At 67.8% G+C, this 50,664-nt stretch carries 41 protein-coding genes and 2 pseudogenes; 18 read left to right on the top strand and 25 right to left on the bottom strand.

Annotation, left to right across the window (positions count from 1 at the left end; translation table 11 throughout):
- Window positions 1-144, bottom strand: a pseudogene (locus tag A9X05_RS07100) (MarR family transcriptional regulator); the annotation flags it as partial.
- Window positions 145-218: 74 nt separating this feature from the next.
- On the opposite strand from A9X05_RS07100, the gene A9X05_RS07095 reads away from it, so the two are divergent.
- On the top strand, window positions 219-1,166 hold the full coding sequence (locus tag A9X05_RS07095; protein WP_067780234.1) for a PHB depolymerase family esterase: 948 nt from the start codon (window positions 219-221) through the stop codon (window positions 1,164-1,166).
- Between the two features lie 149 nt (window positions 1,167-1,315).
- Here A9X05_RS07095 and A9X05_RS07090 read toward each other — a convergent pair whose 3' ends face one another.
- On the bottom strand, window positions 1,316-1,924 hold the full coding sequence (locus tag A9X05_RS07090) for a TetR/AcrR family transcriptional regulator (protein WP_067752272.1): 609 nt from the start codon (window positions 1,922-1,924) through the stop codon (window positions 1,316-1,318).
- 67 nt (window positions 1,925-1,991) lie between these two features.
- Here A9X05_RS07090 and A9X05_RS07085 point away from each other — a divergent pair, with 67 nt between their 5' ends.
- From A9X05_RS07085 to fadD1, 4 genes are all read left to right on the top strand, one after another.
- Window positions 1,992-2,822 carry an alpha/beta fold hydrolase gene (locus tag A9X05_RS07085; protein WP_067752270.1) on the top strand — a complete coding sequence of 277 codons (831 nt, stop codon included), beginning with the start codon at window positions 1,992-1,994 and terminating at the stop codon, window positions 2,820-2,822.
- Between the two features lie 75 nt (window positions 2,823-2,897).
- Entirely contained in the window at window positions 2,898-3,659 is a 762-nt protein-coding gene (locus A9X05_RS07080; protein WP_067752267.1) for an SDR family NAD(P)-dependent oxidoreductase, read from the top strand.
- Window positions 3,660-3,857: 198 nt separating this feature from the next.
- Window positions 3,858-5,996 carry an EAL domain-containing protein gene (locus A9X05_RS07075; RefSeq protein ID WP_067780232.1) on the top strand — a complete coding sequence of 713 codons (2,139 nt, stop codon included), beginning with the start codon at window positions 3,858-3,860 and terminating at the stop codon, window positions 5,994-5,996.
- 361 nt (window positions 5,997-6,357) lie between these two features.
- Window positions 6,358-8,001 carry a fatty-acid--CoA ligase FadD1 gene (gene fadD1, locus A9X05_RS07070; RefSeq protein WP_067780229.1) on the top strand — a complete coding sequence of 548 codons (1,644 nt, stop codon included), beginning with the start codon at window positions 6,358-6,360 and terminating at the stop codon, window positions 7,999-8,001.
- Here fadD1 and A9X05_RS07065 read toward each other — a convergent pair.
- The 10 genes from A9X05_RS07065 to A9X05_RS07020 all read right to left on the bottom strand — a co-directional run bounded on the left by A9X05_RS07065 (window position 7,940) and on the right by A9X05_RS07020 (window position 19,515).
- Complete coding sequence (locus tag A9X05_RS07065; protein ID WP_067752258.1) at window positions 7,940-8,593, bottom strand: MarR family transcriptional regulator; 654 nt, start codon at window positions 8,591-8,593, stop codon at window positions 7,940-7,942. The genes fadD1 and A9X05_RS07065 overlap by 62 nt on opposite strands.
- A complete protein-coding gene (locus tag A9X05_RS07060; RefSeq protein WP_067780227.1) occupies window positions 8,590-9,012 on the bottom strand; it encodes a Zn-ribbon domain-containing OB-fold protein in 423 nt (140 codons plus the stop codon). Before A9X05_RS07060 ends, A9X05_RS07065 begins: the two co-directional genes overlap by 4 nt.
- On the bottom strand, window positions 9,009-10,169 hold the full coding sequence (locus A9X05_RS07055) for a thiolase family protein (protein ID WP_067752252.1): 1,161 nt from the start codon (window positions 10,167-10,169) through the stop codon (window positions 9,009-9,011). The genes A9X05_RS07060 and A9X05_RS07055 overlap by 4 nt, the downstream gene beginning before the upstream one ends.
- 21 nt (window positions 10,170-10,190) lie before the next feature.
- Complete coding sequence (locus tag A9X05_RS07050) at window positions 10,191-10,520, bottom strand: hypothetical protein (protein ID WP_067780225.1); 330 nt, start codon at window positions 10,518-10,520, stop codon at window positions 10,191-10,193.
- Between the two features lies 1 nt (window position 10,521).
- Entirely contained in the window at window positions 10,522-12,855 is a 2,334-nt protein-coding gene (locus tag A9X05_RS07045) for a CoA transferase (protein ID WP_067780222.1), read from the bottom strand.
- 2 nt (window positions 12,856-12,857) lie between these two features.
- Window positions 12,858-14,195 carry an amidohydrolase family protein gene (locus A9X05_RS07040; protein WP_067780219.1) on the bottom strand — a complete coding sequence of 446 codons (1,338 nt, stop codon included), beginning with the start codon at window positions 14,193-14,195 and terminating at the stop codon, window positions 12,858-12,860.
- Window positions 14,196-14,452: 257 nt separating this feature from the next.
- Window positions 14,453-15,340, bottom strand: coding sequence for a DUF4436 domain-containing protein (locus tag A9X05_RS07035; RefSeq protein WP_067780216.1), 888 nt, complete (start codon window positions 15,338-15,340; stop codon window positions 14,453-14,455).
- Window positions 15,341-15,651: 311 nt separating this feature from the next.
- Window positions 15,652-16,065 (bottom strand): Zn-ribbon domain-containing OB-fold protein, encoded by a 414-nt coding sequence (locus A9X05_RS07030; protein WP_067780213.1) that lies wholly within the window; start codon window positions 16,063-16,065, stop codon window positions 15,652-15,654.
- A 6-nt stretch (window positions 16,066-16,071) separates the two neighbouring features.
- Window positions 16,072-17,280: a thiolase family protein gene (locus A9X05_RS07025; RefSeq protein ID WP_067780211.1), complete on the bottom strand. Its 1,209-nt coding sequence runs from the start codon at window positions 17,278-17,280 to the stop codon at window positions 16,072-16,074.
- Between the two features lie 9 nt (window positions 17,281-17,289).
- Window positions 17,290-19,515, bottom strand: a complete 2,226-nt coding sequence (locus tag A9X05_RS07020; RefSeq protein WP_067780208.1) for an acyl-CoA dehydrogenase — start codon at window positions 19,513-19,515, stop codon at window positions 17,290-17,292.
- Window positions 19,516-19,667: 152 nt separating this feature from the next.
- Between A9X05_RS07020 and A9X05_RS07015 the strand changes: the two genes are divergently transcribed.
- The gene (locus tag A9X05_RS07015; RefSeq protein ID WP_067753112.1) at window positions 19,668-20,255 is read left to right on the top strand and encodes a TetR/AcrR family transcriptional regulator; all 588 of its coding nucleotides are present in this window, start codon (window positions 19,668-19,670) and stop codon (window positions 20,253-20,255) included.
- Here A9X05_RS07015 and A9X05_RS07010 read toward each other — a convergent pair.
- Window positions 20,193-22,103, bottom strand: coding sequence for a pyruvate kinase (locus A9X05_RS07010; RefSeq protein ID WP_067780206.1), 1,911 nt, complete (start codon window positions 22,101-22,103; stop codon window positions 20,193-20,195). The two genes, A9X05_RS07015 and A9X05_RS07010, sit on opposite strands and share 63 nt — an antisense overlap.
- 184 nt (window positions 22,104-22,287) lie before the next feature.
- Window positions 22,288-22,872, bottom strand: coding sequence for a TetR family transcriptional regulator (locus tag A9X05_RS07005; protein WP_067753118.1), 585 nt, complete (start codon window positions 22,870-22,872; stop codon window positions 22,288-22,290).
- Between the two features lie 59 nt (window positions 22,873-22,931).
- Between A9X05_RS07005 and A9X05_RS07000 the strand changes: the two genes are divergently transcribed.
- From A9X05_RS07000 to A9X05_RS06990, 3 genes are all read left to right on the top strand, one after another.
- Complete coding sequence (locus A9X05_RS07000) at window positions 22,932-24,029, top strand: DUF1214 domain-containing protein (RefSeq protein ID WP_067780203.1); 1,098 nt, start codon at window positions 22,932-22,934, stop codon at window positions 24,027-24,029.
- Window positions 24,026-25,198 carry a sulfotransferase gene (locus A9X05_RS06995; RefSeq protein WP_067753124.1) on the top strand — a complete coding sequence of 391 codons (1,173 nt, stop codon included), beginning with the start codon at window positions 24,026-24,028 and terminating at the stop codon, window positions 25,196-25,198. Before A9X05_RS07000 ends, A9X05_RS06995 begins: the two co-directional genes overlap by 4 nt.
- 78 nt (window positions 25,199-25,276) lie before the next feature.
- A complete protein-coding gene (locus tag A9X05_RS06990; RefSeq protein ID WP_067780200.1) occupies window positions 25,277-26,365 on the top strand; it encodes a DUF190 domain-containing protein in 1,089 nt (362 codons plus the stop codon).
- A 50-nt stretch (window positions 26,366-26,415) separates the two neighbouring features.
- Here the strand turns inward: A9X05_RS06990 and A9X05_RS06985 are convergent, their stop codons facing one another.
- The 3 genes from A9X05_RS06985 to A9X05_RS06975 form a co-directional block, all read right to left on the bottom strand.
- On the bottom strand, window positions 26,416-27,309 hold the full coding sequence (locus tag A9X05_RS06985) for a fructose bisphosphate aldolase (protein ID WP_067753131.1): 894 nt from the start codon (window positions 27,307-27,309) through the stop codon (window positions 26,416-26,418).
- A 115-nt stretch (window positions 27,310-27,424) separates the two neighbouring features.
- The gene (locus tag A9X05_RS06980; RefSeq protein ID WP_067780197.1) at window positions 27,425-28,003 is read right to left on the bottom strand and encodes a cytochrome b; all 579 of its coding nucleotides are present in this window, start codon (window positions 28,001-28,003) and stop codon (window positions 27,425-27,427) included.
- On the bottom strand, window positions 28,000-29,124 hold the full coding sequence (locus A9X05_RS06975; protein WP_304442439.1) for a catalase family peroxidase: 1,125 nt from the start codon (window positions 29,122-29,124) through the stop codon (window positions 28,000-28,002). The genes A9X05_RS06980 and A9X05_RS06975 overlap by 4 nt, the downstream gene beginning before the upstream one ends.
- 358 nt (window positions 29,125-29,482) lie before the next feature.
- On the opposite strand from A9X05_RS06975, the gene A9X05_RS06970 reads away from it, so the two are divergent.
- Together A9X05_RS06970 and A9X05_RS06965 are read left to right on the top strand one after the other, a co-directional pair.
- Window positions 29,483-29,860: an STAS domain-containing protein gene (locus tag A9X05_RS06970; protein WP_067753137.1), complete on the top strand. Its 378-nt coding sequence runs from the start codon at window positions 29,483-29,485 to the stop codon at window positions 29,858-29,860.
- A gap of 56 nt (window positions 29,861-29,916) precedes the next feature.
- Window positions 29,917-30,357 carry an ATP-binding protein gene (locus A9X05_RS06965; RefSeq protein ID WP_067780240.1) on the top strand — a complete coding sequence of 147 codons (441 nt, stop codon included), beginning with the start codon at window positions 29,917-29,919 and terminating at the stop codon, window positions 30,355-30,357.
- Here the strand turns inward: A9X05_RS06965 and A9X05_RS06960 are convergent, their stop codons facing one another.
- Together A9X05_RS06960 and A9X05_RS06955 are read right to left on the bottom strand one after the other, a co-directional pair.
- Entirely contained in the window at window positions 30,358-31,443 is a 1,086-nt protein-coding gene (locus A9X05_RS06960) for a phosphotransferase family protein (RefSeq protein ID WP_067780194.1), read from the bottom strand.
- Window positions 31,440-32,570: a hypothetical protein gene (locus A9X05_RS06955; RefSeq protein ID WP_067780192.1), complete on the bottom strand. Its 1,131-nt coding sequence runs from the start codon at window positions 32,568-32,570 to the stop codon at window positions 31,440-31,442. Before A9X05_RS06955 ends, A9X05_RS06960 begins: the two co-directional genes overlap by 4 nt.
- 78 nt (window positions 32,571-32,648) lie before the next feature.
- Between A9X05_RS06955 and A9X05_RS06950 the strand changes: the two genes are divergently transcribed.
- The 5 genes from A9X05_RS06950 (at window position 32,649) to A9X05_RS06930 (ending at window position 38,190) form a co-directional block, all read left to right on the top strand.
- Window positions 32,649-33,269: a TetR/AcrR family transcriptional regulator gene (locus A9X05_RS06950; RefSeq protein ID WP_067753146.1), complete on the top strand. Its 621-nt coding sequence runs from the start codon at window positions 32,649-32,651 to the stop codon at window positions 33,267-33,269.
- 110 nt (window positions 33,270-33,379) lie between these two features.
- On the top strand, window positions 33,380-34,516 hold the full coding sequence (locus A9X05_RS06945; RefSeq protein WP_067753149.1) for a phosphotransferase: 1,137 nt from the start codon (window positions 33,380-33,382) through the stop codon (window positions 34,514-34,516).
- 115 nt (window positions 34,517-34,631) lie between these two features.
- On the top strand, window positions 34,632-36,392 hold the full coding sequence (locus A9X05_RS06940; RefSeq protein WP_067753152.1) for an amidohydrolase family protein: 1,761 nt from the start codon (window positions 34,632-34,634) through the stop codon (window positions 36,390-36,392).
- Between the two features lie 9 nt (window positions 36,393-36,401).
- Window positions 36,402-37,760 carry an SRPBCC family protein gene (locus A9X05_RS06935; protein WP_067780190.1) on the top strand — a complete coding sequence of 453 codons (1,359 nt, stop codon included), beginning with the start codon at window positions 36,402-36,404 and terminating at the stop codon, window positions 37,758-37,760.
- Window positions 37,761-38,001: 241 nt separating this feature from the next.
- On the top strand, window positions 38,002-38,190 hold the full coding sequence (locus A9X05_RS06930) for a hypothetical protein (RefSeq protein WP_231975444.1): 189 nt from the start codon (window positions 38,002-38,004) through the stop codon (window positions 38,188-38,190).
- 3 nt (window positions 38,191-38,193) lie between these two features.
- On the opposite strand, the gene A9X05_RS06925 is transcribed toward A9X05_RS06930, so the two are convergent.
- Together A9X05_RS06925 and A9X05_RS06920 are read right to left on the bottom strand one after the other, a co-directional pair.
- Entirely contained in the window at window positions 38,194-38,883 is a 690-nt protein-coding gene (locus A9X05_RS06925) for a response regulator transcription factor (RefSeq protein ID WP_067753161.1), read from the bottom strand.
- Window positions 38,856-40,073, bottom strand: coding sequence for a sensor histidine kinase (locus A9X05_RS06920; protein ID WP_067780237.1), 1,218 nt, complete (start codon window positions 40,071-40,073; stop codon window positions 38,856-38,858). The genes A9X05_RS06925 and A9X05_RS06920 overlap by 28 nt, the downstream gene beginning before the upstream one ends.
- A 134-nt stretch (window positions 40,074-40,207) precedes the next feature.
- Here A9X05_RS06920 and A9X05_RS06915 point away from each other — a divergent pair, with 134 nt between their 5' ends.
- Together A9X05_RS06915 and A9X05_RS06910 are read left to right on the top strand one after the other, a co-directional pair.
- Window positions 40,208-40,588 (top strand): hypothetical protein, encoded by a 381-nt coding sequence (locus tag A9X05_RS06915; RefSeq protein WP_067753167.1) that lies wholly within the window; start codon window positions 40,208-40,210, stop codon window positions 40,586-40,588.
- Window positions 40,581-43,442: an RND family transporter gene (locus tag A9X05_RS06910; protein ID WP_067780187.1), complete on the top strand. Its 2,862-nt coding sequence runs from the start codon at window positions 40,581-40,583 to the stop codon at window positions 43,440-43,442. Before A9X05_RS06915 ends, A9X05_RS06910 begins: the two co-directional genes overlap by 8 nt.
- Here A9X05_RS06910 and eccCa read toward each other — a convergent pair.
- The 4 genes and pseudogenes from eccCa to A9X05_RS06890 form a co-directional block, all read right to left on the bottom strand.
- The gene (eccCa, locus tag A9X05_RS06905; RefSeq protein ID WP_067753174.1) at window positions 43,423-47,628 is read right to left on the bottom strand and encodes a type VII secretion protein EccCa; all 4,206 of its coding nucleotides are present in this window, start codon (window positions 47,626-47,628) and stop codon (window positions 43,423-43,425) included. The genes A9X05_RS06910 and eccCa overlap by 20 nt on opposite strands.
- Window positions 47,629-47,631: 3 nt before the next feature.
- Entirely contained in the window at window positions 47,632-49,119 is a 1,488-nt protein-coding gene (gene eccB, locus A9X05_RS06900) for a type VII secretion protein EccB (RefSeq protein ID WP_067753178.1), read from the bottom strand.
- A gap of 2 nt (window positions 49,120-49,121) precedes the next feature.
- Window positions 49,122-49,952 (bottom strand): transglycosylase, encoded by an 831-nt coding sequence (locus A9X05_RS06895; RefSeq protein ID WP_067753181.1) that lies wholly within the window; start codon window positions 49,950-49,952, stop codon window positions 49,122-49,124.
- A 245-nt stretch (window positions 49,953-50,197) separates the two neighbouring features.
- Window positions 50,198-50,664, bottom strand: a pseudogene (locus tag A9X05_RS06890) (hypothetical protein); the annotation flags it as partial.

The raw sequence follows: 50,664 nt of genomic DNA, 5'->3' as shown, positions 1-50,664 counted from the left end.
GAGCGCCACCGCTTGCGCGGGCCGGATCCCGTCGAGGCCCGCCTCGGCAAACGCCGTCCGCAGTCGCGGCGCCCCGGCGGCGGCCACCAGGTTGACCAGTGCGGGCACGGTGGGCCGCCAGTCGGGATGGGAAGGGCGTCGCATGGGGAAAGTGTGCCACCACGCCCGAGATTGACAAGCTACTTGTCAAAATTGGCGCCGGCTGCCACGATGGCGGAATGCAATCGCGCCGCCACCGGGCTGCCGGCTTGTGCGTTCTCGCCCTCCTGGTCGTCGTACTGGGCGGCTGCCTGGGCGGCGGCGGACATGCGCTGGGAACGCCCGGCGCGCAGTCGATCCCGGTCGGCCAGTCCACCCAGACCATCGAATCGGGCGGTGTCAGTCGAACGTTCCACCTGTACCGGCCCCAGGGATTGACCGATGCCGCGCCGCTGGTGGTGATGCTGCACGGCGGTTTCGGCAACGGGGAGCAGGCCGAGCGTGCCTACCACTGGGACGCCGAGGCCGACCGCGGACGGTTTCTGGTCGTCTACCCCGATGGACTCAATCGCGCCTGGAACGCCGGCACCTGCTGCGGTGAACCGCAGCGGGTCGGCGCCGACGACGTCGGGTTCATCACGGCCATGGTCGGCGCCGTCGAGCAGCAGATGCCGATCGATCGCGCGCGCATCTACGTCACCGGCATGTCGAACGGCGCCATGATGGCCCTCCGGCTGGGCTGCCAGTCCGACGTCTTCGCCGCCATCGCCCCGGTGGCGGGCACGCTGCTGACCGACTGCTCCCGGGCGCACCGCGTGTCGGTGCTCCAAATCCACGGCACCGCCGACGACCGCGTGCCCTACACCGGCGGACCCGGTAAGGCGTTCTCGTTCAACGGGACCGCCCGTGTAGACGGGCCGTCGGCGGAGTCCGTCAACGCGACATGGCGGGCCATCGACGCGTGCGGGCCGCCGAACTCGAGCACCGCCGGGGACGTGACCACCCAAGTCGCCGGCTGCCCGGACGGACGCACCGTCGAGCTGATCTCGGTGGCCGGCGCCGGCCATCAATGGCCGGGCGGCGAGCCGAGTCCCCTCGCCGAGAAGCTCGCGGGCATCCCGGCGCCCTCGACGGCCCTGGGCGCCACCGACACCATCTGGCAGTTCTTCACCCAGAACCATCTTTAGCCGGGATCGCGATCTTGCCGTTCATCAACGGGATCATGTTGCGTTCGTCGCGGGACAGCCGGCCGTCGACAACGCCGAACACCTCGACCGGCTCATCCGGGGCGTCATCGCGGGCGTTCGCCGTGGTTCGCGGTGACGACCCCTGACCGCTACCGCAGCGCCAGCAGCCCGTCGATGAGCATGTGCAGCACCTGCCGGGTCTCCCGGCGGGTGCGTTTGGGATCCTCCGCGGTGGCGATCAGCATGGCGGCCTCATCGAGCGCGCCGATCAGCACGTGTGCCAACGGCCGCACCGGCTGCTTGGGGAACTGCCCCGCCCGGATGGCTTCGGTGAGCAACTGTTCGGTCATGCCCAGGCTGTACCGCTGAGCGACGTCGCGAAAACCGGCCCAGCCCAACACACTAGGCGCGTCCAGCAGCATCAGTTGGCGCACCTCGGGATCCCCGGAAACCTCGAGCCACGCGTCGACCGCGGCGCGGATCGCGTCGGCCGGCGTCGTCGCTCCCGACTCGGCCACCAGAGTGCCCATCCTGGCCATCACGTCCTGCTCGACGGCCTCGACCACCTCGCGGAACAAGGCCGCTTTGTCGGCGAATTGGTGGTACATCGCGCCGCGCGTGACCCCCGCGGTGGCCGCGATCTCCGGCGTACCCACGTCCACGTAGCCGCGCAGCCCCCAGAGCTTCCGGGCAGCCGCGATCAGCGCGTCGCGGGTCGCCGCGGAGCGCTCTTCCTGGGTCCGTCTCTTGCTTTCCATACAGCCTGTTGGTAACTTACGAACAGACAGCCCGTTTGTAAGTGTATCCCGAGGTAGGAGTTCTCTTATGTCGACGATCGACATTAGTGCCGGAACCATCCATTACGAAGCAACCGGACCCGAAAGCGGGAGGCCGGTGGTCTTCGTGCACGGGTACATGATGGGCGCCCAGCTGTGGCGCCGGGTCAGCGAGCGACTCGCCGGCCGGGGTCTGCGTTGCATCGCGCCGACGTGGCCACTGGGCGCGCATCCGGAACCGTTGCGCCGCGGCGCCGACCGAACCATCACGGGCGTGGCCGGCATGGTCGCCGAGGCGCTCACCGCGCTCGACCTCGAGGACGTGGTGCTGGTCGGCAACGACACCGGCGGGGTCGTCACCCAACTCGTCGCCGTGCATCACCCTGAGCGGCTCGGCGCGCTGGTGCTCACGAGTTGCGATGCGTTCGAACACTTTCCGCCACCTATCCTCAAGCCGGTGATCCTTGCCGCCAAGTCGAAGACGACCTTCAAGGCCGTTTCCCAGGCCATGCGGGTGCCGGCGGCGCGCAAGCGCGCGTTCGACGGGTTGGCGCATAGCAACATCGACGACCTCACCGAGGCGTGGGTGCGCCCGGGGCTGTCCGATCCCCGCATCGCCGAAGACCTGCGCCAGTTCACGCTGTCGATGCGCACGGAGGTGACGACGGGTGTGGCCGCCCGGCTGCCCGAGATCGACCTACCCACCCTCATCGCGTGGTCGGCCGACGACGTGTTCTTCGAACAGGAGGACGGCGCACGGCTGGCCGCCACCATCCCGAACGCCCGACTCGAGATCATCGACGGCGCGAGAACGTTCTCGATGATCGACCAGCCGGACCGGCTCGCCGACCTGTTGTCCACGATCGCGGTGCGCACCTAGCGCGTCGTCGGTTTCGCGACGGTGACGCACGGGGAAGTTCGAGTCGGATTTCGCCGTGGCGTTACGCTCGCGGGCATGGAAGACGTGCTGCGAGGACGGCGGATCCTGGTCACCGGTGGAGCCAGCGGCATCGGAGCGGCCGCCGTGGGGGCCCTCGGCGGGGCGGGGGCCGAGGTTGTCGCCACCTACCACCAGACACCGCCGCCGGACGGTCTCGCGGCCACCTGGCTGCAGTGCGATGTGCGCGACGCCGACGCCGTCTCGGCGATGGTAGGCCAAGCCGCCGCTCGTCTGGGCGGACTCGACGTGTTGGTGAACGCCGCGGGGCTGTGGCAGGCCGGCATCCCGGGTTACATCGGCGTCGACGAGATCTCGTTCCTGTTGGACACCAACGTGAAAGCCACCATCCTGACCAATCAGGCGGCGTACGCCGTAATGAAGGACCAGGATCCCAAAGGCGGCAGGATCATCAACTTCGGCTCGTCGGAAGCCGTTATGGGTAGCCCGATCTCGGCCGTCTACGCCGCCACCAAGGGCGCCGTTCAGGCATGGACGCGGTCGGCGGCCAAAGCCTGGGCGTCGGACAAGATCACGGTCAACGCACTGGCGCCGGCCGTGCAGACCGCGGGCGCCGACCGGCTGCGCGAGTTCCTCGGCCCCGACGCGAGCGCGCTGATCGATCAGCAGATGCAGATGATGATCCCGTTGGGTGGGGCGCTGGGGGATCCGGCACGCGACCTCGGCCCGATGCTGGTGTTTTTGGCCGGCACCGGTTCCTCGTTCATCACCGGGCAACTACTCGCGGTCGATGGCGGCCTGATGATGGTCGGTGGATGACGGCTGGTCCCGGATCACCTCGGCTCGGTATGCGGTAAAGAGTTACAGGCAAAACGATCTCGGTCGATTCGAGATCATCGGTGGTGCAAGGACAAACCGCCGGAATTCCGTGCGCGGGTGTTCACCCCTGCCAGCGAGGCCCGCAAGTCCGCTCGATTCCAAATGCCTCGCCCGGCGTGCCGGTCTAGCATCGTCGCTATGGGCGCCGAGGAGCAGGTAGCAAACGCCCCGGGCCACGAACCGGCGAATTCTGCGGACTTGGTCCACACCCTCTTGGGCTTGTTGCGGCGTCGCCTCGGTCTTGACACGGCGTGGGTCGCATCGTTTCACAGCGGCATGCAGGTCTTTGAGGTGGTAGACGGTGACGCCCGTGCCTTGGGCCTGTCGCCCGGCGACCGATCTTCGCTGGCCGGGTCTTACAGCGTCCGCGTGATCGATGGGCGGCTGCCCGCCGTCATCCCTGACACGTCGGCCGATAGGACCGCGTCCGTACTGCCGAAAACCCGCGAATGGGGTGTGGGCGCATTTGTGGGCGTCCCCTTGCTCGGCCCTGATGGTTCCGCGGTCGGGATCGTGTGTGCGGTCAGTCAGCAGCCGCGACCACATCTGGCCGACATCGATTTACGAGTCATCAGAAAGATGGCCGAACTGATCGGCGCCTTGACGGAACTGTCGACGGACCCGACGAAGATCGCCACCGATCAGCAGGACGGCATTCGCAGGATGGTGGCCGAGCGGGACTTCGAGATCGTATTTCAAGCGGTGCACGATGTTTCGACAGGCGAGGTGCTCGGCGTCGAAGCGCTCGCGCGCTTCCCATGCGAACCTTTTCGACCCGATCTGGTCTTCGGCGAAGCGGCCCTGTTGGGCTTGGACATCGAATTGGAGACCGCGGTCATGGCGCGCGCCCTGTCGCTGGTGCCGCAACTTCCCGAAGATGCCTTCGTCGCAGTGAATATCTCGCCGTCGGCGGTGCTGCGCACTCCGTGGCCAGAGCTACTCGCCGAGGTTGACCCGTCACGTCTCGTGTTGGAAATCACCGAGCACGATGCCGTCGAGAACTATGACGCCCTCGACGACGTCCTTGAAGGATGCCGAGCGCGCGGTATGCGGGTGGCAGTCGATGACGTGGGTGCGGGCTTCTCCTCGTTCTCCCATGTGCTGGAGATCGCACCAGAATTCATCAAGGTCGATCACTCCATCACGCGCAACATCGACGCCGACGCTGCGCGGCGGCGGCTGGCCCAATCCATCGCCGAACTGGCCGCGCAGATCGGCGCGACCGTGATCGCCGAAGGGGTGGAGACTCAGGGCGAACTCGATGCCATAGGTTCGGCCGGAATCCCCTGGGCCCAGGGTTTCTACCTCAGCCGGCCCAAGTCACCCACCCACGGTTTCCCGCCCGGCGCCGTCGTCGCCGAACCGGTCGATCAGTCCTCGGCCATCTTCGACCTTCTCGGAGAACGACGGTTCGAGCTGGCGCTGACGCATTCGCCCATCGGCATGGCCGTCGTCGGCCTGGACGGTACGTTCCAGCGCACCAACCGGGCGCTCAGGACCATGCTCGGTTATGGCCGAAAGGACTTGGCAGGCCTGACCTTCCAGGAGATCACCCATCCCGACGACCTGGACGCCGACCTGGCTCTGCTCGCCGAATGTCTCGCGGGGCGCCGCCGCGCTTACCGCATGGACAAGCGTTTCATCGCCGCCGACGGACGCATCGTGTGGTGCAATCTCACCGCCGTGCTCGTCCAAGGCCCGCACAACCAGCCGCGCTGCTTCGTGTCCCAGATTCTCGACGTCACCGCCGACCGCATGCGAGAGGCCGAGCTCGCCCGCCAAGCCACCACCGACACACTCACGACGATTGCGAACCGCTCCGCGGCGTGGAGCCAACTCGAGCAACTCGACGCCGCAGATGACGGCTACGGCATTCTGTTTTGCGACATCGAGCAATTCAAGTCCATCAATGACCGACACGGCCACCAGGCCGGCGACGAACTGCTGGTCGAAATCGCCGGCCGGTTACTCGCGGCGGTCGGCGAAGATGGCCTGGTCGCCCGGTGGGGTGGCGACGAGTTCCTCGTCATCACCGACACCGCCGAAGATCGCGGGCTCACCCTGCTCACCGACCGGATCACCAGCGAGCTAAAACGGACACCGATCACCCTCGCCGGTGGGACGGAGATCTCCGTCGTGCTAACGGTCGGCTGCGCGGTACACCGGCCGGGAGACGGCCGATCCATCGACGCCGTCCTCGAGCGCGCCGATCAAGCCATGTATGAGCGGCGGCGCAGCCAAACCGGCGCCCCCACAGCCGGATCGCCCGGCGGCTAGTTCACGTGCGTCTGCGGCGAACGGGCCGCGCCACCGGCCTTGGCACCGCGCCGGACGACGGGGCCATGAAATGTCGTGCTCTATTTCTGAGCAAAATCAGCGATCTGTGCAACTCAAACAGCATGAGGCAATGATGGCCTCTCGATGCTGAGGCAACCGCGATCCACGCGGCCCGCCGAAGAAGAAACTTGCGAGAAATGGCATCAAAAGTCTCGCAAACACGAGATAACGGACGGCCTGCGGTCCCCGATGCGCAGGGTTCCCATGGACCGGGCGCTGTCGCCGGCGGACGGCCGGCCGCTAGGATAAGACGGACCGTCTCGTCTCGTAGGGCTGGGCATAGTGAAGGTGAATCCGACCGATGGCTGACGACACCATTCAGGCGCTGCTGAACAAACGCCTGTCCGATCCGGGCACCGCGGTGAAACACCTTGGCCTGCAGTGGAGTTGGAGTCAGTACCTGGCCGGTGCGGCCACCCGGGCGGCGGCCCTGATATCGGCCGCCGACCCAGGCCGGCCGATGCACATCGGTGCCCTGCTGGGAAACAACCCCGAGATGCTGAGTCAGATGGCGGCGGCCGGGCTCGGCGGCTACGTCCTGTGCGGCCTGAACACCACTCGGCGCGGCGAGGCGCTCGCGGCCGACGTCCGCCGCGCCCATTGCCAATTCGTCGTGACCGACGCCGAATACCGGCCGCTGCTGGACGGCCTGGACCTCGAGGGAACTCGGGTACTCGACACGTCGGCGCCGGAGTGGACCGAGTTCGTCGAGGGCGCCGGCGAGCTGGTGCCGCACCGGCAGGTCGCCGCCATGGACCCCTTCATGATGATCTTCACCTCGGGCACGAGCGGGAATCCCAAGGCGGTGCAGGTGTCCCACCTGATGGCCGCCTTCGCCGGCCTCAACCTGGCGCAGCGCTTCGCGCTGACCGAACGGGACACCTGCTACGTGTCCATGCCGCTGTTCCACTCGAACGCCGTCGTCGCCGGCTGGGCGCCCGCGGTGGTCTCCGGCGCCGCGATCGTGCCGGCGAAATTCTCGGCGAGCAGCTTCCTCGACGACGTCCGTCACTACGGCGCGACCTATATGAACTACGTGGGCAAGCCCCTCGCCTACATCCTGGCCACCCCGGAACGCGACGACGACGCCGACAACCCGCTGCGTGTCGCCTTCGGTAACGAGGCCAACGACAAGGACATCGAGGAGTTCGCGCGCCGATTCGGCGTCCAGGTCGAGGATGGGTTCGGCTCCACCGAGAACGCCGTGATGGTGATCCGCGAGCCCGGCACGCCGAAGGGGTCGATCGGGCGGGGAGCCGAGGGGGTCGCGGTCTACAACAGCGACACCGTCACCGAGTGCGCGATCGCGCGCTTCGATGCCGACGGGGCGCTCGTCAACGCGGACGAGGCGGTGGGCGAGCTGGTCAACACGACCGGTTCGGGCTTCTTCACCGGCTACTACAACGACCCGGACGCCAACGCCGAGCGCATGCGCCACGGCATGTATTGGTCCGGCGACCTCGCTTATAAGGACGCCGAGGGCTGGATCTACCTGGCCGGCCGCACGGCCGACTGGTTGCGCGTGGACGGCGAGAACCTGACGGCGGCGCCAATCGAGCGAATCTTGTTGCGGCACAAGTCGATCAACCGGGTCGCGGTATATGCGGTTCCGGACGAACGGGTTGGCGACCAGGTCATGGCCGCGATCGTCCTCAACGAGGGCCACGCGCTGGACCCCGATGCGTTCGAGGCTTTCCTCGACGCACAGCCCGACCTGTCCCCCAAGGCCCGGCCGCGTTACGTCCGAATCGCCACGGACCTGCCCAGCACCGCCACCCACAAGGTGCTCAAACGACAGTTGATCGCCGAAGGCACCGGCGTCGCCGACGGGGAGGTGCTGTGGGAGCGCGAACCGCGCGGGACCGCCTACGCGGTCGCGGCGTCTAGCCCGGGGTCTCGGGTACCCGGCGGCGGATCTGGCCCTTCGACCGTCGCACCCGTTTGACCGGGTCTTGCGTTGTGCCGGAGGCGATCTCGTCGCGCAACTGGGTGATGTTGGAGAGCTCCGCGTACAGGCCGCGGATCGCATAGTCCAGGACGGCGAATGAGAAGCGTTGGCTCGGGTCGTCGGTGATGCCGAGGTCGCGGGACCGCTGCCGCGACCACAACGCCTCGTCCAGCCGCGCGCGGGTCGCCTCGAGGTGCCGGTCCAATGCGTCGACGATGCGTTCGGGGTCCTCGCCGCGCGAGAGCCAGGTTTTGAGGATGACGGGGTGCTTGATGACGACCTGGTCCTGGCCCGGGAAGTGCTGCACCCACCGGCGGAGCGCATCGAGCCCGGCGTCCGTGGTCTCGTAGAGGGTGATCGCCCGCTTGCCCGATTGGGCGCCGACCTCACCGACCATGCCGCGGGCCAACAACCGATTCAGTTCGCGCCGAACGTGGCTGACGGACGGCGACCAGTAGAAGTGGCCGACGGACAACTCGGCGCGCAGCTTGATCTCCCCCGCGGTGAGCCGCTCGTCGTTGGCCGCCAGCACGCCCAGCACCAGGTAGGCGGTGACCGGCAGGCCGTTGCTGGTGCGCCGGGGGCTCATGGTGACCCGATGAAGTAGGGCAGGGTCACGTCGGGTCCGACGGCATGGAATTGCACCCGCACGCGCATGCCGATCCGCAATTCCTCCGGCGGCACACCGACGACGTTGGTCAGCATCTGGTAGCCCTCGTCCAAGGCGACGATGGCCGGCGCGTAGGGCGGCTCGAATTCGGCGGTCACCGGCCGGTGAACCACCGTCCAGCTGTAGATCTCACCGACGCCGCCGCTACGCTCCCAACGGACCTGCGCCGACAGGCATTCGCGGCAGTGCTCGGTTGGCGGGAAGTTCGCCAGCCCGCAGGCCTCACAGCGCTGATACCGCAATTCGCCGGACCGGCAGCCCCCCCAGAAGGGCACGCTGAGATGGCTGGCGGCATGGGGAACCGGACCGGTTTGTGGGCGTAAGGGATTGGAAGTCATCGCGGTTCGTCCCCGAGGATCAGCAGCGTGGTGAACAAGGCGCCCGCTCCCCCGTTGCTGCAGAACGCGACGTGCGCGTCGGCGACTTGTAATTCACCGGCCTGACCGCGCAGCTGCTGGACGGCTCGGATGGCCCGCTGCATCATCTGCGGATTGGAACCCGCGTGGCTGAACGACATGGTTCCTCCGTCGGTGGTGATGGGATGACTGCCGTCGATGGCGATATGGCCGTCGGCTACGAACGGTCCCCCCTCACCCTCACCGCAAAACCCGAACGCCTCGAGCTGGCGGATGATTTCGAAGGAGAACGGGTCGTAGAGTTCCAGCACGTCGACGTCGTCGGGTCGCAGACCGGCGTGGGCGAACGCGCGCTCGGCCGCGCGCCTTCCGACCACACCGTTGACGTGTCCGTCCCGCCGCCCGGCCAGGTCCCATGCCGGCGGGTGCTGGTAGGAGGGGCCGTGGAAGTCGGCGCCGCTGCCCAGCACGTAGATCGGTTGGCTTGCGCCCTCGGCCTTTTCGATGTTCGCCACGACCAGCGCGCACCCGCCCTCGGACGTGGTGGCGCAGTCAAGCAGATGGAACGGGTCGGCGATCGGCCTCGACGCGGTGATGTCGTCGGGTGTGAATGGCCCTCGCTGGTAATACACCGCTTCGGGGTTACGCGATCCGTTGTTGCGGATGGTCGCTGCGACGATCGACAGCTGTTCGCGTGTGGTGCCGTAGACGTGCATGTGGCGGCGCGCGATCAAGGCGAACTCGGCGGTGGTGAACATGCCCCACGGCGCGACGAATTCGTTTTCGGGCCGGGTCCACGGCGCCGTGGCCTCGTGGTCGCGGTACTCGCCGGCCTGGGCGGCGACGAGCACCACCACGTCGGCCATGCCGTGCTCGATGGCCGTGACCGCCTCGGTGATCATGCCGACGCCGAAGGCGAGCCCCTGCCAGGCCGGTCCGAGGCGCAGGTCATAGATCAACGCGGTGGACAGCGGGCCCGCGCTGACCCCGTCGACGTCGTCGAGGCGCAGGCCCGCGTCGTCGAGGGCGCCGCGGATGGCCCTCAGGGCCAGGCTGCGGGACGTCTCGCCGTCCAGGCGCCGGCCCTGCGGGGTGTTGTGCACACCGACGATCGCCGCGGTGCGTTTCGTGGTTGCCACTCTGTGATCCTTTGGTTTGCTTTAGTTTTCGTCGGCGACGACACCGAGATAGGTGCCGATGACGTCATATGGTCGCCCGTCACGGGTGACGGTGCCGATCTTGGTGGCCCGGGTATCGGCGGGCACCGCGCCGGCCGCGACGACATCGATCCGCACGTCCACGGGCCGCGCCGTCTGCGGATCGGTGATCTCGACGACCATCGCGACTGCGTGCTCGCCCCCGTCCCACTCGACGCTGGTGATGCGGTGCCGGGCCGTCAATTCCATCACCACGGAGTCCTGGCGGAGCAGGAAGCGGACGGGGGCGCACAATTCGCCGGCGCGGGGCGGAACGCAGAGGGTGACCGCCATGTCATAGTCCCGCCGGCCGCGCGGCGATGGTGCCCGACTGCTGCAGGGCGGACAGATCGTTGTCACTGCGCCCCAGCAGGCCCGTCAGCACCTCACTCGTGTGTTGGCCGTACAGCGGCGGCACCCGGCGAATCCAGCGTCGCGGTCTGCCGAGGAACGCGAACGGCATTCCGGTGCAAAGGAAGGAGCCGGCCACCGGGTGGTCGACCGATTCCCAGAAGCCGCGGGCGTGCAGGTGCGGGTCGCGCAGTAACTCCGGGGCCGGCGTGACGCGCGCCGCGGCCACCCCCGCCGCGCGCAGTGCGTCCACCGCTTCGGTCACCGACCGCCGCCCGGTCCAGTCGGAGATCAGCTTGTCGATCTCGTCCGGTTGCTCCCGCCAGTCGTTCGCGCCGAGGTCCGGCCGACCTAGAAGCCGGGCCAAGGCTACCCGTGCTGCGTCGTCCATCGCGGCCAGCGCGACCCAGTCGTCGTCTCCGCGGCAGCGGTAGACCCCTTGCGGGGTGGCGCCGGGACCGCGATTCCCGTTGCGGCGCATCTCGATTCCGTTGCGTGAGTATTCCGCCAGCATCTCGGCGGCCACGTTCAGCGCCGCCTCCACCATGGTGGACTCGACGTGCATCCCGGCCCCGTCCCGGTCGCGGACCGCCAGCGCGGCGACCGCCGCGAAGGCCGCGTGCAGGCCCGCGATCGGGTCACACACGCCGCGCGGAATCACCGGGGGGCCGTCGGCGTGTCCGGTCATCCACGCCATGCCGGTCGCCTGCTCCATGGTCTGGGCGAAGCCCACCCGGTCGCGCCAGGGACCGTCGAGCCCGAACGCGGGCATCCGCACCATGACGGCGCGCGGGTTGGCCGCGTGCACGGCATCCCAGCCCAGGCCGAAGTTCGTCATCACCCGGGGAGAGAAGTTCTCGATCACCAGATCGCTCGCGGCGATGAGCTCCAGCGCGATCGCCCGTCCGGCGTCGGTGCTCAGTTCGACGCTGACGCCACGCTTGTTGTTGTTGCTGCACAGGAACACCGGGCCCCATTCCCACCATCGGTCCCAGCTCGGTGGGCGGCCGGCGGAGAACCTCATACCGTCGGGCCGGCGGACGCCCTCGACTTTGATCACGTCGGCGCCCAGGGCGCCCAGCAGTTGCGTCGCGACCGGTCCCGCCCAGAACGCGGTGAAGTCGGTGATCCTGGTGTCGGCCAACGGCAGTGCATCGGCGTCGGCGCCGCCGGTGGGACGGGATCGTGGCGGCCAGTGGACCTTGCCGTTGTCGGCGCCCAGTCGAACAGGCCGCCCGGGGGGCCTGGTCACCATCGCGTCGCTGCGATACGGGACTCTCGGCTGCAACACCCCGGCCCCCGATTGGACGAATACGCCCCGGTCCACGAAATGGTCGATCTCCGGCAACATTTCGGGCGTCGCGATCGGGGCCACCGGTATCCGGAAGGCGACGGCGAGGTCGACGATCTCCTGCGTGCTGCGTGTCTGAGTCCACCGCGTGACCATGTCGAGGAATTCGTCGCGGCGGGCGACGCGCCCGTCGAACGAGGCGAGGTCGGCGTCGTCGAGCAGGTCGGCACGGTCGATCAGCACCAGGAAGTCCTGGAACTGCTGCGCGGTGATGGTGCAGAAGCCGACCAGGCCGTCGGCGGTGGGGACGATCGACGGCAGCTCCAGACTCCGTTGCCCCAACAGTGAATCCGCCCCCAGCACGCTGGCCGACATGGCGGACAGGCCGCCCATCGCGATCACCATCGCCTCGTATGTCGAGACGTCGATGGTCTCCCCGCGGCCGCTTCGCGCGGCATGCCGCGCGGTCGCCGCCGCCACCGCTGCCGCGAACGTGCCCGCCAGCCATTCACCGAGCTGCCCGCCGGCCTGTACCGGTTCGTCCTCGGGCCAGCCGCGGCCGGCGGTCGAGCCGCACAGCGCCTGCAGGATGAACTCGTTGGCCAGCACGCGATCGTCCACGTAGGGTCCGGTCGTGCCGAACGGAGTCACGGCGACCACCACCGCCGACCGGCCCGTGCGGGCCAAGATTCCGTCGAGCGTCCAGCCGTCGGTCAGGTCGGTCAGCACGATGTCGGCGCCGGCCAGCAGGCCGGCGATCTCCGGACCGCCGTCGTTGATCACCGACTTCTTACCCGCGGCCAAATAGTCGAACAGGGCTCCGGGCGGACCGCCGGCCGACCGGGCGCGCATCGAATCACCCTGGGCCGATTCGACTTTCACCACGTCGGCGCCGGCGTCGGCGAACATCTTGCCGCAGTAGGACACCGCGATTCCGTTCGACAACTCCAGCACGCGCCAGTCCGCGAAAGGCGCCCGGGCTGCCACGTTCAGTTGCCCAGGGTGGTGGCGCGGCCCGAAATACCGGCGGCCTCCGCCGTCACCTGCGACTGCAGGGCGAACTGGGTCATCCGGGTCCACGCGTCGCGGTCGCGCTGGCTGGCCCGGCGGCCGACGTGCGTCACCACGTCGACGTCAGTGGCCTGGGCGCGGAGGTGACCGGCGCGGGCGCGCTCCTTCGGGATGTGCTTGAACGGGTCGAATGAGTAGGCTGCCATGGCGTTTTCGTGCGTGATCTTGTCGATGACACTGTCGCCGAGATGCCCCATGGTCTCGATGACGTCCTCCGGCGCGAACGGCCAGTTGCTGTCGGAATGGGGAAAGTCGGACTCCCAGCACAGCATGTCCTCGTTGAACCACTCCATGTTGCGCACGCCGACCTTGTCGCTGATGAAGCACGTGTAGAAGTGCCGCTTGAACACGTCGGCCGGCCCGCTGTAACCAGGCGGGAACTTGGCCAGCGTCCACCCCGAATGACGGTTGTAGACGTGCTCGGCGCGCCACAGGAAGTACGGGATCCAGCCGACGTCTCCCTCGGTCAGTGAGAACTTCAATTGCGGGAAGTCCGCCCAGAATTCGGCCCAGATCAGTTCGGTGAAGGTGAACATGCTCATCATCGACGAGGCCGTCATCTGCACGCTGGGCGGGGCGTCGGTGGACACCTGCGGCGAACGCGACGCCGAGCCGACGTGGGTGCACAGGACGGTCTTGTTCTCGCAGACGGCCTCGAACAAGGGATACCAGTATTTGGTGTGAATGCTGGGCATCTGCAACGCCTCTGGGTTCTCCGAGAACGTGACGGCGTGGCAACCCTTGTCGGCGAGGCGTTCGACTTCCTTGGCCGCCTCCGCCACGTCGAACAGCGGCAGGATGCCGCAGGGGATGAATCGGCCCGGGTAGGCGGCGCACCACTCGTCGATGTGCCAGTCGTTGTACGCCTTGATCATCACCAGGTTGATGTCGCGGTCGGGGCCCTGGTTGAGCACCTGGCCGGAGAAGCCGGTGAAGTTGGGGAAGTTGAGGCCGGCCAGCTGGCCGCCGGCGTTCATGTCGCGGACCCGCTCGTCCACGTTGAAGCACCCGGGCCGCATCTCGTCGTAACGCGAAGCGTCGATGTTGTACATCTCCCGCGGCTTGCCCGCCACGGCATTCAGGCCCATGTTCCGCCCGCGGACCTCGCCGTAGTACCACTGCTGGACGCCGTCGGGTTCCATGACCACCCGGGGCGCGCGGTCCTTGTATTTCGCCGGAACGTGCGCGTCGAACATGTCGGCGGGTTCGGCGATGTGGTCATCCACGCTGATCAGGATCAGGTCGTCCTTGTTCATGCCGCACTCCTCACCGAGACAGTGACTAGTAGATAATGGCCTCGATCACAGTGTCAACACTGCGCTCTGGCCGCGGCTCCGCGCCTAACGGCTTGCGCTCCAACGTCTGACTGGGCAAGCCTGCCCTCTGCTCCGCCCCTCCATGGCGGCTCCATCGCGTGAACCAAGGCGACTATTAGTCACTTATCGTCCAGCGCTCATGCGTAATCACGCGCTGTCGGCTGGTCCAACGGCCGATCGGCACGGCCGGCAGCGCGCTAACGGGGAGGCGCGGCGCCCTCGGTTGCCCAATGCTCGGGCTGAGTCTCGCGGTCTGAATGTGGGCGCAAATGCCGCCACCACGACGCGATGTACAGCAGCATCGAGACCACCAGGGCAACAAGCACCCACAAAACGATGGTCATATCGATCCAGCTTCCGAATGCCGGCGAGCCGGGGAGGGCGTTTCTCAGCGGAACCACCGCAAACAGCATCGCCGCGTACCAGGCCACCATGGGCGACTGAAACTTTCGTCGGTCCCGCAGTGTCTGGACCGCGACGAAGACCCCTGCCCCCGCGATCGCGAGAAGGATGCACAGGATGATCATCGCGAACACCATGGTGCTCGCCGAGCGCTCCATGGTCACCTCGTAGGGCGCGAATGGTCTGGCTTGGTCCGGTCCGGCCGCGTGAATCTTCCACCCGGGCAACCGGTCACCGATCATCACCCTGGCGCGTTCGGGTGTTTGCATAGCGCCGACAAACAGTTCCACCGTGATCGGCCCGGTGTAGTAACGGTCGAACGGCCACCGTTCAGTGTCGCGTGACAAGGTCAGCGGGACCGGGAACACGCCGGGCAGTGCACCCTTCAACCAGGTGCGCTTCACTGGCGTCGCGACAGAGGTCACCTCGACGGTGAGGTCTTGCTTGAGGCTGGTGGTGGCCGGATCGAGCAGCACGGATCCGGGCGAAACCACTAGGTTGCCCCGAAGCACGCTGTAGTCCGACTGGACGCTTTCGATGTTCAGCGTCACGACCGTCCCACTTCGGGTCGATGATCCATCGGTTGAAACTCGGCGATATCCGGCGCCATCGATGTAGAGCACTATCGAGGTGATCATGGCGCTGACGACGACGACGACCAGCACTCCCATTCCGGCCTTCATTTGCGAATTCTCGCCGCCGACCGCCGGTTCAGGCTGTGACCGCCCGGTCGGCCGGAGATGCACCACATACCTCCCGTTGAACAACTTTCGGCTCATCGTAGTCGGACGGACGCGCCACACATGGCTCTCGCAGCGCTTTCCAAGCAGCCCGACAGGTTCGCGTGATCGCGCAGAAGCCCGCCGCGGCCGGTCGCGTCGCCGCTATCGCCCATGGTCGTCATTGGCCGACACAGCAGCTATGGACGCGCCGCCCGATCCAGAGGCTCCCGAATCGCCAAGCTACTCAAGGGCTGGCGGTGCCGGTACGCACCTCAGCCGGCGGGCGCGTAACGGAGCATCGTGACGTCGTGCTCCGGGTAGTCGAAGAACACCGGCCGCACGCGCATGCCAACCCTGATAACCGCGGGATCGACGTTGACGATCTCGGTGGAAAACCTTGGCCCCTCGTCCCATTCGACGATGGCCAGCAGCTGCGGGACGGCGTCGGCGAAGTGCGGGCTGACCGGTCGGCGCGCGACGGTGTAGGAATACAACGTTCCCATGCCGGAGATCTCACGCCATTCCAGATCGTCGGCTAGCGTGCGCGGCGCGCGCACCCGCGGGTAGAACACGTAGCTTCCCAGCGACGGCGAGTACTGGATGACGATGCGATGCTGCGCCAGCGCATCCCAAAACGGCGCGCTGGTAGGGGTTTTGACGGGCATCGGGCGTTCGAAGGTGGTCATGTCCGATCAGTCCCCCTCGAGGATCAGTGTGGTCTGTTCCGACAGAATCCCGCCGTTGCCGGAAACGAAGGCGCGGTCGCAGTCGGCGACCTGCGCCGCGCCCGCCCGGCCCATGATCTGTCGGGTGGCGTCGCAGACGTGGTGCATGCCGCCGGCCAGCCCGGCCTGGCCGAACCCCAGTTGCCCGCCCGCGGTGTTTAGCGGAAAGTCGCCGCGGAAGGTCAGGTCATGGTTGGCGACGAACTCCATGCCCTTGCCCTTCTCGCAGAACCCCGCGTCCTCCAGCGACAGCAGCACGGTGATGGTGTAGCAGTCATAGATCGACACCATGTCCATCTGCTCGCGGCTCAGCCGCGTCATGGCGAACGCGGTGTCGGCGGCTTCGGCGATCGGGGTGTGCAGCAGGTCCTTCGCATAGGTCGGGGTCTTGAACGGCACATGCTCGCCGAATCCCTTGATCCACACCGGGCGGTGGCGCGCCCGTCGGGCGAGATCGGCGTTGGCGACGACTACCGCCGCGCCCCCGACGCACGGCATGACGATCTCCAGCATGTGCAGCGGGTCGGCGATCACCGGGCTGGCCAGGACGTCGTCGACCGTGAGCGGTTTGTCCTTCCAGATCGCGCCCTCGGTGTGGTTGGCGTTGAACCGCTGGTCGACGACGATCTTGGCCATCGCCCGCTCGTCGTACCCGTAGACGGCCGCGTAGCGCTGGGCAACCTGGCCATAGGGTCCGTTCTGGCCGAGGTTGCCGTAGGGAATCTCGAATTCGGCCTGGGGAGAGCCGTATTGGTTGCTCGACGAGCCGAAGAACATCGCGTCGACCATGGGCCTGGGCTTCTTCTTCGATGACGGGGTGATGTAGCGGGCCGGCAGCGCACACAACACCGCGTCACAGATGCCCAGTTCGATCGCCGCAGCTGCCCGCCAGACCATGGCCGCGGCGCTGGCGCCGCCAAGGTCCACGTGTTCGGCGAATCGCGCCCCGACACCGAGGTATTCGGCGATGGTCGACGGAACGAAAATCTCCGACTCCGCCAGGTGCGACGCCACGATTCCGTTGACGACGTCGCCGGGCAGCCCGGCATCCGCGAGGGCGGCCGCGGACAGCTCCGCCCATTGTTCGATCGCGAACGGCGCGAGCGAGGCCTTGTTGAGCCGTTCGGGCGGGAGCTCGACATAGCCGACGATCGCAGCTTCTCCGCGTAATCCCATGGGCGGGTCCTACTTTCGAGGTAGTCCGAGGATCATCTGGGCAATGATGTTCAGCTGAATCTCCCGGGTTCCTCCGCCGATCAGCTCGGCGGGCAGGTGCAGGTAGCGCTCCACGATGTCGGGGTCGGCGTCGGCCATCATCGCCGCGCGCCCGGTCAATCGCAGGGTGGCCTCGAACGTTCTGCGCAGTAACTCGTTCATCGCCACCTTGGCGATGCTGGACGCCGGACCCGACGCCTGGCCGTCGAGCAACCGGATGGTCTCCCGCACCCCCAGCGCCTTGATGGCGTTCGTGTACGCGTCGAGTTCGCCGAGCGCGCGCAGCGCGTCGTCGCGGTCCGGCCCAGGTTCGGCCGCCAGCCGGCGCAGCGCGGCGGCCCGGTCGAACTTCACGTAACCGCTTATGGCGGAGCGCTCTTCGGCCATGGTCGCGATCGCCAGGTTCCAGCCGTCACTGGGGGCGCCCAGCAACATCTCGCCGGGGACGAACACGTCGTTGAGGAATACCTCGTTGAAGTGCGCCTGCCCGGTGGCCGTCTTGATCGGCTGGATTTCAATGCCGGGCGACCGCATATCCAGGATGAAGTAGCCGATGCCACGGTGCTTGCTCGCTTCGGGATCGGTGCGCGCCAGCAGGGCGCCAAGGTCTGCGTACTGCGCCAACGACGTCCAGATCTTGTGGCCGTTGATCCGCCAACCGCCGTCGACCTTGGTTGCCCGGGTGGCCAGCGACGCCAGGTCCGAGCCCGCGCCCGGCTCGCTGAACAGCTGGCACCAGTGAATCTCGCCGCGTTGGGTCGGCGGAATCAGCTTTTCCTGCAAGTCTTCTGGTGCGGCTGCCAGCACCGAGGGCAGGATCCACTCGGCGATGTTCAGCGACGGCCGGACCAGCCCGGGCCGCTTGGCGAACTCCTCGTCGATGATGAGCTGTTTGAGGGGACCCGCATCGATTCCCCACGGCGCGGGCCAATGCGGCGCGATCAGGCCGGCATCGGCCAGCAACGTGCGCTGGGGTCCGGAGGCCTGGTCCGGGTAGTCGCCGTGCGGTGCGGGCGTGTCGTTGCGCAACTGCATTGCGGCGTCAAGGGTCTCGGCCACCCAGGAACGGAACGGCGCTTCCGCGTCGCCCAGGTCGACCGACATGTCCCGTTGCCGGGTGCACGTCAGCTGCCCCAGGTGCCGGGCCCAGCGATTGGCCGGACCAATCGATGCCGCAAGACTGATCGCGCGCCGCCAATACAGGTGCAGGTCGTGTTCCCAAGTGAAGCCGATGGCGCCGAACATGGTCAACGCGTCGAGGACGAGGTCGGGCACCGGGGCGATCGCGATCACCGCCGCACCGGCGGCGGCCATGCGGTGCTGGTCGATGGGCTCGTCCGCGGCCCGCACCGCGTCCCAGGCCGCCGCGGTGGCCAGCTCGCTGCTGACCAGCAACATCGCGGCGTTGTGCTGCAACGCCTGGAAAGTTCCGATCACCTTGCCGAATTGTTCGCGGATGCGCAGGTGCGCCGTGACCGCCTCGACGCACCACTGCACGATGCCGGCGGTCGCGCTGGCCAGCAGACCCAACGTGACGCACCGCGCACGGTCGGGGTCGATCCCGGTGAGCACCTCCGTGCCGCCTGCGCGGTAATCGGCGAGCCGCACGATGCCGGCGTCGGAGATCAGGTCGGTGCCGTTTACGGGTTCGGTTGTCGCCGCAGGGTTCTCGGTGTCGGCGGCGACCCAGACCACGGTGTCGTTCTCCGTGCGCGCGGCGATGAGGATGGTGCGCGCAGCGCACACGCCCGCGGTGACCTCGGACGTGCCGGTGACCACCCATCCGCCATCGTCGGCGCGCGCGCTGAAGTCACCGTCGTCGGGGAGCACCGCCGCCGCGATGAGGCCCGCGGCCAGGTTGCGCACCAGCGCCTCGGCGGCAGGTGTGGGGTCGGCCAGCAGGGCGACGGCTCCCGCGGCGACCGTCGGCAGCAGCGGGCCGGGCAACAGCGCCTTGCCCGCCGCCTCCAGGACGCACGCGGCGTCGATCAGGCGCCCGCCCTGCCCACCGAGGCTTTCGGGCAGATGCACCGCGTGAAATCCGTTGCCGACGAAGGCCTCCCACCACTGGGGCGGGCGCCCCGCGGCTAGGTCGTCAAAGTTGTCGCGAGTGGCGGAGACGGGCGCGTGCCGGCCGGCGAACTGGCCGACGGCGTCGCTGAGTTCCTGTTGCTCCGGGCTCAATCCCAGGGTCACGATGGCGGCCGGGAGCTGGCTGACGTTGGCCGCACGGACTGTTACCCTTCGATTCGGATGGCCTTACAAGACGAACCGTCTCGTCTTGTGGCAGACTACCGGGGGTAGTCACGCGATGTAAAGCGGGCAAAGGCGGCAGTGAGGATCACCATATGCCAAGCGATCTCACCCAGGTGAGCACGCCGAGGCGCCGCAGCGAGAAGTCGCGCACGGCGATCGTCACCGCCACCCGCGAATTGCTTTTGGAGCGCGGCTTCGACGGCCTGACCATCGAGGCGGTCGCCGCCCGCGCTGCAGTGGGCAAGCAGACCATCTACCGGTGGTGGCCCAGCCGCCCCGCCCTGGTCGCCGACGTCATGCTCGAGGACGCCGACCAGCTGCTCGCATCGGTCAACCACACCGACGATTTGGCCGCCGACCTGGTGGGGTGGGTGCGCAGGCTCGCCACCACCCTCACGACGGCTCGCGGCTCGGCGATGCTGCGGATCTTGACCGCCGCGGGCATGGAACACGAGGACACCGCGGTCAAACTGCGTGCCGGATTCAGCGAGCCCCTACACGAGAGCGTCCGGGCTCGCATCCTCGCCGCCGGCGTCGACGAAAGCACCGCGGAGTCGGCCGCGGACGCGATCGTCGGTGGCGTGGTCTACCCGATCCTCTCTGACCCGCAAGGATATTCACGACGCCGAGCCGAGCGCACGACCCGCATCATCGTCGGCGCCCTGACCGGTGGTGGCTGACCAGGACCGCAGCGGGCGCAACAACGCGTTCTTCTTGTAGTAGTGGTCGGCCATTCGCCGCATGATGTTGTCGAGCACCGTGACCGCATCGTCGAGGAATGGGCCCTTGTTGAGCATCACGCATTCGGCACGTTCGCTCATCGCGGCATCGCTGATCTCCGCGCGTGAGGGCAGACCGGTCTTGGCGAGTTGCTCGAGGACTTGCGTCGCCCAGATCACCGGCAGGTGTGCGGCTTCGCACAGCCACAGGATTTCCTCCTGCAACTCGGCCATCCGCTCGTAGCCGCACTCGACCGCGAGGTCGCCGCGGGCGATCATCACCCCGACCCGCGGCCGGCGCATCGCGGTGAGCAACAGCTGCGGCAGGTGCTCGAAAGCACGCCGGGTCTCGATCTTGAGCACGATGCCCAATCGGTCGGCTCCGAGTCGGTCAAGCTCAGCCAACAGCCGGTCGACGTCGGCCGGGTTACGGACGAACGACAAGTCCACCAGGTCGGCCAGTTCGATCACGGCGGCGAGATCGCTGACATCACGGTCGGTGATCGCCGAGATCGGCAAGTCGGTGTCGGGCATGTTGATGCCCTTGCCCGCCTTCAGTCGGGCCTCCCCTTGCTCCGGGCGGTCGATGCGCACGGTGAGCACGTCGCGAGCGACGGACACGACGCGGCCGCCGATCTTGCCGTCGTCGAAGTAAACGGCGTCCCCCGCCCGGGCATGGTCGAAAGCCTCGGGCAGCGTGCAACCGATGCGTGCGACGGGTTGACCACCGCCAACGGGCGCCGGTGAACAGTCGCGGGTCAGTTGCAGAAGGCTTCCGGCGCGCACCACCAAGCTCTGCTCCGCTTCGGCGAGCGGAGCCACCCGCGCCGATTCGTCTTCGGTGGTCAGCACCGTCCCCGTCACCAGGTAGGTGGTCTGCTGCGTCGTCACGACGAAGCCACGTCCCGTGGGCTCGGTGCCGTCGTTGAGCACGAGGCGCCGTTGGGACCCTCGCGCGTCCCGGAGCACCAGCATGTCGCCCGGACGGCGGCCGGCGAGCCACCGCACCGGCACCGTGAACACGGTCATGCCCGGTTCCGGCGGGTTGGCGGGTTCTTCGATCGAGGTCATCCACGCCCGCGCCGGTGCGACGACCCGGCCGAGCTGATCTCGTCGTGGTCGAAGCTTGACCACCCGGGGTCCCGGCTCGAGCGGCCCGGTGCGCAGCTTCGGCCCGGCCAGATCCATCGCGACCAGACACGTGGTGCCGGCCTCCGCGGCCGCGTCCCGGACGTGGCCGACCATGGCTCGCCATGCATCTGCATCGTCGTGGGCGCAGTTGATCCGCGCGATGTTCATGCCGCGCCGCACCAATTCGCGTACCAGGTCAGGGTCGGTTGCGGCCTGCGTCGGCAGCGTGACCATGATGCGCGTCATCCGATGCGCCGGCCGGGGCCCCAGCAGCTCGACGCTGTGTTGGCGCAGGATCTTCGGCCCCAGCTCGATGGGGACCGCGGACGGCGCTGGCGGCTGCCAACCCCCGTCCGCCATGGCCACGATGGCCGCGCGGACCGCGGCGAGCGTGGCCTGGACGTGGGCTTCGCTGCGACCCAGCGACGACAGGCCGAACTCCGCGAGGCCGGACTGAAGTTCGCGCAGGTCGAATTGGCGGATCGCCCAGTAGTGCAACAGGTTTCGTGCGCTCGCGCGGTGCTCCGGCGCAATGGCCGGCAGCCACCGCGCCCAGGAGATCTCCGCCTCCCGCAGGCTTGCCAGCAGGCCGTCGATCTGCGCCAGCAGGGCCGCCAGCCGCCGACGGACCTCGGGTTCGCCGGCGTCGGGCGGGGCCGGGTGCGCAGCATCGACCATGCGCTCAGCAGACAAGACAACTCCAGCTCGGCGGCCCACGGCCACATAGTGTTAACGTTCGCGTAACGCGTAGGGCGCGAATCATCAAGGTACACAGCGAATTTACTCGCCGGCTGCGGGTCAACACAGGGGAATAGGTCCCTTGATGGGGCCGCGGTGGGGGTAAGCGGCCGTGAGGTGTTGGCTATCCGACCGTGATCGCCGCCAGGCCACGTCCCACCCGGTCGGGCAGGGATCCGCCATGGCTGAGCCAATCGTCGAGGGCGATGCGCACGGCCGCCATCGCCAGCGCGCCGATCAGGCGGGGCCTGGGGTCCTGCGGGGCCAATCGCGGCAGTCGCGGCGCGATCAGATCGGCGATCGCCAGCTCGTACCGAACGTAGATGTGCAGCGTCCAGGCGTCCAATGTGTCGGAAGACCTTGTCAGGACGGCCAATTCGCGAATCTGGTCCTCGATGTCGGCGAACCCGCCCGCGAGCTCGGAGAAGGCGCCGACGACCGCATCGGTGGCGCTCAGGCGCGCAGGCTGGGCCGCCAGGGCGTCGGTGATCCGGTTGAGCCAATGGACGGTCATGCCCTCGGCGACGGCGTCTTCCTTGGAGTTGAAATAGCGAAAGAAGGTCGCGCGCCCGATGTCGGCCTCGTCGGCGATCCGGTCCACCGTGGTGCCGGCCAAGCCGCGATCGGCTACCAGCTGAGCCGCGGCGCCGGCGATCCGCTGGCGCATCGCCGTTCGCTTGCGTTCGGCCAACGATGCCGTGGCAGCCATTCCCCCACCTTTTCCGCAAATCACGTCCAAGTCGTTAGACATAGTCTTAGCATGAGACGATGTCTCAAGACACCGATTCGTCCGATCAGCCCGGTTCGAAGGCGCGGGCCGCGTGGCAGTTCGTCCAGCAGATGGTCGCCGACGTCACCAAGATCCTCACCGAGGACGCCGAGTCCGAGCGGGAGCTGCTGGAAGGGCTGCGGGTGATCGCCCGCGTCTCGTCGCTGTGTGCACAGATGTCGGTCGAGTCCGATGCCGACCGGCCCACCTTCTTCGATATGTGTTCGGCGAACCGGATGGTCGGCGGCCCCAATCCGGACGGCAACTACTACCTGGCGATGATCCGTGGCGACCGGAGCTACCGGATCACCGGCTCCCGGGGCACCAGCGCCTACCTCGGGTTGCAGATCCTGGCCGGGACGGGGCTCACGCCGCGGCGCATGGCCGGGTATGTCAGCGACGTCGACTTGGCCTTGGCCTCAGGCGAATTCGCGGTCGTGCTGTCCGCGGATCAACCCTCCGAACTCGCCGGCGCCCAGTGGGTGCGCATCCCCGACGACGCCTCATCCGTGGTGGTCCGCGAGTACATCGGCGACCGTGCGCACGAGGAACTCGCCACCCTGCGCATCGAGGCGCTCGACCCCGCCCCGCTGGTCCCGCTGACCGACGCCGAGCTCGCAGATCAGTTCACCGCGATGGCCTGGTCACTGATGAAGTTGACGACGCTGCACCGCACCATCAAGCCGGAACTGCTCGACATGCCCAACACCTTGCTGACCGCCGAGGCCGCCAACCTGGGCGCCGCGGACACCACCCCGGACAACCTGTACATGATCGGGACCTTCCGGCTGGAGCCCGACGAGGCCCTGGTCCTCGACATCGCCCCACCCGACACCCGGTACTGGAACGTCACCCTGGAAAGCATCTGGCACGAGTGCCTCGAGCCGCGGGCCCGGCAGAGCTCGGTCACCAACCGTGGCGTGGCCCCCGAAGGCGACGGCCGGGTACGGATCGCCATCTCCGCGAACGACTTCGGGTTGGGCCACTGGCTCGACACCGGTGGCCGGCATCGGGGGTTCGTCGTCCTGCGCTGGCTGGACAACCCCAGCCCGCCCGACGTGAAGGTGTCGGTGCGCCGATGCGAGGAGGCCGTATGACACTGCAGGATCGATTCGCCCCCGAGCGGCTGATTGCCGCCGCCTGCGAGGAGGTCGGCAGCGACGACTTCGGCGCCGAGGGCTGGCGGCCCGGGCTGCACCGCCTCACCGACGGGCTGATCAACGACGCGCGACTGTCGGACATCGGGGTGGAGATCGCGCACCTCGACATCATGCGGGCCCTGAAGAACCGCCTCGGTGTGATCGCCTGGCGCAAAGAGCATCCCGAGATCGCTGCCAAACCGGTCACGGCGCCGATCTTCATCGTCGGCCAACCACGTACCGGGACCACGATCCTCTATGACCTGCTCGCCCAGGATCCCGCGCTGCGCGCCCCGCTGACATGGGAGGTCGACGAACCCTGCCCCGTTCCACAACCGGAGACCTATCACGACGATCCGCGGATCGCGCAGGCGCAGGCCAGCATCGAAATGTCCGAGCAGATCATGCCGGGGTTCCTGGCCTTTCATCCGATGGGCGCGCTCGTCGGGCAGGAGTGTGTGCGCATCACGGCCGGCGAGTTCGTCAGCATGATCTTTTCGGTGCAGTACCGCCTGCCGGGTTACTACCGTTGGCTGCTCTACGAGGCGGACCACGCGGGCGCATACCGATATCACCGAATCTTCCTGCAGCACTTGCAATCCGGCGTAGCCGGTCAGTGGTTGCTGAAGTCGCCCGCGCACCTGTGGCAGTTGGACACGCTGCTGGCCGAATACCCCGACGCGCTGATCGTGCAGACGCATCGTGACCCGCTCAACGTCATCTCGTCGATCGCGGCCCTGACCCACCACCTGCGCCGGATGTGCAGCGGCGAATCGAGCATCGCCGAGTGTGCGGCGCAGTCCTACGAGGAGATCGTCGTCGGCCTGGAGCGCGAGATGGCCCTGCGGGACAGCGGCGCCGTGCCGGCCGACCGCGTGATCGACGTGCAATACACCGACTTCATCACCGACCCATGGACCACGATCAAGGACATCTACCAACGGCTCGACCGCGAGCTGCGCCCCGACGCCGAGCAGCAGATGCGCGAGTTTCTCGCCGCCCACCCCGGCGATGGGGGCCGCGGCCGCTACACCTGGTCGGACACCGGCCTGCAGGCGGGCGAGGTGCGCGAGCGGGTGCGCGCCTATCAGGACCGCTACGCGGTGCCGACCGAAAACCTGCGGTGAGCCGGGTCGCAGCGAACACTGTTGCGACGCTTGAGGTCTCCAACCGAGTAGGATCGCCGCAAAGCGACGGGAGCGGCCATGGACGAGGACTGCCTGAAGCTCACCACCTACTTGGCCGAGCGCCGGCGGACCGACGCGGGCTTTGTCTCCGACGTGCTGCTCGACCTGTGCGGCCGGCACCGCATCGCCTGTGGCGTGGTGCTGCGCGGCGCCGGTGGTTTCGGTACCGGTCGCTACCTGAGGACCGACGAGTCGCTGACCTTGTCCGAGGATCCGCCCGTCGCGATCGTGGCGGTCGACACCAGGGCGAAGATCGAGGCCCTGCTCGACCCGGTGCTCGCCATCAAGCAGCGCGGCCTGGTCACCCTCGAGCGGGCGCGGCTGCTGCGCGGCGGCGGGTCCTTCCCGGGGCCGCTGGAACTCCCCGAGGAATTGCGCGAAGCCGTCAAGCTGACCGTGTACGTCGGCCGCAAGGAACGCGTCAACGGCGCCCCGGCCTACGTCGCCGTCTGCGACCTCCTGCATCGGCGCCGGATCGCCGGCGCCTCGGTGCTGTTGGGGGTCGACGGCGTCAGCCACGGGCAGCGGCATCGCGCCCGCTTCTTCGGTCGCAACGCCAACGTGCCGATGATGATCGTGGCCGTCGGATCCGGTGAGCGCATCGCGGGCGTGCTGCCGGAGCTCGCCGGGCTGCTTCGCGAGCCGATGTTCACGCTGGAGCGGGTCCGGGTGTGCAAACGCGACGGCGAACTGCTGGAGCGGCCGCACGCGCTGCCCGGGGTCGACGAACGCGGTTTGTCGCTCTTCCAGAAACTGACCGTCTACACATCCGAGTCGGCCTTGGTCGACGGGGTGCCCATTCACCGCGCGATCGTGCAGCAGCTGTGTCAGCGCGACGCGCCCGACGGCGCGACGGTGCTGCGTGGCATCTGGGGATATCACGGAGACCATCGGCCGCACGGCGACAAGTTTCTCTCGCTGCGTCGGCGCGTCCCCGTGGTGACCATCCTCGTCGACACCCCGGCCCACATCGCCGAATCCTTCGACGTGGTCGACGAATTGACCCGCGACGACGGGCTGGTGACGAGCGAGATGGTGCCCGCCGTGGTGTCAGACGAACACGACGCCGGCGACGGGCCGCCGCGCATGGCCCGCCACCGCTACTAGCGATCGCGAGCGCCGCGGACCGAGCGGACGCGGGTCGCACCGCGATTAGGTCAGCCGGCGACCGAGGCCTCGTAGATGGACTGGATCGCCTTGTCCAGCGTGGCGTTGAACTGCTCGTCGGACTGGTCGACCGCGAGCCCCTCGGTGAGGGCGCGGCTGAAGCTGGCGATCAACCCGGTGTTCTTCGCCAGCAGCTCGTTGGCTTCCTCGCGGGAGTAGCCACCGGAAAGGGCGACCACCCGCATCACCTTCGGGTGCTCGATCAGGGGGCGGTAGAAGTTGACCTCGGTGGGCAGACTCAGCTTGAGCATCACGCGCTGACCCTCGGGCACGTTCTCAAGTTGCTTGGTGATCTCGTCGCGCAGGATGCCTTCGGCCTCCGCCTTGTCCGAGATCGAGATGGTGACCTCCGGTTCGATGATGGGCACCAGACCGTGCGAGAGCACCTGGTGGGCCAGTTCGAATTGTTGGGCCACCACGGCGGCGATGCCCCCCGCGTTGGCGCCCCCGATCACCGACCGTTCCTTGGTGCCGAAGACGCCCTTGCCCACGGCGCGCTCGAGCAACTCGTCCAGCCCCGGGATCGGCTTCATCAGCTGCACGTCATCCGACGCCTCGGCCAGGCCCTTGTCGATCTTCAGGATGGGCACCACGCCCTTGGTCTCCCACAGGTAGGTGGTCGACGGCTTGCCCTCGATCTCGCGGTCCATGGTCTGCTCGAACAGGATCGCGGCCAGCACGCGGTCACCGTTGAATACGGGCGACGTGATGATCCGCGACCGCATCTGGTGGATGAGGTCGAACATCTCCTCCTCGGAGGAGTACGCGTCGTCCTCGATGCCGTAGAGGCGCAGCGCCTTGGGCGTCGAGCCGCCGCTCTGGTCGAGCGCCGCGATGAATCCCTTCCCCGACGCCATCCGGTCCGCTTGCTTCTCGTTTGGCATGGAAGTTCCCCACTCCTTCGTGGTCCCCGTACGGTCACGGCCCCTGCGGTGCTCGCGCCCTGCAAATAATCGTGCCGATCATATTCGGCCGATCAAAGTCCCAGAAGGCAGGCCGTCACAGGTCGGCTTGGTCTGGCCGGGGGGCGGCGGGTCTGACGCGCCACAGCGCCATGCGGTCGAGGAGCCGGTCGCGCAGAACGAGCGTGTGGAAGAGGACCGCGCACATGTGGGCGGTAAACGCTGCGAACAGCAGGAACGCGAACGCGCCATGGCACTCGCGGAGCACCGCGAAGACATCGATGCTGTGCGGCGCGATGCCGGGCAGCCGCAGCGGGCCCACCAGGGTGACGGGGAACCGTGCCGCCGACAGCATCGCCCACCCGGTCAGTGGCTGCACCAGCAGCAGGGCGTAGAGCAGGCGCTCCGACCACGTCGCGATGCGCCGTTCCGCGCCGCTCATCGTGGCCAGGAAGGGTGGGGGCCGGTGCCTGAGCCGGTTCGCCAGCCGGACCACGGCGAAGATCAGGATCAGCACTCCCAGGGGCCGATGGATGGCCAGCAGCAGCGGGTAGTAGCTCAGCGCCGCGACCATGGTGACGCCGATCAGCAGTTGCGCGATGACCATCGGCGCCATCAGCCAGTGCAACAGGCGGGACGGCAGCGCGAACCGGGCCGCGGCGGTGCCGGCCGTCACCGCAGCACCCGGGAGACGTCGACTTCGCTGGGCGTCTTGGGCTCCTCGGCGCGGCGGGTGAACGAGCGGGCGTAGACGGCCGACCTTGCGGCCAGCAGTGGGTCGTCGGAGGCGGCGATGCCATCCGGCAGGACCAGGGGGTCGAAGTTGATGTCGCGGGCGTTGCCCGGCGCTTCGGTCTGCACGCCCGTGACGGTGATGGTGCCGGCCTCGATGCTGCGGCGGGCCGACGGCCAGGGCTTCGAGGCGTCGTGCGTGGGATCGCCCGGCTCGCCGATCGTGAGCACGAGCCGCCAACTCAGCGGGCGCTGCGCGAGCGCGCGGATGAGGTCGTCGAACAGGTAGTCCTTGCCGGCCGCCGCCGGGACGGCCGCCGTTTCCTGGGGAACGGCGGACCAGCGCACGGAGACGGTCGCACCGGCGCCGTTGGTGAATCGAAACGCGTTCAACCCGCGATACGTGCTGTCGGCGAACCCAGCACTCGGCGGCGCGCCCTTGATGACCTTCATGGCAGCGACGGTCTCCGGATGGCGGTCGAGGAAGGCGGCCATCTTCGCGGGGTCGGGCTTGCCCGTCTCGGGCACAGGCTTGGACGCGAGCAGCCGGTCGTAGAACCCCTGCGGAGTGCTGTCCGGGAAGACGGGGATGTTGATCATCGCGGTGCGCCATTGCTCGCCGTCGGGACCCTGGAAGAGCAGGCCCAACCCCCGGACCGTGGTCGGCATGTCAGGCTGATCCGGCAGACCGCCCGACAGGGAAAACCGGCCGATCACCGGCACGCTCCCCGGCCGGAAAATCCCGGCCCGGCAGACCGCCGCCCCCGCCCCCGTGCTGGCAAACGTTCCGAACGCGCTGAGCCCCTTCGCGTGGTTGCGCCGAAAACCCTCGTGACGCCCGTAGACATGCTCGAAGCGGTCGGTGAACCGGGGCGGCGTCAGCGCGCCGGGCCGCAGCCAGCCGCCCGCGTAGGCGAACCCACCGACGTCGACCGCGGCGATGCCGGCCACCGCTCCCATGCCCAGCAATGCGCTCCGCCGGGTCAGGGCTTCGGCGAGGGACCGGGTGCGCTCGACATCGCCGGGCGGGTCGTCCTGCGGGCCTTCGTGATCACCGGGCTCCACGGCCACCGCCCTTCCGCGTTTCTGCAGGCCACACGGCCCAGGCTGGACACGAATCCGGTGTAGGCAATTCACGCATGGGCCGAACGCGCGCGCAACTTTTGCGATGACCGTCGCACACACTCACAGGACGGCGCGCGGGTGTCATTCGTTCACTCGTTTTGGGGGTGGTTCGCGAAGTGACATACCATCTACTGAGAACTTGCGGCTGCATCTGTGGCTAGCAGCGCAGATCGATGGAGTGTGTCTCCTCCGACGGGCAAGCGCTTTCCGTGGGGTTGAACCAGCAGCCCCCGGGCTGGCAGTGGCTGTTTTGAGAGCTAACGGGTCCCGCGCGGGACCGAATGTGAGTGAATAGACCATGGGCGAACTAACCGGTGATCCAATAGACCCGACCGCTTTTTCAGTGGGAAAACAACAGGTAGAACAGGCGGTCGTCCTCACCGTCTCGGGCGAGGTGGACATGCTCAGCTCACCGCATCTGGCCGAGGCGATCCAGACCGCGATGGCGACCAAACCCGCCGCGCTGATCGTTGACCTGTCGAAAGTGGACTTCCTGGCGTCCGCCGGGATGACAGTGTTGGTCACGGCGCAGGCCGAGACCGAGCCGCCCACGCAATTCGCGGTCGTCGCCAACGGCTCGGCGACCAGCAGGCCGATCAAATTGATGGGAATCGACAGCGTGCTCTCGCTCTACAGCTCGCTCGACGACGCGCTGAGCGGCATCGCTGGTGGGTGAACCTCGAGATGGGGGCACAACTGGAGACGATGGGGCGCTCTGATCAGTCGCATGACGTGTCACAGACCGACGACCGGTCCCGCTTCGCGCGGAATCGCGTGGCTGCCGACCCGCGCAGCGCGGCTCGGACCCGAGCCGAGTTCGGCCTCTGGCTCGAGACGCATTTCACCCTCAGTTCCGACCGGTTCAGCGACGTCCTGCTGGCGGTGAACGAAGCCATCGCCAACGCCGCGGAATTCGCCTATTGCAACGCCTCGCAGCCCGGGACGCTCGACGTGAGCGCGGCCTATGACCGCCGGTCCGACACCCTGGCGGTGTCCGTCGGCGATCGCGGGCGATGGCGCCACAAAATTCCGGCTCCCCAGCAGCAGCTCCGGGGACGCGGCATCCCATTGATGGAGGTCCTCGCGGACCAAGTGACCATCGACCGCACACCCCACGGCACCCGCGTCACGATGACGTGGACCGACCTCACGGGACGGCCCGACGCTTCGTAACTACGTCGCTTGCGCCAGGACTTGCTGAATGCGGTCCTCGCGCGGCAGGACCGGACCGTCGTCGAGGGATTCGTCGATACCGAGCTCGGCGAGGCCGGCTCTGGTCAGCAACGAGGTGCCGTACGCGGCGAGAACCAGCTTCTGATCCTCGCTGTGCCCCTCCTCGACGAGCATCGCCCCAATGAGGCAGATGACGGCCATCTTGTAGGCGTTGAAGGCGCGGTACCACTCGCGGTTCTGCAGCTTGATACCGCTGGTCCGCTCGTAGTGGGCGAGCAGGGCGTCGATCGGGAGCGCGGCGGGATGGCTGTTGATGCCGACGGGCTGCGCCCACAGCATCTCCAGCCAGCCGATGTCGGTCAGCGGATCGCCGACCGTGCTCATCTCCCAGTCGAATACAGCGCTCACCTCGCCGCCGGTGAAGCCGAAGTTGCCCGGTTTGGCATCCCCGTGCACCAGCGTGACCGTCGGGCAGGGCGCCGGCCGGCTCTCCCGCAGCCCGCGGTGAAGCCGTTCGAGGGCGGGCAGGCAACCACGCTTGACCCGGTCCATCTCCGCGGCCCAGTGGTCGAGTTCTCGCTCGAGGTGCGTCCCGCCGTCGTCGAGCGAATCGAGCCCGGTCCGGGCGAGGTCGACGGCATGGATGGCGGCGAGTTGCTCGACCAGGCTCCGGCACATCCGCACCACGGTCTCGTCCGCGACGCCGGCGGGCGCCTGCATCTCGTACACGTCGCCGGCGACGCGTTCCATTACAAAGAAGGGCCGGCCCAACACCTCGCCGGTCTCTTCCAGCCACAGCGCCCGCGGCACGCGGACCCCGGTGTCCTGGAGTGCGGACAGGATGCGGAACTGGCGCGGGAGGTCGTAAGGCTCCAGCAGCGCGGGCGGCCTGGGCCGCAGCCGCAGCACCAGGTCTTGGCGTGCCCGCCGATCGCCGTGGCCGGTGACCACGGTCAGCATCAGCATCTCGGCCGAATGGCCGAAGCTCACCCGGTCCAGGCCCTCGACGCGGACATCGTCGGAGTCGGGCAGTCGGGTGCGAAGCCAGCCCTTCAGCCGCGCCCCGAAGTCGGCGGCCACGGTCACTGGCGAGCCCCTTCGGCCGACAGGCGCTCGACCGGCGTCCTGTCCTGGGTGAACGCCGACATGTCCATCGCCGTCCAATTCGGATACCGCCGGTAACCGGCACCGCCGAGCAGTAATTCGAATACGCCCCAACCGGTGTGGCCGTCCCGCTCGAAGCGCATAAGCTGGTCAAGGGCCATCGACTTACCCTCCGTCTCGACAAGCTGTTCGGAATTGCCACTGTCCCAATGGAAATGGATGAAGTAAGCCCCGGCGCCGAGGTCCTCGTACTGGCAGTGCGCCATCGGCAGCCCGTAGTAGGCGTTGACGTGTTGATGCGGCGCGTCAGCGATGACTCGATGGGTCTCGCCGTCCTCGTCGGTGAAGACCAGCACCGCGCGGGCGGGCCGCTTGCGTGCGCCGTCGAACTCGACGTCGTGTTCGATCTTGACGAACCGCTTTGACAGTGTTCCATCCGCATAGGTGATGCCACCGTCGACGTATTGCACTGTCCCGTCGGCTGTTTCGATGACCCACGCCTCGATCGCGTGGTCGTCGAAGCCCGCGTCGAGCCACAGCCAGAAGTCGATCCTGTCGGACACCCGCACGCCGAAGGTGCGGTCGCGACCGCCGTGAAACCCGTCGACGCTGATCCGTTCGCCGTCGATCCGCACCCAGCCGCTCCACCGGCCCGGTTCCTTCATGTGATACATGTCGGCGAGCACCCGGCCGTCGTCGCCCATCACCTTCATGGGCAGCAACTCCCACATCGGCGCGCTGGGTTGGTAGTAAAGCTCCCACTCGATCCCCGAACCATTGGGTTCCACGTCAAGCCGCCACTTCTTCAGGGGCTCAACGCAAGTCCAGCGCATCGGCCCGGCACTGAGCTCAGTTCGATCGCCGCCCGCGATGGGCTTACCCGCCAACAGATCCCAGTGCCTGCCGTCGGCGAGACTCACCTTGACATAGCCCAGCCCACTGCCGGTGTTCGGATTGTTGCCGTAACCGCTTGCCAACAACATGGTGCCGTCGGGCGACGCCGCGAAGAAGTAACAGCGATCCGACCACGTCGGGTCGCTGTCGTGTACCGCGTCGAACGTCGTCGGAAGCTGGTGCGTGAACGACTCGTCGGCGGCGGAATACACCATGGCTGTCCTCTCGAGCGATTTGGTTGATTCGCAACGGAATTCGTTGTGCTGCGCGGCGCATCCCGTAACATCTGCGCCATGGAGCCGAGCCGCCGGTGGGGCGACGACCGCGCGATCCTCGATGACGAGGAGGCCCGCAGGCGCATCCTGGACGCCGCCGGCCGCTGCATCGTGCAACGCGGCAACACCCAGTTCCGGATGGGTGAGGTGGCCGACGAGGCCGGAGTGTCGCGGTCCACGGTGTACCGGTACTTCCCGGGACGTGACGATGTCCTGCTGGGCCTGATCCTGAAGCGGGTCGACCACGCGCTCGGCGCGTTGGTGCGCTCGCTGGCCGCCCCCGACGATCCCGTGCGGTCGGTGCCGGAGATGGTGCTGGCCCGCGTCGAGTCGGTAGACGGCGATCCCCTGAACGAGGCGCTGTTCGCCGCCGAGAGCACCGCGGTGGCGACGGCCCTCGAGAAGGGGTCGGAGCCCATCGTGGAGACCCTGTTGCGGCATTACCAACCGCTGCTGGATCGGTGGAAGTCCGCCGGCCGCCTGCACGCCGACCTCGATCCGCGGTCGGTGGTGCAGTGGCTGCACGCCACCACGCTGTTTCTGCTGGCGCCCTCGTGGCGGTACCGCACGACCGCCGACAAACGCCGGTTCGTCGAGCAGTTCGTGGTGCGAGCCCTGGTACCACAGATCAGACAATAACTAAGTATTGTCTGATGTCGAGACGTTCAAGTATTTTTGTCTGACCCCGTGCCGCGATGTCCCACGGCTCGCGGCGCGGGTGACACATCCCCCACTGAGGAACGACCGCGATGAACAACCCCGTGACGCAGGCGCTATCGGTTGCCGGCCTGGCCGCGCACCTCGGCCGTGGCATGGGCCGGGTGGCCACCGACGCGGTGGTGGGTGGTCGGGTCGGGCTCCCCCGCCGGGCGCAGGACATCGACGCGGCGGTGCTGTCGAGGATCATGGGCACCGCCGTCAGATCGGTCCGGCTTCTGGGCAGCGACGCGGGCACGTCGGCGCGGGCACGGCTGGTGTTGACGGGGAAGAACGTCCCCGACTCGGTGTTCGTCAAGCTCGCGGCGACGACCGCGGCGACCCGGTTGATGGGCGAGCTGGGCCGACTCGGGCACACGGAGGTGAGGTTCTACCGTCAGCTCGCCCCGCAGGTCGTCGGCGCCCCGTATTCCTACGGGTCCGCGTTCGATTCGTGGACCGGACGCTACCTGGTGGTGCTGGAAGACCTCCCGGTCGAGTCGTGCGAGTTCCCCGACACCTTGCATCCCCTTTCGCCCGACCAGGCCAGCCTGATCGTCGAGCTGCTCGCCGACCTGCACGCCACCTTCTGGGAGCGACTGCCCCGGGACGGGCGCGGTCCATTGGGCTGGCTCTACACGCCGTCCGGCGACGTCACTTCCCTGCTGACCGGCTCGCTGATGCACGCCTCGATCAAGCGCCTCGCCGACCGCACCGAGATCCCCGTCGAGAACGGCCGTTTCATCGCCGACAATTACCGCGCGGTCGCCGCTCTCATCGACACTCCCCCGCACACCGTCATGCACGGCGACGCCCACCCCGGCAACATGTACTTCCACGGCGGCAAGGCCGGGCTGCTGGACTGGCAGGCGGTGCGGCGCGGGCACCCGTCGCGCGAGCTCGCCTACACGCTGATCACCAGCCTCGACCCCGAGGACCGCCGAGCGACCCAGCGCGAGCTGCTCGACGACTACCGCCGTGCCCTCGCGGCGGCCGGTGGCCCGACCCTGGACCGCGATGACCTGTGGCTGCGGTTCCGCCAGGCAGCGCTGTACGCCTACGTGGCCCCCCTGATCACCGCGGGAATGGGCGGCATGCAGGTCGAAGACGTCGCCATGGAAGGGCTGCGGCGCGGTGTCGTGGCCCTCGACGATCTGGAGACGGTCTCGGCGCTGAAGAGTTCGCTCTGACAGAAAGATCGCCCGAACCTATTGCGATGCCCGCCGCAAGAGTTACGCTACTAGCCGTAGCGTAATGCTGCCAGTCTCGTTCGCGCCTGTTGCCCGTTCCGGCAAGGAGAGTCACATGTTCGACCTGAAGATCGTTGGTGGCACCGTCGTCGACGGCACCGGCGCGGAGCGCTATCACGCCGACATCGGCATCAAGGACGGCAAAATCGTCGACGTCGTCCGCCGCGGCGCCGACGACCCGGCGCTGGGCGGGGAAGCCGCCGAAACCATCGACGCCACGGGGCATGTGGTGGCCCCCGGCTTCGTCGACATCCACACCCACTACGACGGCCAGGTGAGCTGGGATGGCCTGCTCGAGCCGTCCAGCGGTCACGGCGTCACCACCATCGTGACCGGCAACTGCGGCGTGGGCTTCGCCCCGGTGCGGCCCGGCACCGAGCAGTGGCTGATCGAGTTGATGGAGGGCGTCGAGGACATCCCCGGCACCGCGCTGACCGAGGGCATCACCTGGGGCTGGGAGACCTATCCCGAATACCTCGACGCGATCGGCAAGCAGAAGTTCTCCATTGACGTGGGCAGCCAAGTCGCGCACGGCGCCATCCGCGCCTACGCGATGGGCGAGCGCGGGGCCCGCAACGAACCAGCGACGCCCGACGACATCGAGGCGATGGGCCGGCTGGTCCGGGAGGCGATCGAGGCCGGCGCTCTGGGGTTTTCGACGTCGCGCACGATGGGGCACCGCGCCATGGACGGTGAACCGGTGCCCGGCACGTTCGCCGCCGAGGATGAGCTGTTCGGGCTCGGGCGGGCCATGGCCGCCGGTGGTCAGGCCGTCTTCGAGCTGGCGCCGCAAGGCTCCGCGGGCGAGGACATCGTCGCGCCCAAGAAAGAACTGGACTGGATGCGCCGGTTGAGCGCTGAGATCGACAGGCCGGTGTCCTTCGCGCTGATCCAGGTCGACGCCGATCCCAACCTGTGGCGCGAGATGCTCGACCTGTCCGCCGACGCGCACGCCGAGGGCGCCCGCCTCTACCCGCAGGTCGCGGCCCGACCGTTCGGGATGATGATCGGGTTCCAGGGTCATCACGGCTTCAGCCACCGGCCCACCTACCGCCGGCTGGCGGCCGAATGCAGCCGCGAAGAACTCGCGCAGCGCCTGGCCGACCCGGCGGTGAAGGCCGCCATCCTGGCCGATGAGGACCTGCCCGCCGACCCGACGCTGTTGTTCGACGGGATGTTCGCCCTGGTGCAGCATTCGCTCAAGCGGCTGTACGCGCTGGGCGATCCGCCCGATTACGAGCCCACCCCCGAACGCACCGTCGCCGCCATCGCTGCGGCCCGCGGCGAGGACCCGTTGTCCACGCTCTACGACCTCATGCTCGAGCGGAACGCGACCGCCATGCTGATGCTGCCACTGTTCAACTACGCCGACGGCAATTGCGACGCGATCCGGGAAATGCTGCTGCACCCGGCCGGTGTGCTCGGGCTTTCCGATGGCGGCGCCCACTGCGGGATGATCTGCGACGCTTCGTATCCCACGTTCCTGCTGACCCATTGGGCCCGCGACCGGCGCCGGGGCGACAAGCTGTCGCTGGAGTACGTGATCCGTAAGCAATCGCGCGACACGGCCCACCTGTTCGGCCTCACCGACCGCGGCACCATCGAGAAGGGCAAGAAGGCCGACATCAACGTCATCGACATGGACGCCCTGACGCTGCACCCCGCGGCGATGGCCTTCGACCTGCCGGCCGGCGGCAACCGGATCCTGCAGGGAGCCAGCGGTTACGCCGCCACGATCGTCAGCGGGACCGTGACGCGGCGCCACGACGTCGACACCGGGGCGCGCCCCGGCCGTTTGGTGCGGGGAGCGCGTTAGGGCCCGCGCATGAACGCGCCCGCCGGCAACCAGACCCGCACCTGCCCCCCTTCTGGAGAGGACGCGATCGGCACCCCGCCGGAGAGCCCCACCCTGGTGCCGGCGCAGCGGTACTACTCGCCGGAGTTCGCCGCGCTCGAGGTCGCGCGAATGTGGCCGAAGGTCTGGCAGCTCGCGTGCATGGTGGACCACGTCGCCGAGCCCGGCGACTACTTCGAGTACCGGTGCGGACCGTACGGGGTGCTGATCATTCGCGACGGCGACGGCGTGCTGCGCGCCTTTCAGAACGCGTGCCGCCACCGCGGCAACTCGGTGTGTGTGGGCTCGGGCTCCGGGCTGCGGGAGCTCAAGTGCGGCTATCACGGGTGGACCTGGGACCTGGCCGGCACGCTCAAGCGGGTGCCCAACCGCAAGGGCTTCGGGTCACTCAAGATGTCGGACTTCCCGCTGGTGCCGGTCCGGGTGGACAGCTGGGCCGGACTGGTCTTCGTCAACCTCGACCTCGGTGCGATGCCGCTCCTCGAGTATCTGGAGGCGGTGCCCGACGACATCGCCTGGTGCCGGCTCAGCGACTTCCGTTGCTACGCGACCCTGACCGTCGAGGTCGACGCCAACTGGAAGACGATCGCCGACGGCTACAGCGAGACCTACCACATTCAGACGCTGCACCCCGAGTTGCTGCGCTGCGTCGACGACATTCATGCGCCCCAACAGATCTGGGGTCACACCGGCAAATCCGACCAACCCTACGGCGTGCAGAGCCCCCGCTTCGAGGGCCGGCTCAGCGACGAAGAGGTCTGGGACGCTTATGTGTACACGCAGGGCGCGCTGATGGGCGCCGCCGAGCTCACGCCCTTTCCCGCCGGCGAACGCCGGCCCGGGCAGACGGTCCAGGACCTGATCGCCGAGCACACCCGGGCGTTTGCCGCCAGCCGCGGGGTAGACCTCGATTGGGCCGACACGGACCGGATCACCCGGCTGCACCAGTACAACGTCTTCCCCAACATGACGCTGCTGACCAACGCAGACCACCTCACCGTAATGTGCTCGCGGCCCGGCCCCGATCCGGATCATGGTGAGCTGGTGATGTTCTTGATGACCCGAATGCCGCCCGGCTCACCGCGCGCCAAGCCGACCGACGTCCGGGTGACCGCCGGCGAGGCCGAGCCCGGCGTGGTGCTCACGCAGGACATCCAGGTGCTCGCGGGCCTCCAGCGCGGCCTGCACCAACCGGGCTTCACTCACTTGGTGCTGTCCAGCGAGGAGCGGCGGGTCATCAATATGCATCGCAACCTGGAGCGCTATCTGGACCTATCCCAATCCGAGCGGATGAGTGGCGGCACGGCGAATCAATCGCCCACAACATAATCCGTGTAGACACGCCGTAATCGGTCCGATGCGATTTAGAATCCATCTCGTGATGACCCCGTCAAACCCGTGGGGGGACGACAGAGGGCAACTCGCGCATCAGCTGCAGATGCGATATGAACCACTCGCGCGAAGACGCGCGCGCCGAATGTGTCAGAACTTCGAACGCGTCGGTGTCCGAACGGCACCCGACCGTGTCCGGGAAATGCTGGCGGGGGCGCCCCTGGCGGCCCATGAAGTGATGGACGTCAATTTCGCGCTCATCGCTCTGCAGCTCGACCGTGAAACACGGGCCGCGCGGTACAAGCGGCTGAAGCGCCAAGGTGCCCGCTCACTGATTTTCGCCGGGCTGGTCCTGGTGGTGCTGAACCTTCTCATGTGCATGGCGTACGCCATGCTGAACCTGGCGGAGCAGGGCGCGCCTCTGTAGCGCTCAGCGCGGAACGACGATGCCGTTGTCGTAGGCGTACACGATCGCCGCCGCCCGATCCCGCAGATCGAGTTTTCCGAAAATTCGGCCGATATGGCTCTTGACCGTGACGCCGGAAATGCAGAGCTCGTCGGCGATCTCGCCGTTGGACAGACCTTTGCCCATCAACGTGAGCACGTCGAGCTCGCGAGTCGTCAATCCGCCGATCGCCGTGCCGCGCGGACCGGGAGCGGCTTTGCGGTACGTGGTTAGCACGCGCGCGGTGACCGCGGGATCCAGGTAGCTGTCGCCTCTGGCAACCGCGCGCACGGCGCGAATCAGTTCCTCGGCGGACGAGTCCTTGAGCACGAACCCGGCCGCCCCGGCGCGCAACGCCTCCGACAGCAACTCGTCCTCGTTGAAGGTGGTCAGGGCCAGGACCGGCGGCGTCCCCCCGAGCCGGCGCGTCGCCTCGATGCCGTCGACCCGGCGCATGCGCAGATCCATCACGATCACATCGGGTCGATGTGCTTCAACCGCGGCCGGCACCTCGTCACCGTCGGCGCATTCCGCGACGATGACGAAGCCGTCCTTGCGGCGCAAGATCCGGCGCAACCCCGACCGCACCAGGTCCTGGTCGTCGACGAGAAGGACGCTGATTTCGGGGATTTCCGCGATGTTCGGGATCACGCCTTGCACCACCACGGGCGCCATCCGGTGTCACCCTCGTGCAGCGGGATGTCGGCGCGCACCGACCATCCATCCTCGGTCGGCCCGGCGTCGATCGCCCCGCCCAGCAGCTCGACGCGCTGGCGCATGCCACGCAGGCCGCGGCCCTCGGCGGATTGTGGGGCCGCGATCGCCACCGGTAACCGGTTGTCGACTGTGATCCTCGCCGACGCGGACGAGACCGCCAGCGTCACCGCCGATTTCGAGTCGGGCGCGTGTTTGGCGATGTTCGCCAGCGATTCTTGCGCGATGCGGTACAGCGCCAGACCGACCGCCGCCGAGACGCGTTCGGTGGCTCCGTCGATGCTCAGCGTCACGTTTAGGCCGGCCCGCTGGAAGTCCGCGACCAGGACCCCCACATCGTCCATCCCGGGTTCGGGCGTCGTTTGGGCCGCCTTGGTCGGCGAGTTGTCCAGCAGTCCGACGGTGCGGCGGATGTCGGCCATCGCCTGCCGGCCCAGGCGCTCGGCCTGTTCGAGCGCCTCGACCGCGTCGTCGACGTCGCGGTCTTGCTGCAGTCCTCGGCGCGCACCGGTCACGTGCAGCAGGGTGATGCTCAGCGAGTGGGCGATCACGTCGTGCACCTCGCGGGCGATGCGACGCCGCTCATCGGCGGCGGCGTGCTCGGCCAACAGCTTCTGCGCCTCGATCTGTTCGGCCAGCAGCAGCCGTTGAGTCCGCATGATGTAGCCGAGCAGCCACCCCGCACCGACGAAACCCAGGTACAGCACCACCGCGTCCAAGCGGTGCAGCGCGGACGCGGCGAGCAGCATGGCCGCCGCCGAGGCGGCGGCCAACAGGCCACCCATGACGGAGGTCAGCGTCGTCACCGACAGCACCATCATCACCAGCAGCGCCGGAGCGAAATCGGCGTGGATGGGCGTCGAGGTTCCGAACAGAAGCATGGCCGTGGCCGTCGACCAGGTCGCCCACATCAGCAGCGGACTCAGCTTCATGTTGCGGAAGAAGAACAACAACGTGGGTGAGATCGACAACGCGAACGCGGCCACCGCGACGGGGAGGTCAGCGTTGGGCCGCTGCAGAATCGCGATCACCCCGCCCGCCACCTCGGTGGCGTCGACGGCTACGAACGACGCCCAGGTGATGCCGACCGGAATCAGCTCACTGCGTCGGCGAAACTGTTCGCGCAGGTATCCCGTTGCAGCACGCAACATCGTCCAATCGTAAAAGAGTGCGCCACCTGCGGACATCATGCCGTGGTCGGCAATCGCCTCCGCCCGTGGTAGGAGGCAAAGACTGCACTTCGGCACGACGCGCAAGGGGTCACCGTTTTCCTAGCGTTTCAGTCATGACATGGACACTGCTGCACGACCGAATGGCCTTCATGGCCGAAGTCATCAAAGCCGCCGAGGCAGACGCCGAGCGGGCGCTCGCGGTGGTCGCCGACTCACCCGAGATATCCCGGTTGTTCGGTGACGAGGAGGGCCTGCTGCTTTCGCTGGGACAGCGCTGGATGACCATGCTGGTGGCCAAGCTGGACCAGGCCGCGCACGAGGGCGTGGCTGCCGAACAGGTGCGGGCCGATCTCGAAACCGCCGAACCCGGGCTGCACGCACTGGTGCGGATCGGCTCCCGGCGGTCGCTGCGAGTGCGCTCGCTGACGCGCGGCGAGCATGTGGCGGTGGGTCTCTTCGGCGGACCGAGCGGCGATCGGCAGACCGTTGCATGACATTCCGGGACTGATCTCGCGATTCACCGCTCGGTACGCGGTCCTGATCGTCGGGCTGTGGGTCCTGGCGGCCGGTGCCGCCAACCTGGCCGTTCCCCAACTCGAGCGGGTGGTCGACTCACATGCCCGATCCTTCATGCCCACCAACGCGCCGAGTGCCGTCGCGGCCTCGCGTGCCGCTCAGCTGTTCGACCAGACGCCGAGCAACAACTTCGTTTATGTTGTGCTGGAACGCAATCAACGGCTGACCCCACGCGACCGGCAGTTCTATGAGGCGCTGGCCGCGGCGCTGGGCTCCGACCGGCGGCACGTCTATGCGGTGACGGACCTGTGGTCACAGCCCGCGACGGCCGCCGGTGCGCAGAGCTCCGACGGGCGAGCGGTCAGCGTCATGGTCCGGCTGGCCGGAATGCTGGGCACGGCGCAGGCGCGCGATTCGGTGAACGCTGTCCGCGCCACCATCCAGAAGCTCGCGCCGCCGGCCGGCCTCGAAGCCCATGTCACCGGACCAGGCGCCACCATCGTCGACGAATTCTCCGCGATCGATCGACAGATGCTCGGAATCACCGCCGCCACCATCGGTCTCATCCTGCTCTTGCTGTTGATGGTGTATCGATCCCCGATCGCGGCCGGAATTCCGCTGATCTCCGTCGGGCTCGCCCTGGCCTTGGCCCGCGCCGTCGTCGCCGCCCTGGGCCAGTCCAATGTGGTTGAAGTATCGTTGTTTTCGGTTGCGCTCATGGCGGCCATGACGCTGGGTGCGGGCACCGACTACGCCATCTTTCTGGTTGGCCGCTACCACGAGGCGCGCCGCGGCGGCGTCGCACCGACCGAGGCGTTGACGCAGGCCTACCGTTCCATCGCCCCCGTCGTGATCGGGTCGGCGCTGACCGTGTCGGTGGCGCTGGCGTGCCTGGTGTTCGCCAATGTCGGGTCGTTCCGGAGCGCCGGATTGCCCTGCGCCATCGGCATTGTGGTGACTATGGTCGCGGCGCTGACGCTGACGCCCGCACTCATGAGCCTCGCCATCCGGCGGGGCTACCTCGAACCACGCCCGTCAAGGACGGCGCGACGCTGGCGGCGCGTCGGCACGGCGGTCGCGCGCTGGCCGGGGCCGATCCTGGCCACCGCGGGCGGGTTAACCCTCTTGATTGCCCTACCGCTGGGCGGATTCCGGGTCGGCTTCAACGAACCCGCCGCCACGCCGTCGTCGACCGACTCCAACCGCGGCTACGTCAGTGCCGACCGGCATTTCGCCGCCAATGCGCTGTTGCCCGATGTCATCGCGATCCAGGCCGACCATGACCTGCGCAACCCGGCCGGCCTGATAGCCATCGAGCGAATCACGCGCCACATCATGGCCGTACCGGGCGTGCGCGCGGTGCAATCCGCCAGCCGGCCCGACGGCAAGGTTCCCGAACAGGCAACGTTGACCTATCAGGCGGGCGTGCTCGGGCGTCAGTTCGGGGACACCGTCGACTCGCTGGCCCAACGCCTGAAGCGGGTCTCCGAACTGGACGGCGCGCTGGCGCGGACGGAGCTTGCCATCGACGGCCTCGGAAATGGACTACGCGGTGGCAGTGCGGGATTGGCCGACATGTCCGGTGCCGCCGAAGACATGCGCGCCGGTATGGACGGGCTGCAGCGCAACGTCACGACCGTGTCCGGCTATCTCGACCCGTTGCGGGACTTCGTCGGGCGGACCCCAGACTGTGCGGGCAATCCCATCTGCTCGACGGTCGATCGAGTGCTTCAGCCGGTCGACAGCCTGGTGCGGACCTCGGCACGCCTGGACGCGGGCACCGCGAAGTTGACCAGCGGCTCCAACACGGCCGCCGCTGCGATGGCCAGCCTGCCCCAGAGCGTCGCGTCGATGAAAGCCGCTTTGGCGCAGGCACGTTCGGCTACCCATGACCTGCTGAGCCTGTCGGACACCCTCGGACCGCAAATGCGACAGTTGACCGACTACCTGGACGAGATCGCGACGCAGTTTCAGGGCAGTGCGGCGGCGGACTTCTACCTGCCGCAACGGGCGTTGACGGATCCGCGCTACACCGCCGCGTTGGGCCACCTGCTCTCCGAAAACGGCCGCGCGGCTTACCTACTCGTCTATGGCGAAGGCTCGGAGTGGGGCGGTGACGGCGCCAAGCGGGCGGACCTGGTCCGCGCCGCCATCAAAGAGGCCACCAAGGAAGGCACCCTGACGCCGGTGGAGGTCGACCTTGCCGGCGTCGGCCCGGTGACTGCCGACCTGCAGCGCTTCGTCGCAGCCGACACCAAGCTGCTCGTCGGCGCCGCGCTGGTCCTCATCTTCTTGATCGTCACGGCGATGCTGCGCAGCCCAGTCGCGGGATTGGTCGTCGTCGGGACGGTCGTCACCTCGTACGCGTCGGCGGTCGGGGCCAGCGTGCTGATCTGGCAACACCTGCTCCACCACGATCTGCACTGGGCCGTCGCCCCGATCGCGTTCATCGCGCTGATCGCCGTCGGCGCGGACTACAACCTCCTCCTGGCGCTGCGCATCAAACACGAAGCGTCTGCGGGCCTCAAGACCGGCATCATCCGCGCATTCGGTGGCACGGGCGGGGTGGTCACCGTGGCCGGCATCGTCTTCGGGCTGACGATGCTGGCATTGCTCAGCAGCAGCGTGCTCAGCATCGCTCAAATCGGCAGCACCATCGCGGTCGGGCTGTTGCTGGACACCCTGGTCGTGCGCGCGTTCGTCGTGCCGGCCATCGTTGCGCTGCTGGGCCGTTGGTTCTGGTGGCCGCGCGGGCTACCTCGCCGGGTCGGCGTTGGGGTGAAAACGCCGTTGCGGCGGCCGGTTACGGCCGCTACTGCTGCAGCGCGGTAGCCGGCATCCCGACCAGCACACCTTCGACGTCGCCGTCGGCGCCCACCATCAGACCGCGCCCCGGCGGCAGCGCTTGGGCCCGGACCATCCGGTTGATCCGGTTCTGCGGGTCGTTGTCCATGTAGAGCTGCGCGACCTTTGCCGAGTTCTGGAACCTCATCCACGGATCCATCTGCAGCGTCGCCCAGTTCGCGCTGTTGCGGGTGGTGAACACGTGCAGCCCGATCTGCCGGGCACGTTCCATCAGCTTCCACAGCGCCGCCCCCACCGGCGGTTTGGGCGGGTAACTCTGATCGGGACGCAGGTCTTGGACATCGTCGATCAGCACGAAATGCCGTGGCCCCTCCCAGGGCTTGAGCGCACGCAGCTCTTCCTGGCTCAGTCCCTTGGGGGGCAGCCGGGGCAGCAGGACCTGTTGTGCGAGCGCCGTGATCACCTCATCGATCTCGTCTTGGTCATAGGCATACGCCCGCACATACCCCGGTCCGCTCAAATCCCGCAGACCGTGCGGTGCCGTCTTCGGATCGATCAGCGTCAGCTGCGCCTCCTCCGGGCTGAACCGGCTCATGACCGCCTCGCCGATGGAAACCAGCGACAGCGTCTTCCCGCAGCCCTGCCGGCCCAGGATCATCAGCCCTGGGCTCTCCCGCAGCTTGAGCGGAACTGGGCCCAGTTCATGGCGCTCGCCGATCGCGAAAGCGATGGACAGGTCGTCACCGCTCGGATGCGCGGCGGCGTACTCGAGAATCGCCCGCAACTCCACCCGCTGCGGAAGCCGCTGCAGCGTCGCGTGTTTCGTCACGCCCGCCACATCGGCGATCCGCGCGCCGACGTCGACGATGCTCACCAGCGCGCCGGTCGCGGGGTCGGAGAGCGCCGGTACCCCGACGCGCAACTCGTGCAGGCTGTCGGTCAGTCCGAAGCCCGGACGATTCAGCGTCCGCCGCGCGGCGTCCCGCGACTCGAGGGACGAATGCCCCATCTGGCTCTCGCTCGGGTCGGCCAGCCGCAATTGGATTCGCGCCGTGGCGTTTTGCAACAGGCTCTGCCGCTGGCCGTGGATCCAGCCGCCGGCGCTGCACATCACGTGCACGCCGTACTCGGGACCGCGGCTGCTCAGCGAGATGATCCGATCGCCCAGGATGGTGTCTTTCGAGTAGACGTCGTCATAGTCATCGACCACCACGAAGACGTCGCCGAACGGGTCGTTGGGGTCGGTGCCGCCCAGGCCGTCGCTCCCCGGCCCGAACCGGCGCTCCCTGAAGCCGTCGAGGTCGATCCTCAGCCGCCGGAACGAGTCCTCGCGCGCGTCGATCAGGGCGTCCATGCTGCTCAAGATCCGCTCGATGCCCTCGGCGTCCTTCGGTGACACGATGTCGGTGACGTGCGGGAGCGAGGCCACCTGCGCCAGGGTCGCACCGCCGATGCAGAAGAACGTGACGCGCGCCGGGGTGTACATCGTTGCCGCCGAGGACATCAGCGTCATCAGGGTGGTCGTCTTACCGCGCTGCTTGGCCCCCACCACGATGACGTTGCTGCGCAGCGCATCGACGGCGTGGACCACCTGCTTGGACTCTTCCGGGATGTCCATCACGCCCACCGGGAACATCAGCCCCGGGTTCTCGCCGTAGTCGACATGCCACGGCTTGCCCCGGTAGGCGGCCACCAGGGTATCGATGGGCTCGGGGTCCTCCAGCGGCTCCAGCCACGGCCGCCGCGGTGACCGGTGTGGGACCTGATGCAGCGACTCCCGCAGCACGTCGACGATCTTCTTTCTCTTGAAACCGTCGTCGTGGTAGAGGAATTCGTCGGGTTCGGCGTCGACGGCGGCGGCCGCTTGGAGCGCCGCTGCGTCCGATTCCTCGAGCGGCTGATACAGCCAGTTGTAGAGCCGGGGCTTGGTCAACGTCATGTCGACCGTGGTCGACACCTCCTTGGCCTTCGGCACCACGAAGGGCGCCGAGAGGTAGAAGCACCGGAACGGTTCCAGGTCGCGCGGCCCCACCTTCAGCAGCGCGAAGCCGTTTTCCTTCGACGGCAGGTGGTAGGCGGCGTCAGACCCGATCACCTCGCGGCTGTCGTCGCCGGACTCCGCGCGCAGCGCGATACGGAACGCGATATTGGACTTGACTTTCTGCAGCGACGACAGGTCCAGGCGCTGCCCGCCCAACATGAAGAACACGTTGGCGCCGCGGCCCTCCTGCCCGATGTGAATGATCAGGTTGATCCACTTCTCATGGTTGGCGAAGAGTTCCAGGTATTCGTCGACGATGACGAGCAGGACGGGCACCGGGGGGAGATCGCGACCGGCGAGCCGGATCTCCTCGTAGTCGTTGGCGTCGCGGGCACCCACCGAGGTGAACAACTCATAGCGCTGCTTGATCTCGCCGTCGATGACGCGGCGCATCCGCTCGGCCAGATGCCGCTCGTCCTTGCCGAGATTCGACAGGGCGGCGACCACATGCGGGATGCCCAGGATGTCCTGGGCCGCCGATTCGAACTTCATGTCGACGAAGATGACGTTGAACGTCTCCGGGGAGTGCGTCAGCGCAATGCCGTACACCAGCGAGAGGAAGAACTCCGACTTGCCCGAGCCACTGGTGCCGATGACCACGGAGTGAAAACCGAAGCCGCCGAAGTCCTTCGCGCGAATGATGATGTTCTGCAGCTCGCCGGTGGGCTTGGCGCCGACCGGGATTTCGCACCACCGCTCGTCGCCGCGGCCGCGCCGCTCGGCCCACAGCCGGTCGACGTCCAGCTCGCGGGGGTCGATGATGCCCAGCCCGCGCAGCAACTCCGCGGCGCCGCCGGCCGAATCGGCGATCTCGCTACGGCTCGTCGGTGACCACCGCGCCATCGCCCGCGCATACCGGTAGGCGCGGTGAATCGACAGCTGGTCGGCGTGGGCGAAGAATTTGTCGCGCACCCGCAGCAGGGGCGCCGGGCGTCCGTCTTCGCCGTCGGCGTCGAATCCGTTGCGGCCGAAGCCGAATCTGACTTCGCCGTTGGCGGTTGGGCCGTGCCGCTCGGTCATCTCGAAGACCTGGTCCTGGGCGAACCCCACCCCGGTGCCCACCCGTGATGCGATGCGCAGCAGGGTGATGCCCGCCTTGCCGACCTGACCGACCACGCTCTCCCACGCGTCGGGGCTGCCGGTGTTGTCGTCGACGATCACCAGGTGCGGACCCAGATCAACTGTGGTGGAGCCGGTTTCGAGGGCCGATCCCATCGCGGTCGGACTGGCCGCCGCCATCGGCGTCCACGCGCCGCGCTTACCTTTCATGTGCAGCTCTGCGCCGAGGGTTTCCTCCAGCTCTTCAGGGGTGGCGAATACCAGCCGCCGAAAGCCGCATGCGTCGAACAGCTCGTCGTGCAGGTTATGCGGCAGCCACACCATCCACGACCACACTTCCGGATTACGGGTGACGACCATCAATTTCAGGTCGCGCGGGTTGTGGAACACGGCCAGCGAGCACAGCACGGACCGCAGCAGCGAGCGCATTCGGTCGAGGTCTTCGCCGACGAAGCTGAAGCCCGGCGCCGACCGCAGGTTGACCACCTTGGCGATGTCGCGAATCTTGCGCTGTTCCAGGATGAAATCGCGCAGCGCCTGTCCGGTGACGGGTTCGAGTTCCTCATCGGAGGCGATGTCGGGCCAGGTGACCGACAGCACCGAGTCGGGTGCGTGCTGCACACCGGTGCCGAGCCGCACCTCCAGGAAGTCCGTGTCACCACGACCGCGTTCCCACATCCGCGGGCCGCCAATGATCGCTCCGAGCCCGCGAGGATCCGAGTGCACCGCGTTTTGCCATTCGCGCTGCGCGCAGACCGCGCTTTGGATCTCGTCGCGGTTGCTGTCGAGGTCGCGCAGGTAGCGGCGGCGGCCCTTTTCCATTTCGCCCCAAGTGATCTTGCGCGCGCGCCCGAACCGCCCGGAGAACGCCAGCATGCTGAACGCGCCGATGCCCATCAACGGGAAGAACCCGGTGGACAGGCTTCGCACCCCGGAGACGTAGAGCATGACGATGGTGCCGATGAGCGCGACGATCAGGGCCGGCACCCCGATCATCACCCAGATGTTGCGCGGCTCGCGCTCCGGCAGGGCGATCGGCGCATTCGGTGCTACCCGAACGGGTTTGGGCGGTTCGATCTTGACCCGGTTGATGGGAAACGCTTTCTTGGACATCCCCTAACCTCCCACCTTCGCCGACGTCGTCACGACAGCGGCCTTGCCGAGCGCCGGCACGGTGTCGCGCGCCACGAGCGCGGCCTCCCGCGACAATTCCGGGCCCGCAGCAAAAGTGCGCAGCAACGGCCACGGCGCCTGCACCGCCGAGGCCGGATCGAGCCCGAGCGCACGCATCGTGTCGTCGTTGGCGGCGATGCCGAACCGCACGCCGTTGTCGGACACCCAGAACATCGATTCCCGGGAATCCGACGTGATCACCCCGCTCGTCGAGGTGACGAAGTTCGCCGCTCCCGGCAGCACCAGGACCTGGTTGGCGACCACGGATGCCGGGTCGCGGTCGTCGCGCACCAGGTGCACGATCCGGTCGTCCAGGTAGGAGTACACCGGAAGCCCCCGCCCGTTGTAGATCACGACGCGGGCCTGCGGATCCGTCGAGCCCTTCTCCCAACCGACGCACGTGGTCGGATTAGCCTCAGTGTCAACGAAATTCAGGCGCTTGGTCGGGTAGTAGTCGACGGGCAAGGAATTCACCTGCGGGATGTTGACCAGCACGTCGGGGGTCACCACCCGGGGTGCCGTGGCCCCGTAGGAGTTGGCGCTGCGGAGCAGATCGGCGACGAAGCTCGTGATCTTCTGCACCCCGTCGGGCAACAGCACATAGAACTGCTTGCCGCCGCCGGCGGTTTGGGCCTGCAACACCGCGCCCACCTGTGATCCCGAAACCCAGGTCGACGGCGTGCCCCCCTGGGGGACGTCGGGGACCCGCAGTGGCTCGGTCGCGGGCAGCCCGTCGTACAGGGCGCGCGAAATCTCCACCGGTGACGTCACTCCGGGGTCCAGCCCCAGGCTTAGGGTGATCGCCCTGCTGGCCGGATCGACCTGTGAGCGTTTTCCGCCCCAGATCACGTACGTATTGCCCTCGAACGTCGCGAGCACACCGGCATCCTCGGCCATCGGCGCCGCGCGGTCGCCCCCGTTGAGCGGGCCCGCGATGGACGTGACGACCGGCTTCTCCCCGCTGCGCGGGCGGCCGGCCGTGTCGCACACGGCCCACGCCGAAATCGCCCCGCGGTTCACCGGCATTGCCGCCGGGGCGCCGGGGATACCGATCAGCGGGCCCGTCGGATACTTCGCGATCTCGCTGCGCTTGACCCACGTCGGTGGGTTCGCCGTGCCGGTGGCCAGCCGTGCGGATGTCAGGTTCAGGGCCGGGTAGAGCCGGCCGTCGATGCGGGCGTAGACGGCGCCGGAGTCGCGGTCGCCGATGATCGCCGATTGACCCACGGCGCCAGTAGGTTTCAGGACGTTCAGGAGGAGCATCCACCCGGAGGCGATGGCCACCAACAGGATCGACAACATCAACGCGGCGGTCTGCTTCCGGTCGTCGTGCTTCATGCGCACCGAGAACCGGGTGGTCGCCGCCCGCAATCGTCGGTTGTAGAACAGATGACCGGAATTCTGGTCGCGGTTCGACAAGCTCAGCGGCATGCTCAGTACCCCTTGGGTGCTCGGCGAGGATCGGCCTGCTGAATCCGATCGGCCAGGTTCGACGCGTCGGCGGAGACGCCGTAGCGGCCCATCGCATAGTTGATGAACGCGCACGCCTGCGCCACGAGATTGTGGATGTCGCGGGACGTTCCCGGCTCGTGATAGGCCGCGAAGGTTGGCCCGATGAACTGCCAGGCGCCCTTGCTCGGCGTGCCCCGCGCGGCGTTGGAGTCCCAGTCGTTGACCGCGCCGGCGTTGTAGTTGGACTCGCGGCGTGCCACCAGATCCATGCCGCGCTCCCAGCGGGCGCGCGCCGCAGGGTCGTGGATGCCCTTGATATCCAAGGCTTTGCGGATCGCCGCGACCACCGCCGGTCGTCCGCCGCCCTGCTCGCCTCGCATTGTTGTCCGCCTTTGTCGGTAGCGCAGCCGCCTTATTCGAAGGGCCAGCAGCCGAGCCCGTCGGCGGGTGTTCAGGATGTGCCGGTGCTGGGTGCGCAGCCTGGCCGCCATGCGGGCCATCGCCTCGCGGCGGGCCAGCGGGGTATCTGCGGGTGACGTCGTGTCGGCCATCGCGTCGTCCAGGACTCGCCGCGTCGCCGTTCGTGCGTCACCGTGGCCGGCACGCGCCGTCGCGAGGATTCGCGCGAGCATGCGGTCGGTGCCGGCGGATCGGCGCAATTCATCCATTGCGCTTGCCGACCGTTTCGCCGCGGCGGTGGGAAGACCGTCGGTCCTGAATTCGACTTGTTCGTGTGCGCCGGCGACCGGAGCGGCGACGAGTTCGCGCGCGAACAAGCCGTGGCCACGAGCCAACGCCGTCACCGCCTGCATCGTCAGCGGATCAGTCAACGACTGCCCCACCCTGGTCCCCTTTGCGTCCATCCGTCCTGGACACCCGAGCTACTCCCACACCCTCTGGCCGCGGAAAACCCGTGTCAATAGCATGCACGAATCCGCGGTTCCGCTGTCAATAACGAGTGACCCGAACTCGCTTGATTACGTAGCGACACTACTGGCGGACGCATGCCCCAACCACTCACCTCCGGGCGGAGTGGGAATGGCGCTGCAGCCGCGGGCTATTCCTTCGGCTCGTCCTCGGCGGGCATGATCACGATTCGCCGATTGGGCCGGTTGGTGACGACGGTGGGTTTTTCCTCGCCCGGCTTGGGACCGGGAGCGCTGGGTGGCATCGTCAGGCGACCCTTGACCGGCTGGCCGTTAGGGACGCCCGGGGCCGAGATGCGCTTCTCGGGCGGCTTGTCTTTGTTGCCGCCTTCGCCGTGCCCGCCCATCGCGCCGGGGGGCATCATCCCCATGCCACCCATGCCGGTCTGCCCGGACATCGTCGGCGCGGCACTGACCGGTGGCGTGGGGACGGCCTTCGCGGCCCCGGCCGGAGTCGTCGGCGGGGAGGAACTCGGCACGGGAGGCGGACCCAGCGAGCTGGCCGGGGTTGTGCCCCCACCGCCACCGAGACCTTGGGCGCAGTCGGCATCACGCTCATTCCCATGGCAGGCGATCGCCTTAGCGCTTACCGCTGCCA

It is taken from the genome of Mycobacterium sp. E3298 (assembly GCF_001666895.1).
GTDB lineage: Bacteria > Actinomycetota > Actinomycetes > Mycobacteriales > Mycobacteriaceae > Mycobacterium.
Note: the sequence above shows the minus strand (reverse complement) of the source record. Positions and strands in the feature narration are given on the sequence as shown.

Bases quoted from the DNA above. Each gene is read 5' to 3' on its own strand.
- A9X05_RS07095 (WP_067780234.1), top strand. From the start codon at position 219: ATGCAATCGCGCCGCCACCGGGCTGCCGGCTTGTGCGTTCTCGCCCTC.
- A9X05_RS07090 (WP_067752272.1), bottom strand. From the start codon at position 1,924: ATGGAAAGCAAGAGACGGACCCAGGAAGAGCGCTCCGCGGCGACCCGC.
- A9X05_RS07085 (WP_067752270.1), top strand. From the start codon at position 1,992: ATGTCGACGATCGACATTAGTGCCGGAACCATCCATTACGAAGCAACC.
- A9X05_RS07080 (WP_067752267.1), top strand. From the start codon at position 2,898: ATGGAAGACGTGCTGCGAGGACGGCGGATCCTGGTCACCGGTGGAGCC.
- A9X05_RS07075 (WP_067780232.1), top strand. From the start codon at position 3,858: ATGGGCGCCGAGGAGCAGGTAGCAAACGCCCCGGGCCACGAACCGGCG.
- fadD1 (WP_067780229.1), top strand. From the start codon at position 6,358: ATGGCTGACGACACCATTCAGGCGCTGCTGAACAAACGCCTGTCCGAT.
- A9X05_RS07065 (WP_067752258.1), bottom strand. From the start codon at position 8,593: ATGAGCCCCCGGCGCACCAGCAACGGCCTGCCGGTCACCGCCTACCTG.
- A9X05_RS07060 (WP_067780227.1), bottom strand. From the start codon at position 9,012: ATGACTTCCAATCCCTTACGCCCACAAACCGGTCCGGTTCCCCATGCC.
- A9X05_RS07050 (WP_067780225.1), bottom strand. From the start codon at position 10,520: ATGGCGGTCACCCTCTGCGTTCCGCCCCGCGCCGGCGAATTGTGCGCC.
- A9X05_RS07040 (WP_067780219.1), bottom strand. From the start codon at position 14,195: ATGAACAAGGACGACCTGATCCTGATCAGCGTGGATGACCACATCGCC.
- A9X05_RS07035 (WP_067780216.1), bottom strand. From the start codon at position 15,340: ATGAAGGCCGGAATGGGAGTGCTGGTCGTCGTCGTCGTCAGCGCCATG.
- A9X05_RS07030 (WP_067780213.1), bottom strand. From the start codon at position 16,065: ATGACCACCTTCGAACGCCCGATGCCCGTCAAAACCCCTACCAGCGCG.
- A9X05_RS07025 (WP_067780211.1), bottom strand. From the start codon at position 17,280: ATGGGATTACGCGGAGAAGCTGCGATCGTCGGCTATGTCGAGCTCCCG.
- A9X05_RS07015 (WP_067753112.1), top strand. From the start codon at position 19,668: ATGCCAAGCGATCTCACCCAGGTGAGCACGCCGAGGCGCCGCAGCGAG.
- A9X05_RS07010 (WP_067780206.1), bottom strand. From the start codon at position 22,103: ATGGTCGATGCTGCGCACCCGGCCCCGCCCGACGCCGGCGAACCCGAG.
- A9X05_RS07005 (WP_067753118.1), bottom strand. From the start codon at position 22,872: ATGGCTGCCACGGCATCGTTGGCCGAACGCAAGCGAACGGCGATGCGC.
- A9X05_RS07000 (WP_067780203.1), top strand. From the start codon at position 22,932: ATGTCTCAAGACACCGATTCGTCCGATCAGCCCGGTTCGAAGGCGCGG.
- A9X05_RS06995 (WP_067753124.1), top strand. From the start codon at position 24,026: ATGACACTGCAGGATCGATTCGCCCCCGAGCGGCTGATTGCCGCCGCC.
- A9X05_RS06990 (WP_067780200.1), top strand. From the start codon at position 25,277: ATGGACGAGGACTGCCTGAAGCTCACCACCTACTTGGCCGAGCGCCGG.
- A9X05_RS06985 (WP_067753131.1), bottom strand. From the start codon at position 27,309: ATGCCAAACGAGAAGCAAGCGGACCGGATGGCGTCGGGGAAGGGATTC.
- A9X05_RS06970 (WP_067753137.1), top strand. From the start codon at position 29,483: ATGGGCGAACTAACCGGTGATCCAATAGACCCGACCGCTTTTTCAGTG.
- A9X05_RS06955 (WP_067780192.1), bottom strand. From the start codon at position 32,570: ATGGTGTATTCCGCCGCCGACGAGTCGTTCACGCACCAGCTTCCGACG.
- A9X05_RS06950 (WP_067753146.1), top strand. From the start codon at position 32,649: ATGGAGCCGAGCCGCCGGTGGGGCGACGACCGCGCGATCCTCGATGAC.
- A9X05_RS06945 (WP_067753149.1), top strand. From the start codon at position 33,380: ATGAACAACCCCGTGACGCAGGCGCTATCGGTTGCCGGCCTGGCCGCG.
- A9X05_RS06940 (WP_067753152.1), top strand. From the start codon at position 34,632: ATGTTCGACCTGAAGATCGTTGGTGGCACCGTCGTCGACGGCACCGGC.
- A9X05_RS06935 (WP_067780190.1), top strand. From the start codon at position 36,402: ATGAACGCGCCCGCCGGCAACCAGACCCGCACCTGCCCCCCTTCTGGA.
- A9X05_RS06930 (WP_231975444.1), top strand. From the start codon at position 38,002: ATGGACGTCAATTTCGCGCTCATCGCTCTGCAGCTCGACCGTGAAACA.
- A9X05_RS06925 (WP_067753161.1), bottom strand. From the start codon at position 38,883: ATGGCGCCCGTGGTGGTGCAAGGCGTGATCCCGAACATCGCGGAAATC.
- A9X05_RS06920 (WP_067780237.1), bottom strand. From the start codon at position 40,073: ATGTTGCGTGCTGCAACGGGATACCTGCGCGAACAGTTTCGCCGACGC.
- A9X05_RS06915 (WP_067753167.1), top strand. From the start codon at position 40,208: ATGACATGGACACTGCTGCACGACCGAATGGCCTTCATGGCCGAAGTC.
- eccCa (WP_067753174.1), bottom strand. From the start codon at position 47,628: ATGTCCAAGAAAGCGTTTCCCATCAACCGGGTCAAGATCGAACCGCCC.
- eccB (WP_067753178.1), bottom strand. From the start codon at position 49,119: ATGCCGCTGAGCTTGTCGAACCGCGACCAGAATTCCGGTCATCTGTTC.
- A9X05_RS06895 (WP_067753181.1), bottom strand. From the start codon at position 49,952: ATGCAGGCGGTGACGGCGTTGGCTCGTGGCCACGGCTTGTTCGCGCGC.